Origin of the sequence: Stappia sediminis, from assembly GCF_009826895.1 — a bacterium.
Taxonomy (GTDB): domain Bacteria; phylum Pseudomonadota; class Alphaproteobacteria; order Rhizobiales; family Stappiaceae; genus Hongsoonwoonella; species Hongsoonwoonella sediminis.
Genome location: NZ_WUMV01000001.1, coordinates 396,854 through 452,352 on the forward strand (window position 1 = coordinate 396,854; position 55,499 = coordinate 452,352).

Sequence of the window (55,499 nt, forward strand, 5' to 3'; positions counted from 1 at the left end):
GGCCGCCACGCCGGCGCCCGCTTTCAGGAATTTGCGTCGGTTCAGTCTGGACGTCATGGGTTTTCCTCCCTTATTGGCTGCTTCAACGGCCGGCCGGGTGGATGTTGATTTGTATGAGCCGGGTTGAAGCGCAGCCCCACGTTGCCTTCCCCAATAAAATATTATGATAGCCACGCCGTGAGGTGAGGTAAACCGCCGAGTATAATTTCCGAAGGACTTATTGTTTCCAATTTTGACAAGCTATTTCTCCGAAAAATTATATGCGTTGCATCAAGGCAGTTGCTGCACTGCAAATATTTAGGTGAGTAAAAATAATACTCTTAATTCCGTGACTTGGCGGAATCCTTGAAGAAATTCGGCCGATTCCATCGGGCGGCTTAAATCGTTTCAGTTAATACATCGAACCTCCAAGGGCAAAATGTTGCGTGCGGTCGAGCCTGTTCGCATGCCTTGATTGCGTCAGGCTGGCTGTTCGGAATTAAGCATGGGGTGTTAACGGCCCACTGTGCTGTAGCCAAGTTGCGAAAAATAAATAATATGAATGCGTCGGGTGTGGCTGAAAAGCCCCTGAAAACAAGCCCCCCACAATCTGTGTGTTCACACGGGAGGAGACCCATGAAGAAGATTCTGCTGGCTACCGCGTGCCTTTTCCTCGGCGCGGGGATCGCGAACGCTCAGGCGCCTGTGCCGGACAACCTCGAAAAGCTCTCGAACTTTCAGAGCACCGGAACGACCGAATTCACCTTTATCGATCAGACCGGCGAATATGCCGACGGCATCAAGAAGAACCTGGAACGCATCAAGATGCCGGCAGGCTTCAAGATCGAGCTTTATGCCGTGGTTCCCGACGCGCGGCATATGGCGGTGGGCCCGCAGGGCATCGTGACCTTTGTCGGTACCCGCAAGGACAAGGTCTGGGCGGTGACGGACCGCAACAAGGACCGTGTGGCGGACGAGGTGAAGGATTTCGCGCCATCGCTCAAATTCGCGATCCCGAACGGACCGTGTTTCTCCAAGGATGGTTTCCTCTATATCGCCGAGCAGAACCGGGTTCTGGTCTATCCGGCGGCAGAGTTCTTCTACGAAAGCCCGGATGTGGCGGCCTTCAACGTCGTCAAGCAGGGCGAACTCATCCCGCCGGAGGAAGAGAGCTACAACCACACGGCGCGCGTATGCAAGATCGGGCCGGACGGCAAGCTCTACATCTCCCTCGGCCAGCCGTTCAACGTGTCGCCGCCGGAAAAGCTCGACCTTTACAAGAAGGTCGGCATCGGCGGCATGATCCGCATGAACACTGACGGAACGGGCCGTGAAGTCTATACCTACGGCATTCGCAATTCCGTGGGGCACGACTTCCATCCCGTCACCGGCGAACTCTGGTTCACCGACAACCAGGTCGATGGCATGGGCGATGACATCCCGCCGGGCGAGATCAACCATCAGACGGCGCCAGGCCAGCATTTCGGCCATCCGTGGTATGGCGGCGGCAGCGTTCGCACGAAAGAATACGCCGAAGCGGCGGAAGTGCCGGTCGACGTTGTGATGCCCGCCGTGGAAACGGTGGCGCATGCGGCCGACCTCGGCATGCACTTCTACACGGGCGACATGTTCCCCGCGCACTACAAGAACGCCATCTTCTCTGCGCAGCACGGTTCGTGGAACCGCACGACGCCGGTCGGTGCCCGTGTGATGGTCACGCACATCGATGATGAGGGGAATGCGACCACCGAACCCTTCGCCGAAGGCTGGATCGACGAGAATGGCGAATATCTCGGCCGTCCGGTGGACGTCGCGGAGCTTCGTGACGGATCGATCCTCGTTTCCGACGATCTTGCCGGCGCGATCTATCGTATCTCGTACGAGGGCAACTGATGCTTCGTGCCGCAATTCTCATCCTGGGCGGGGTTTTCCTCGCCCAGGGTGCATTCGCACAGGACCTTGCCGGAGATCCCCAGGCCGGCCGGAAGAAAGCCGGCATGTGCCGCACCTGTCATGGGCTCGACGGTTATGCGAAAATCCCGATCGCCCCGCATATCGGCGGCGAACCTGCAAGCTACATTGCCAAACAGTTGAAGGCCTTTCGCCAGGGCACCCGCACCCATGAGATGATGAGCGTGGTTGCAAAGAACCTCGACGATCAGTCGATCGCCGATTTGGCGGCCTGGTATTCCTCCCATTCGGCCTCAGCTTCCTTGCCACAGGGCAAGGGTGAAGCCGATGCGCCGGAAGTCTGTGTCGCCTGTCATGGCGCAAACGGGATCGGCCAGGTGGAAAACGTTCCAAACCTCGCTGGCGAAAGCGCGATCTATATCGACACGCAGCTGAAAGCCTTCAGGCTCGGCAAGCGTACCGATGATGTGATGTCGGTAATAGCTACCGACCTTTCGAACGATGAAATTCGTGAAATCGCGGATTGGTATGCGTCGGTAAAGCTTGAAATCACGCAATCGCAATAAGGGGCTGGAAAGTCTCGTACGCGGCGCGGGCAATGCCTTGTTCGCGCCCGTCCTTTGCGCCCGACGACGGACGCGTCCTTGGCGCGCCTTGTCTCCTGCGTCACGCCAATTCCACGGTATATGGAACTTTACGTAGGCTCGCTCGTTCTCCCGAAACAAGCAAGGGAGACGAATGATGAACCCCCTTACGACGATTATTGCGGGTGCGGCACTTGCCCTGGCTCTTCCTGCCGCCAATCTGGCGCTCGGTCCGGCCGCCGGCGGTGCTTCGGCGGAAGAAACTCGCAAGGACCAAAGCCGCCTGCCTTTGGCTGAAAATAACGAGGCGGGCGGTGACGGCGCGTGCATTTCGCATGTCGAACTGCACGGCCCCAACGGCATCCGTTATGTGCTTCAGACATCCGATGGCATGACGCTTTACAGCGGCCGCCACCGTGCGAACGAGACCATCTTGTTCAAGAACCGCGATCTTCCGAGCATTACGACGAAGCTCACGCCGAATACCGATGCGACGGTCAAGATCGTCACTTCCAGCGCGCGGGATGGGGTTTTTGCGAAGTCCGCGAGATTGAACTGACGTTAACCGCTTGCCTGCCGCGGCCGTCGGGAACCTTTTCCGGAAACAGTTGATACCTGCCCGAATTCCTTAGAGGAATTCGGGCCTTTTTCTGACAAAATTGGATTCGATTGGTCGACTTGTAAGAATACACTCTGATCAACACAAAGGGCCAGGCGAAGCGGGCTGTGCGGAAGCAAAAATTTAAAATTTGTAATGTCCTTGCAAGACGCCACTCTGGTGAAGAAATGCATGAAATCAACGTCGGGGCCAGAGTAACGGAAACTGATGAGGCGCTATCTTCCATCCATCATTTTTCTTGTCGTCGCTGCCATTGGGGTGGCGAGGGGCGTATTCGCATGGCTGGACGGGGAGGCGGCGAACCGGGCGGTCTTTCAGAATGTGGCGCAAGAGGCGATTGCGCGCATCGAAACCCGTGTGAAGAACCATATCCTCCTGCTGCAGGCAACGCGGGCCTATTTCATCGCCGACGACAAGGCCGTCAATCGCAAGGAATTTTCGCGCTTCATTGAATCGATCGACCGGTACGAATATCTGGCCGGAGTGCAAGGTATCGGGTATGCCCCGCTCGTGCCCGCGGACGACGGTGATCTCGTATCCCGCGAGTTGCGCGCAAACTATGGCGTCGAACGGGCACCCTGGCCGCGGACCGATCAGGATCTGCGCACGCCGATCGTCATTCTGGAGCCGCAGAACGAGCGCAACAGGGCGGCACTCGCCTACGATATGTATTCGCAGGAAACGCGCCGCGCGGCGATGGAGCTGGCGATTTCGACGGGCGAGCCGCAGGCGTCCGGCAAGGTGGAGCTCGTCCAGGAAACGTCCGAGGACAAGCAGGCGGGCTTCCTGATCTATACCCCGCTTTATGCCGGTGACAAGGGCGGACCAGCCGTGGAACGCAAGCCGGCCGGTTTTGTCTATGCGCCGTTCCGGGTGGGCGACCTCTTTCGAGCGGCGCTGGGGCGAACGCCGGACCTGCCGGTGCATATTTCCGCTTATGACGGTTTCGTTGAAAATGAAGCTTTGCTGTTTCGCAGTGAAGGGGAGCCCGCGGAGTTTCCGCAGGAGATAGTCGAGACGCCGTCCCTTCAGGTCGCGGGCCGCACATGGCATTTCGAAATGCGGCCGTCCAGGGCCTTCGTCCCGGTGAACGAATGGCAAAAGCATGTCGTTTTCGCACTCGCTTCCATCCTGCTGGCGGCGGCCCTTGCCGCGTCCGCCCGCTGGCAGCAGCGCGCAATGGAAGCGGGCGAGAAGCTGACCCGGGAAACGCAGCGCAACCTTCAGGAGCGCGACTTGCTGCTTCAGGAAATGAAGCACCGCATCAAGAACATGATCGCGCGCGTGCTTGCCATCGCACGGCAGACGGCAAGGGGCGCGGACAACGTCGACGAGTTCGTCGTCTCGTTGACCCAGCGCCTTGAAGCGATGGCCGCGTCGCAGGATCTTCTGGCGAGGTCGAAGTGGCAAAGCGCGGACCTGCGCACGCTTCTCGTTCAGGAACTCAAACAGGTTTTCGGCGACGATATCGACGAGGCGACGCTTCACGGAGAAGCCGTGACGCTGAACGAGACAGCCGCTCAGGCCTTCGGGCTGACGTTCCACGAACTGGCGACCAACGCCTTGAAATACGGCTTTGCCCAGCATTCGGAAGGCCAGCTCAGCGTTTCATGGAGCAAGTCCGGGTCGGCGGCGGGTTCGCTCTTCCGCCTCGTATGGGTGGAACATGGGGACGGCGTGACGGGTTCGGGCGTGCCGGAGGGCGGCGGCTTCGGCACGAGACTGATAGATGCCTCGGTACGCATGGAGCTTGGCGGGCGGATCGAACGCAACAAGACCGAAGATCGCTTCGAGGTTATCATCGAGGTGCCGTTGAACGCGGTGGAAGCCCGGATTCCGCAAAATCCAGCCGCATCGTCCGCCGAAGGTGCACAGCAGGCGTTCGCGCCGAAAAGCTGATCCGAACACCGTCATGCCCGGCCGGGCGCAGCGAGCCGGGAACCGCAAGCGCACCTCGCGCGTTAAGGACGAAAGAAGGGGCCTTTCGTCCATGCATCGCCAACAGATTGCCTCGCGCCTGATATCTCCGCGGCGTAGACCGGTGGGAAACATCGAGACGATACTGCAAACCGCGTCGCGCGCGTCGGCGGTATTCCTCGGTACGGTCGGCCTTTTTCTGGTGCTCAGGAACGCTCAGTTCCTGTTGGCGCCGATTTTCGTCGCGATCATCCTGGGACTGATGTTCTCGCCCGTTGCCGCGTGGATGGAAACGCGGCGCATTCCGCCTTCGATGTCCGCCCTGGCGGTCGTTCTGCTCCTGCTTGTGATCATCGCGACCTGCGTCACGCTTTTCGCGCTGCCCTTGTCGGTTTGGATCGACCGTCTTCCGCTTATCTGGCGCAAGCTGCAATTCCAGATCACCGGCTGGGAGCCCTTCTTCGATTCCCTGTCAAACCTGCGCGATCAGCTTCGCGATATCGCCGGCCAAAGCTCGTCGATGACGGTGACGGTGGAGGAAGATTCGACCGTTGCCCAGATCGCATATATCGCGCCGACGATCTTCGCGCAGGTGCTCCTGTTCCTGGCAAGCCTCTACTTCTTCATCGCGACGCGGGACCGCATTCGCCTGAGTGTGCTTTCGCTTTGCTTCAGCCGTGCGGCCAAGCTGCGCGCGGCGCATTTCTTCCGCGATACGGAGCGCGATGTCTCCGCCTATCTGCTCTCGATCACCTTCATCAACGCCGCGCTCGGCTTTGCGGTGGGCATTGCGATGTTCGCCCTCGGCGTGCCTTCGCCAATGTTATGGGGCCTTCTCGCCTTCGCGCTCAACTACGTGATCTACGTCGGCCCCGCCTTGATGGTGGTGATCCTGCTTCTGGTGGGAATCGCGACGTTCAGCACCTTTCCCGCACTTCTGGTGCCGGCGGGCGCTTACCTCGGGCTCAATGCGCTGGAGTCCCAGTTCGTCACGCCGCATGTTCTGGGGCGCACGCTGACGCTCAATCCGTTTTTCGTGTTTCTCGCGCTTGCCTTCTGGCTCTGGCTTTGGGGCCCGGTTGGCGGTTTCATCGCCGTGCCGTCGATGCTGATCGTCTACGCCGCGCTCAGGAACGGGCTTCCCATGAGCCAAAATCAGTTGTTTTCCAGGAACGATTCCACCGCTCGCGGCGTTTCCCGAATGTAGGAACGCCGCTGGCGTCCGCTTTGGCACGATGCCGCCCCATGCGCACTTGAATGTGTTTAAGTGATAGTGTCCGCTAGGTAAATTCAGGCTGTTCGCTGAACGTCAGGAAACGGAGGTAATCCGAAATGGCTACTGCTGCACAAGGGAAGAAAACCAACGATGGAGAAAACGGCCCCACGGTGGCCGATGTCGAGGCCCAGATCAGGAAGGTGCGCGCGGAGATCGCCACGCTCGCCGAAACCATCTCGGCCGTGGGATCGGGCAAGGCGGGCGAGCTGCGCGGCGAAGCCGAACGCAGGGCCGCCGAACTTGCCGGAAAGGGTGAGGATATGGTGGCGGGCCTTGAGCGGGAGCTTGCCGATCTTGAGCGCAGCCTCGAGAAAACGGTCCGCGAGAGGCCCTTCGTTGCCCTTGGCGCAGCCCTGCTTGCGGGGCTTATGGCCGGCTTGCTGCTGCGCCGCTAGGAACCCTCGCGATGATGCGTTTTCTGGGAACGATCATGGGTCTGGCGGGCAGGGAAATCAGGGAGCGGCGGGACTGGTTCGCCGCTTCCCTGTTTCTTTATGCGGTCCTGAGCTTCCTTGCACTCGCCACCGCCGCGGCGCTGCTGGTCGCGCTCGGGATATTGGTCGCCCGGTATTACGGCCCCCTTGTCGGGTCGCTTTCCGTTGCAGGGCTTTGCATCCTTTTCTCGATTACGCTTCTGATCGGCTGGAAGATCGCGGCGAAAAGACATGCCGAACGCATGCGCCGGCGCCGCAGCGCCCTGTTCGATCCGGCTATAGCTTCGCTAGCGATTTCCGCATTGCCGCTTGGCCGTTCGGCCGGTGCGGGCAAGACGCTCCTTCTGGCTGCGGGGATGTTCGCCCTCGGGTTTCTGCTGGCTTCAAGGGGCGGTTCGAATGATGGGGAGGGCGGGAAGTAGCCCTCTCCAACGAACGGCCGGTCGCGGGTTGACCGGCCCTTTTCGTGTTGTCGGCTTCCTGAAAGCGTCTATTCCGCGAAGGCGCGTGCGACGATCGGTGCCGACACCGCGTCGGGCCCATAGTCTGCCTGACTGTCGACTTCCAGCGTTTCCTGCAGGTACTTTCGCGCGCGGTTGACCCGGCTCTTGATGGTGCCCACGGCACAGCCGCAAATTTCTGCAGCCTCCTCGTAGGAAAAACCGGAAGCGCCGACAAGGATCAGCGCCTCGCGCTGGTCTTCCGGAATTTTCGATAGCGCCGACTTGAAATCCTCGAGGTCGAGCCGGCCGTGCTGGTCGGCATGGACCGAAAGGTTTGCCGTCATCGCGCCGTCCGGGTCGCAAACCTCGCGGCCGCGCTTTCGCATCTGGCTGTAGAATTCGTTGCGAAGGATCGTAAAAAGCCACGCCTTGATGTTCGTGCCGGGGGTGAAGCTTTCCTGCTTTGCCCAGGCTTTCATGACAGTGTCCTGAAGCAGGTCGTCGGCCTGGTCCTGCCGCCCGCAAAGCGACATGGCAAACGCGCGCAGGTTCGGCAGGGCGGCAAGCATTTCGCGCTTGAAGGACGGGCGGTTTTCGACCGTGCCCCGGCCATCAGCCGGCGTGGTTGTCATGGCCCTTGCGCTCCGCTTCTTCCAGTTTCTCAAGTAGATCGAGGAATTTGTCGGGGATCGGCTCGGCCTCGATGGCCTGGTAGTAGGCCTTGAGCTTCCTGCCGATCTCCTGGTTCGGATCCTTCAGGAGCGGCCGCGAGCGCGCCTTTGCTCCTGATTTCGGCGATTTTACGTTCTTGCTCATGGTCACGCAGCTGTTTCTATGTGTCGGATTCCTAAGTCCTAACGTAGCAGCCCGAAAAAAGTTCCATCCGGATCGGAACTTTTCTCGGCGTCAGTCATTGTACGGATAGCCAGCCTATACGCCTGGGATGACACAGGGGAAATACATGACGACGCTTTCCAGCCGCATCGCGCCGCATCTGCCTTACCTGCGCCGTTTCGCAAGGGCGGTGACGGGGTCGCAGGCTTCGGGTGACGCTTACGTTGCCGCTACCCTTGAAGCGCTGATCGCGGATATCTCCATCTTTCCGCAAGCCTCGAACGATCGGGTCGGCCTCTACAGGCTCTTCTCGCAACTGTTCGACACCACGAAGTTGGACGTTCCCGCGAAGTCCTCTCCCTTCGCCTGGGAACAGCGGGCGGCGAGCAATCTTGCCAGGGTAACGCCCGAAGGGCGCAAGGCGTTCCTTCTGATTTCCGTCGAAGGTTTCGAAGTCGGTGAAGCGGCCGAAATCCTCGGTGTGACGTCCGATGAATTCTCCAGGCTCCTCTCGCGTGCTTCCGACGAAATTTCGAAGCAGGTCGCGACGGACATCATGATAATCGAGGACGAGCCGCTGATCGCGATGGATATCGAGGACCTGGTTCAATCCCTCGGCCACCGGGTGACCGGGATCGCGCGAACGCACGAGCAAGCCGTGGAGCTTTTCAAATCGTGCTCGCCGAGAATGATTCTTGCCGATATTCAGCTTGCCGACGGCAGCTCGGGCATAGATGCCGTCAACGACATCCTGAAGACGAGCCGGATACCGGTCATTTTCATCACCGCCTTTCCCGAAAGGCTTCTGACGGGCGAAAAGCCGGAGCCGGCGTTCCTCGTGACGAAGCCGTTCAACCCGGAAATGGTCAAGGCGCTGATCAGTCAGGCGCTGTTCTTCGATGGTGCCGACGAAATGGTCGCCTGATCGCCGAGTAATTATAATCGGGCAAAACAAGAAGCAAGGGAACAAGTCAAGCAGCGCGAGCGTTGTTCTTTCATCAGTCGATGAAGGAGAATGCAAATGCTCTATTGGGCGGTCGTGTTTTTTATCGTGGCAATAATCGCTGCTGTCTTCGGTTTTGGCGGTATTGCCGGGGCTTCGGCCGGTATCGCGCAGATACTCTTCTATCTGTTCCTGATATTGTTCGTTGCTTCGATCCTTATGAATTTCTTCAGGCGGGCGCGTTAATCTTTCCCGCCTGTATTTGTAGCCCTGTTCGGAGCGTCGGCGTATGCCGGCGCTCCATCAAGAATTTTTCGAGGTCTCGGTCGTACTGCGTATCGAAGTCGGGGTGCTGATGAAATCGCTGAGCAAAGTGCCGCACACCGCGCCGCCCACGGATGCAAATCTGCTGCGGGTGCTTTTGCGTGGAATGCGCAAGACCGGTGTGGCCATTCTCTATCAGGACAATTCCCTCAATTATATCGTGGCGGAAAACCTTCCCGAAGGCTGGCCGGCTTCCGCCGAATTCATTGACAAGGGCGATGCGGCGGTGTTTTCGGCCGATGTCGTGAGCCGGGTCGATGCAACGAAGCGCGAGGTTTTGCAGTCCGGGCAACCGACGCGTATCGAGGTTCCGCTTAGCGGCGATGCCGGCAGGCAGTGGTATGCGCTCAGCATCGAGCCGGATATTGGCCAGAACGGCCATATCGTGGGCCTGTTTTCCACCATAATGGACATTGGCGACATCAAGCGGCGCGAGGAGGTGCTGCGCGCCCTCCTGCGCGAAGTGAGCCACCGCTCCAAGAACCTGCTTGCGATCATTCAAAGCATCGCAACGCAAACGGCGAAGTCTTCGCCCACGATCGAGACGTTCCTGCTCGCTTTTCGGGGAAGGGTGCACTCGCTTGCCCATTCGCAGGATCTCGTGACGGCCTCGGATTGGCGCGGGGCGGACCTTTGCGAACTCGCCTATGCGCAGGTCAGGCTCTTTGCTGAGCGGGATTCGCCCCTTTTCCGCATTTCGGGGGTCGATGCGCATCTCTTGCCGAATGCGGCTCTTCATCTGGGCCTTGCAATCCATGAGCTTGCGGTGAATTCGGCCGCAAAAGGCGTACTGGCGGTTTCTTCGGGCGAAATCGAGCTCCGCGCGCAGGAAATGGTTGCGAAAGACGGCGAAGCGCGGCTTGTCGTGTCGTGGACTGAAAGCTTCGATCCGGACAAGGTGCCGAACATATACGGCGAGGGGCCATCCGAAGAGGGCAGGAAGACGCGGGATTTCGCGAAGGTCGTGCTTGGCCGGGTCGTGCCCCAGGCCCTGTCGGCCGATGTGGAATATGAGGTGGAGCCGGGTTACGTGCGCTATGTCCTGCGCATTCCTCCCACCCAATACGAGCGCACCTGACTGCCGGCCCCACCCGCGGCGAACTGGCCCGGCCCGCCGACAGCGGGCCGGGCCTTTCGTGACAAGAAAACGCTTCAGCGTTGAAAGCGCAAAAGAAAAACGGGAGGGCTTTCACCCTCCCGTGGAGTTGGGACCGGCCTTCAGGCGAACTCAGGCGAGTTCCGGCTGCGGATAATGCCGGTCCAGGCAGAGCGGAATTTCGTTCGGCGTTCGGGATTACTTGGTCAGGAAGTCCGGCAGGGGCGAGCCGAGCCACTTTTCATGGATCGCGTTAAGCGCGCCGGAATCCTTCTGCTTGGCGAGGAAGGCGTTGATATGCTCAAGAAGCGCGTCGGAACCGGGGCGTACGGCGATGCCCTGAACCTGCTGGCGCAGCTCGAACTTCTCCTCGAAACGCTCCGGCGCGATTTTTTCCAGTTCCGCGATCACGGTGTTCGAAGCGCCGATCGCTTCCACCTGGCCGGAGAGGAGGGCCTGTACCGCGCTCGCGTCATCGTCAAAGCGCTGGATATTCGCTCCTTCGGGCGCGATCTTGGTGATCGAAACGTCCTGGGTGCTCGCACGCGCGACGCCGATGTTGTGGCCGGCAAGCTTTTCGGCCGAGGAGAGGTCCACGTCGACCTGCCCGTAAAGCGAAATGCTGATGCCCGCGTAAGGGTCGGAAAAATCCACCTTCTCCGCTCGCTCCGGCGTGACGCCCAGCGATGCGACGAGCAGATCCACCTGGTTGCTCACGAGATAGGGAATACGGTTCGGCCCGGTCACCGGGACGAGGTTGACCTTGACGCCGAGGTCTTCGGCAAGTGCCCTTGCGACGTCGGCATCGTAGCCGTCGGGCTCGTTATTCTCGTTCATGATGCCGAAAGGCGGAAAATCGACCAGCATGCCGATATTGACGCTGCCGCGCTTCTTGATTTCCTCCGGCGTCTCGGCCGATGCCTTGTCGGTGGACGCCGTTGCCGCCAGCAGGCTCAAGCCCAAGATGGCTGCTGTTGTTTTCTTCATGAAATTCATCAGTTTCTTTCCCTTTGTCTGACCGGTGGCTACCGGTTTCCTCCCGCTTAGCGCGCGGCTGCGCGCGCCAGCTTTCGTTCGATCCGCCGCGCCGTCAGCGACAGCGGCCAGCAGATTGCGAAGTAAAGTGCGGCGACGATGCTGAAGACCGTGAATGGCTGGAATGTCGCGTTGTTTATGATCTGGCCGGCGCGCGCGAGTTCGGCGAAGCCGATGATCGAAGCGAGTGACGTGCCCTTGATGAGCTGGACGAGAAAGCCGACTGTCGGCGCGACCGCGATGCGGGCTGCCTGCGGCAGAACGATGAAGCGCATTCGGTGGGCGTAGCGAAGGCCGAGCGCGGTTGCCGCTTCCGATTGTCCCTCCGGCACCGCCTCGATCGACCCGCGCCAGATTTCGCCCAGGAACGCGCTTGCGTGCAGGGAAAGCGCGACCATCGCCGCAATCCATGCATTGATCTGGAAGCCGATGATATTCATGCCGAAATAGACCAGGAAAAGCTGCATGAGGAGCGGCGTTCCCTGGAAGAGGCGGATGAAGGCGGCCGCCGCCAGGCGCAGCGGCCTTGCGCCCGACGTGCGCGCGAGCGCGATTGCGAAGCCACCGATCCCGCCCCCGGCGAATGCGATCGCCGAAAGCGCCAGGGTCCATTGCGCGGCGGTCAGGATGAAAAGGAACTCATTCCATCCGAAGGGACGGATCATTGGCGTCGCTCCGGTCGGTCAGCGATTGATGGGGTAGGCGAAGTATCTCTTGTCGACAAGCGAGAAGAGCAAGGAGAAGGCGAGCGACATTGCAAGGTAAATCGCCGTGATAACGAAATAGACCTCGAAGCTTGCGAAGGTTTGCGACTGTATGTTGTTTCCCGCCGCTGCAAGATCGTCGGCGGAAATGACCGAAACGACGCTCGATGTCAGCATCAGGTAGATGAACTGGCTGGTGAGCGCGGGAAAGATCGCCCGAAGGGCGGGTTTGAGAACGATCAGGCGGAACACCTGAAGTCGGGTGAGCCCAAGCGCCGTGCCAGCTTCGATCTGTCCCTTGTGGATGGATTCGATCCCGCTGCGGATGATTTCCGTGCCATAGGCGCCGAAATTGACCACAAGCGCCAGCAGCGCGGCGGAATTCGGCGTGAGGCGCAGTCCGAGGGCCGGAAGGCCGAAGAAGATAAAGAAGATCTGAACCAGGAACGGGGTGTTCCTGATGATTTCGATATAGGCGTCGATCGCCCAGACAAGGGGTTTTGGGCCGGAGGTTTTCGCCCAGGCGAAGACGATCGAAAGCGCAAGTCCGATCATCATGGCGCCGACCGACAGCTTGATCGTGAGCCACGCTCCGAAGACGAGCTGGTCGAACGCGCCGATCACGGGAAGAAAGTCGAACTGGTACAATACGCCTCCCGGGGCAGCCGCGGCGTCGGATCCCGACGGCAGCCGAGTCGTTCCGTTTAAATCGATTTGATCGATCTAAAACGCATTTTTAATCGCGTCAATCGTATGATTTATTGCCCAAGCGTCATGAAGGCATTGCAGCAGCGCCGCTCGCTCTCCTCTTGCTCGGTTGCCGTTTGGCGAAGTTCGTCCGGTGACGCGCACGCATTGTTTTGCATGCCGGGCTGTCGCGTGCCTGGTCTCGTGATTGTGAACTTTCCCCGGGCTGAATGATCTTCGATCGTGCTGGATATACTTTCCAGTAATCTTATTATAACGTTGCGTATTCAATAATATATAAGAATTCCGCATATATTTTCTGCGCTATAATGAATGAGCAATCATTTTGATTGAATGTGGTTGTGCAATATTTTCGAAGCGATTTTTGGTTTATAAAAGGGTGTGTATGGCTGGGGAAAGCATGACCGGGCAAACCTGCGAACCGTTCGCGGTCGCTCGTTCGGTTTGGGCCGGCGCATATGTGTCCGGCGGTCGTGAAACTCCGTTTTGCGTATTCGCTGCGGCCGACGTGATCCGTAAGAAGGACCATCCGGATGTACCGGCTGATCACCTGCCTGTCTGAGGAACATGTAGCCTGGCTGCTTGGCGTCGCCGTTGTGATCAGCGTGCTTACCGGCATTGCGACATTCGGCCTGATGGACAGATCAAGGCGGGCGGGCGGGCTGGAGCTGCTGTGGATCGGGGCTGCCGCGTTCACGGCCGGCGCCGGCATCTGGGCAACCCACTTCATCGGCATGCTTGCTTACGAGCCGGCTGGCGGTTCGCTGGTTTCCTATGACACCTTTCTCACGGTTCTCTCGCTTGCCGCCGCCGTTGTGCTGGCCTTTCCCGCACTTTTCCTTTTGAAGTCGAGGGACAGTTTCGCGCGTGCGGGTGCTGCCGCGGCACTGGTGGTCGCGGCGATTTCGATCATGCATTTCGTCGGCATGAAGGGCGTCCAGGTGCCGGGGCGGTTCGAATACGACCGTTCGTATCTCGCCCTGGCCGTGGCGACGGGCTCGCTCTTCGCGCTGGGCTCCGCCTTCGCGTTCAAGCGTTTCGGCGGCTGCGTTCGCGGGCTCCTCGCGGCGGGCGGCATGCTCACGCTCTCCATCAACGCGTTGCATTTCATGGCGATGACCGCGGCATCGGTCGTGCCGGATCCGAGCGTGATCGTGGAAGGGGTGCTTCTGGAGAACGATGTTCTGGCAACAGGCATCGCCGGCGTGATGCTCGCCGTCATCAGCATTGCGGCTTGTGCGGTCGTCGCTGACGAGCGGCTGAAGGCGGCGCAGGACGAGGCGGCCCGCATGAACTCGCTTGCCGATGCCGTTGTCGAGGGGATCGCCGTGCTCGGCGACTGGACGGTGCTGGACGCCAATGCAAGCCTTGCGGCGATGTCGGGTCTCGGGCGGGGCGAACTTGTCGGACGCAGGTTCGAGGAAATCCTGCGTGCCGATGCGGATCTCGTTGTGCCGGACGCGGACACGCCGTCGGGCCCATTCGGCGGCTCGCTGGTGACGAGGCATGGCAAGAGCCTGCCCGTCGAAATCTATCTGAAGCGCGTTTCCTTCCGCGAAGGTGAGCGGACGATCGTTGCGGTTCGCGATCTCAGCGAGCGGGCGAAGGCAGAAGCGCGCATTCATTATCTCGCCCACCACGATCCTCTTACGGGTCTGCGAAACCTGACCTCCCTGCGCGGTGACCTTCCGCTCGCGGTTCGCCGCGCCGGGGTGGCGGGTTCCGGCAGGCTGGGCGTTTTCTATCTAGACCTCGACCGGTTCAAGGAAATCAACGATGCCTACGGCCACCCGACCGGGGACCGGCTGCTTCGCGCCCTGGCGGAGAGGATGGGGCGGCTGACGAACGAAAACGCCTACCGTCATGGCGGCGATGAATTCGTGATCGTCAAAAAGGATATCGGCGGCCCGCGGGATATCTCGTGTTTTGCCGAGCGTCTCATCGAGGAGCTGTCGCGGCCTTATTATTTCGATGGGCGTGCGATGCAAGTCGGCGTCAGTGTTGGCGTCAGCATTCTCGATGGCGACACATCGACTGCCGATGACCTGTTACGTTACGCCGACGTTGCGCTTTACCGAGCCAAAAGCGAAGGCCGGGGCGCATATCGCATTTTCGACAAGCGTATGGGCGATGCGGTCAGGGCCCGCCAGGAGGTGGAGCAGGAGCTTGAGCGCGCACTCGACAAGGGCGAGTTCGAACTCGCCTACCAGCCTCAGCTCGATGTCGCCTCGGGAAATATCAGAGGGTTCGAGACGCTGCTTCGCTGGCGTTCGCGCAGGCTCGGCAACGTTCCCTTGAGCGCATTCATCCCCGTGGCGGAGGAAAGCGGAGCGATCGAGGCGATCGGCGCGTGGGTGATCCGCGCCGCTTGCCTTGACGCAGCTTCCTGGGATGAACCGTTGATCGTTTCGGTGAACCTGTCTGCGGTCCAGTTTCGCCAGGGCGATCTTGTGGAAACCGTGCGTTCCGCGCTCGAGGACACGAATATCGACCCGGCTCGCCTTGAACTGGAAGTGACGGAATCCATCCTCCTTCACGACAGGGAAAACGCGGCGAGAATCCTGAACGACCTGCATAAACTTGGCGTGCGGATCGCCATGGACGATTTCGGCACCGGTTATTCTTCGCTCAGTTACCTGCAGGCCTATCCATTCGACATCCTGAAGATAGACCGCACCTTCGTCTCCCGCATCGGCAGCAGCGATCAGTCGAACACCATCGTGGAGATGATAATCGGTCTTGCGGGGGCCCTCGGCCTGACTGTCGTTGCAGAAGGTGTCGAAACGGATGAACAGGCGGAGTTCCTGAAGGGGCGCGGCTGCGGGATAATCCAGGGGTATCTGGTCGGTGAACCCCAGCCCATCCACGCCTATAGTAAAATCGTGCGCAACGATTTCCGCCAGGCGCCCGTCCGCCTCTTGCATGGCGCGGGGTCATAACCGTCAAACACCGGTAGGCAAGGGCGAAGGGGCACCATGGGCTGCTTATCCTTCACCGTCATGGCGCGGCATCGGAAACGCGGGATGGTCGATGGGCTCGTCCTCGCCGTGGTGGAATTCCACGAGATCGAATGTTGTCTCGTCGATCGCTGGCACGGACAGGTGCCCGCCGTAGCAGGCGCCTGTGTCGATATCGATGCGGTTGCGGCGCATCTGGGCCCTGCCTACGGGGTGTGGCCGTGGATGACGAACTTCGGCAGCGGGCCGTCGAGGTAAAGGAATTCGTCGCGAAACCAGATAAGGTCGTTCGGGTCCTGCCGTTCAAGCGGAACGCCGGGGCGAATGCCGGCGTGGACGAACATGAGGTCGCCGGCGATCCAGGACATTGCAAGACCTTCCGGAAAGCGGAGGCTGTGGGCCGGGATGGCGGCCTCGAAGTCTCGCGAAAGCTTTTCTAGTCCGACACGGATATCCCGTAGGAGTTGATGGTCTGCGTATCGCCGAAGGTGAGCCAGTACGCGTTCGCGGCCGGATCAACGAGAAAACGGAGCAGGCAATCCTCGTGGTTGCCCTTCAGCGGGATGTACGTTGCCGGAGTGAAGGGGTTGTTCGCCAGCCGCTCGTTCTCCGCCCGCCGTTGCCGCGAGCAATACTGACGCAACGGAATATAACTCGGTGCAGGCTTCTCGATTACCTTGTGATTTAGAGTTCGTTAATCATGTTGAACATTGAATGCGCGAGACACTTGTATTGATTGGACAGCTTTAGCGGATTTCAACCATGAGCAGGAATGTAACCTCGAAGACCGCCGATCCCCGGGGCGGTTCCTCGCTCCAGTCCCGTTACATGAAGATCTATCTGGCGATCATTATCGGCAATGCCGTGCTCTGGACGGTCGTCTTTTCGTTCATCTATTGACCGGATGACGCCACAGGGCATCGCCTCTTCCAAGGGTCATCGGCTCCGGCGCCGCGGTCATGCTTGAGGAAATCGCCTCTGGTGCGCCAAGTGCGCATAGTTTAAGGAACGGGCAGGCCGGAATTCGCTTGTCCGGCGGTGCCCAGGGTCTGGACCCATAAAATTGACGGAAATGGTATGAGTCGATTTGGTTGGATACAAGGAGCAAGGGCGCAGGAAACCAGGTCGGTTTTCAAGGCTTTGCGACAAAGTAGCCGGCCAGATCGGCAATATCCTTCGGACACCGAAACGACTTCGACCTGCTTCGTCGAAGGGCTTAAACGGGTGGCCGACCCGCTCCGCGCCCTTCTTCTTGCAGCATTTTGCCGTTTCAGGTGCCATTTGCATCAATATTATGGGTCCAGACCCTAGCAACCTTCGACACGACGATGCCTGAAATCAAGATTGCCGCCCTTTACAAGTTCGTTGACCTTGAGAGCCATGAGGCTTTGCGCGAGCCGCTTCTCGCGTTTTGCCGCTCTCGGTCGATCTTCGGCAGCCTGCTGCTCGCGCGTGAAGGCATCAACGGCACGGTCGCGGGCAGCCCCGAGGCGATCGGCGAACTGCTGGAATATCTGCGGTCCGACGAACGTTTTGCGGAGTTGGATGCGAAATTCTCCTATGCCGCGCGCAATCCGTTCAAGCGCATGAAGGTGCGCCTCAAGAAGGAGATCGTTTCGCTGGGCGTGGCGGCGGCCGATCCGCGCCGGCGTGTCGGGACCTACATCGCGCCTGAGGATTGGAACGCGCTTGTTTCGGATCCGGATGTGGTTCTGGTCGATACGCGAAACGATTATGAGGTCGCCTTCGGCCGTTTCCAGGGGGCCGTCGATCCCGGCACACGCTCCTTCCGGGAGTTCGCGGAATGGGTGAGGCAGGCGAAGGAACTTGAGGAAAAGCCCAGGGTCGCCATGTATTGCACGGGCGGCATTCGCTGCGAAAAGGCGACGGCGCTTCTCCTTAGCGAGGGTTTCGAGGAGGTCTATCACCTCAAGGGCGGCATCCTGAACTATCTGGAAAAGATGCCCGAAGCCGAAAGCCTTTGGTCCGGCTCCTGTTTCGTCTTCGACGAGCGGATCGCGGTCGACCATGACCTTGCTCCCACCTGGGGGCGGGACGCGCCGCGCGATGCTTTCGAGATCCTGCCGAGCGATGTGGTGGACACTGCGACCGGCAGCGGAAACCGGTAGTCGCTCCGATGCGGCTCACTCGTCGAAAGCGAAAGCGGTCTTGCGGGTGACGGTGCGGATTGCGAAGGAAGAGCGCATGCGCGTCACTCCCGGCAGCCGTGACAGATGGTCCTTGTGGATGCGTTCGAAATCCGTCGGATCGGCGGCGGCGATGCGTAAGAGATAGTCTGCATCGCCCGCCATCAGATAGCACTCCATGATCTCCGATGAGCGGCTCACCGCCTTTTCGAAGGCGCTTAGCACTTCGCTCGCCTGCGAAGTCAGGGAAATCTCCACGAAGATATCCATGCGCCGCGCGATCTTCTTCGGGTCGAGCAGCGCGACATAGCTGTCGATGACGCCTGCCTGCTCCAGCGCCTTCACCCGTCGCAGGCAGGCGGATGCGGAAAGGCCCACCGCCTCTGCAAGCTCGGCATTGGCGATCCGTCCGTCGCTCTGCAGCCGGGTCAGGATTTTCCGGTCGATCCGGTCGAGTTTCATTTTTGGCCTCGATCGCAGGGAATTCGATTTTTATCCGGGAATACGCTATATTATTGCGTCAGTAGAGCCGTACGCGTCAACTTCGCAAGAAAATGCTGGGTGAAACGCGCTATCCTCTCTCAATGATAAACGGCGCCGACGGAAAAGGGTTCTGGCGGCGCATCGGGAATTGGGAGGACGTCATGCGGATTGGTGTTCCGAAGGAAATCAAGAACCACGAATATCGCGTCGGCCTGACGCCGGCGAGCGTGCGCGAGGTTGTCGCGCATGGTCACGAAGTCGTCGTCGAGACGATGGCCGGAGCCGGAATCAACGCCGCCGATGCCGCTTACGAAGAGGCGGGCGCGAAGGTGCTCAAGACCGCGGCCGAAGTTTTCGCCGCCGCCGATATGATCGTCAAGGTGAAGGAGCCGCAGGCGGTCGAGCGCGCCATGCTGCGCCCCGACCATGTGCTTTTCACCTATCTCCACCTCGCTCCGGATGCGGAGCAGACGGCGGATCTCGTCAAGTCCGGGGCGACCTGCATTGCCTATGAAACCGTGACGGATGCGCGCGGCGGCCTTCCGCTTCTCGCTCCCATGTCGCAGGTTGCCGGCCGCCTTTCGATCCAGGCCGGCGCGACTGCGCTGCAAAAGGCGAACGGCGGCGCGGGCCTGCTGCTCGGCGGCGTTCCGGGTGTCGCGCCTGCAAAGGTCGTCGTGATCGGCGGCGGCGTCGTGGGCGCACATGCCATCACCATGGCGCTCGGCCTCGGCGCGGATGTCACCGTGCTCGATCGCAACGTCGATGTGATGGCTTCACTGTCGCATCGTTTCGGTTCCGCGCTTCGCACGGTCTACTCCACTGCCTCCACGGTGGAACAGTATGTGCTTGACGCAGATCTCGTTATCGGCGCCGTGCTGGTCGCCGGTGCGGCCGCGCCGAAGCTTGTCAGCGCTGACCTGGTCAAGCGCATGAAGCCCGGTTCGGTGCTGGTCGATGTCGCCATCGACCAGGGCGGCTGCTTTGCCACTTCCCACGCGACGACGCATACCGACCCGACCTATATCGTCGACGAGGTTGTCCACTATTGCGTCGCCAATATGCCGGGTGCCGTGCCGATCACGTCCACGAATGCGCTCAACAACGTTACGCTGCCGTTCGTGCTGGCCCTGGCCGACAAGGGCTACGAGAAGGCGCTTCTCGACGATCCGCATCTCCTGCCGGGGCTGAACGTCTACCAGGGGCAGGTGACTTGCGAAGCCGTCGCGAGCGCGCTTGGCTACGATTATCTGGCGCCGGAGCAGGCGTTGAAGGGCGTGCCGGCCGCGGCCTGACGCGCTTCCGTGCTCTTGAAGAAATGAAAAAAGCCGGCGGAGCGATCCGCCGGCTTTGCTTCTTGCGTGCCTCGAATAATTCTTATCAAGGGCAGGCGACGTAGTAGCGCCGGCCATATTGATCCGTCGCGATGCAGTTTTTCGGCGCGGTCGCCGCACCGATCACGCCGCCGCCGACCGCGCCGATCGCCGCACCCGCGACGGCGGCGCCCGCTCCGCCGCCGGTCGCCGCGCCGATGGCGGCTCCCGTCGCAGCCCCGAGACCGCCGCCGAGAAGTGCCCGGTCCCGCTGGCTGTCGGAACTGCAGCCGGCAAGCAAAAGCGAGCAGGCCGCAAGGGCCAGTATCTTGTTCATGCAAACTCCCTGCATTTAAAGCCCGGCCGTTTTCGGTCCGGCCGGGCCTTGTGGTTAGGTGATAGAGTCGAAGCCCGAAGTGTTACGGGCAGGCGACATAGTAGCGGCGGCCATAGCGGTCCGTCGCGATGCAGTTCTTCGGAGTGGTCGCCGAGCCGATGATGGCGCCGCTCGCAGCACCAACCGCACCGCCGACCAGCGCGCCGCCGACGTCGCCGGTCGCCGCGGCGCCGATAGCCGCACCTGTCGCGGCGCCGAGGCCGCCGCCCACAAGGGCGCGGTCGCTCTGGCTGTCGGACTGGCAGCCGGCAAGGAGAAGCGCGCAAGCCGCGGTGGCCAGGATCTTGTACATATTGCCTCCTGTCGTCATTGGCCGGAAGCCTCTTGGTCGATCTCCGGCCGTCCCTTTAGCCCGCCTTGTGGGCAGGTCACCCTTGTAGCGGCGGCCTTGACGGTCCGTCGCGACACGATTTTCCGGTTGCGGGCAAGGCTCAAGACAGCGCCGCCGGCACCCTCGATGCTTTGCCCGAATGCACGCCCTTCACGCCGCCGGTGGCTGCGTTGGCCATGGTCGCAAGTATGTCATTATGCACCAAACTTACCCAACGTCGCTCCCTAAACTTGAACTCGTGGCCTGATATTCGTTCAGTGGGCTTTTCACCATACCGTAAGGAAATATTGCACTCTATGCGCCATTTCGACCTTATTTGTGGATCCATCACCTGACAAATGTCAGCCGTTTTGCGGGATAATGTGATCCGCGTCACAACTGAAGGGTTCCTTGCATCTCCGCTTGATCACGTTCCATAGAGGAAACGCAATCGGTGCGTTTCCGGTTTCAATCCGCCTTTCCGCAATGCCCATTCCGTGCGAAGGCGGGGGTGGATTGTCCCGTTTCCACCTTCGCAGCTTCTGGACAATTGCGCCAAAATCGCGACAGCCTTCATGCTGGACATCACTTATCCAAAAAAGAAACAGGAGCGCCTGATGGCGAATGACGTTGAGACGAGGAAATTCCTGGAATGCGCGATTGCCGCCGGGGCAGGGGAAGTTCCTGCCGATCTCGTGATAAGGAATGCCCGGCTTTTCAGCGTTATCGACGGCTCCCTGACCGAAAGCGACATCGCGGTGGTGAGCGATCGTATTGTCGGAACCCATGCCGCGTACCGGGGCGAGAGGGAAATCGACGCCGAAGGGCGGATCGTCGTTCCAGGCTTCATCGACACGCATCTGCACATCGAATCGTCGCTGGTGACCCCTTTCGAGTTCGACCGCTGCGTTTTGCCGCATGGTGTGACGACGGCGATCTGCGATCCGCATGAGATCGCAAATGTCTGTGGCGTGGAGGGCATCCGCTATTTTCTGGATGCCTCCACGCGCACGCTGATGGACATTCGCGTCAATCTGTCCTCCTGCGTGCCGGCGACGGCGTTCGAGACCGCGGGCGCCCGGCTGGAGATAGAGGATCTGTTGCCGCTTCGCGATCACCCTTCGGTCATCGGCCTTGCCGAATTCATGAACTTTCCCGGCGTTCTCGCGCGCGATCCCGGCGCTATCGCCAAGCTTGCGGCCTTTCAGGACGGACATATCGACGGGCATTCTCCGCTTCTATCGGGTCTTGCGTTGAACGGTTATCTCGCCGCCCGCATCCGGACCGACCATGAGGCGACGACGGCCGAAGAGGCGCTGGAGAAGCTTTCCAAGGGAATGACGATCCTGATCCGCGAGGGTTCTGTCTCCAAGGATCTCGATGCGCTGGCTGGCGTGCTTACGCCCGACACCGCCTCCTTCGTCTGCCTTTGCACGGATGACCGCAACCCGCTGGACATCGCCGAAGAAGGCCACCTCGACAGCATGATCCGGCGGCTGATTGCCCATGGCGCGAGGCCGGTGGATGTCTATCGCGCGGCGAGCTGGTCGGCGGCAACCGCCTTCGGCCTGCGCGATCGCGGGCTGGTCGCGCCCGGATGGCGGGCGGATATCGTTCTTCTCGACGATTTGGAAGACTGCCGCGTTCACAAGGTCTTTGCCGGTGGGCGCGAGGCGACTGCGGAAGCCTTCGCGGCCCGGAAAACGGTCGCGCCTGTCGCGCTCGACAGCGTGAAACTGTCGAAGGTTTCGGCGAATGACTTCAGGGTGAGGGCAGGCGGCGCCAACGAGGCTTCGGTGATCGGCGTCGTCCCGGGGCGCATTATCACCGAGCACCTGAAAAGGACGCTCCCCGTCTACGGCGGGTTTCTCGACAGCGACCCGGCTCAGGATGTCGTCAAGGTCGCCGTCGTCGAGCGGCACGGCGTCAACGGCAACATCGGCCGGGGCTTCGTCTCGGGGTTTGGCCTGCGGCGTGGGGCGATCGCGTCATCGGTCGGCCATGACAGCCATAACATTTGCGTAATCGGCGCCGACGATTCGTCCATGGCAACCGCCGTCAACCGCCTTGTGGAGCTCAAGGGAGGTTTCGCCGTCGCCGAAGGGGAGCGCATTCTTGCCGAACTGGCGCTGCCGCTCGCGGGCCTCATGAGCCTTGAACCTTTCGAGACGGTCGGGCAAGCGCTGGAACGCTTGCGCGAGGCGGCGAAGGAGATCGGCTGCACCTTGCCAGAGCCTTTCCTTCAGGTTGCCTTTCTGCCGCTGCCCGTCATCCCGCACCTCAAGATCACCGACCGTGGGCTTTTCGATGCCGATCGTTTCGAGCTCATCGGCTGACGTTTAAGGCTGAAAGGACCATGACATGCAATCACTTGATGTGATGTGAGCCACCGCTTGGGGTACACTGTGAAACAAATATGAACAATTGCCGCTACGTCGGCAGTTGACGTAAACGGAAGGGCGCTGCATTTTCCGTCATCACTTTTGGGGGGAAGGCCGTGCATGCGGTCTGTTTGGGGTGAGGGCAGCGCCGATCCGGGCGAGGAACCGTATTCCGGCCGGCGCGCCCTGGGCAGTTTTTTGGGAGGATGCTGATCATGAATGACACCGAGGCCTGGCTCAAAGCCTTCAGACCGCGGCCGCTGCATGAATATATCGACGAGGCGGTGAGCCGTTTTGCAGACAGGCCGGCGGTTGATTTTCTGGGCAAGGGCTGGACCTACGCCGAGCTTGGGCAAATGGTCGACCAGGCGGCGGCCGGGCTGAAGGCGCTCGGCGTGGAAAAGGGCACGCGCGTCGGCCTGTGCCTGCCGAACACGCCCTATTACACGACCTATTATTTCGCGGTTCTGAAACTCGGCGGCATCGTCGTCAACTTCAACCCTCTCTACGTCCAGCGCGAGATCGCTTTTCAGGCGCGTGATTCCGGTGCGCGCATCATGGTCACGCTCGATCTCAAGGTGATCTACGACAAGGTCGAGGACGTGCGAAAGGAAGGCGCTCTCGACAAGATCGTCGTCTGTCGCATGGCGGATATCCTTCCCCAGCCGAAGAAGTTCCTGTTCTCGCTTTTCAAGGCGAGCGAGCGTGCCGATGTGCCAAATGATGCGGCCCATGTCTTCCATAACGACCTTGTGGCGAAGGGGGGCAGCGTCGAGGCGGCCGAGATCGATCCGGCGGAGGATGTCGCGGTGCTGCAGTATACCGGCGGCACGACGGGCGTGCCGAAGGGTGCCATGCTCACTCACGCCAATCTTTCGGCGAATATCGAGCAGATGCGCACCGTTTTTTCCGCCGCCGAGCCGGGCCGCGAGAAAATGCTTTGCGTGCTGCCGTTCTTCCACGTCTTCGCCATGACGGTCGTGCAGAACAAGTCCATTGCCCTTGGCGCGGAGATGGTGATGATCCCGCGGTTTGAGCTGAAGCTCCTGCTGGATACGATCAGGCGCAAGAAGATCACGCTGTTTCCGGGCGTGCCGACGCTTTATACGGCGATCAACAATGCCGAACTCACGCGCAAATACGACCTGAAATCGATCAAATTCTGCTTGTCCGGCGGTGCGCCTCTGCCGGTCGAGGTGAAGAACCAGTTCGAGGATTTGACGGGCTGCATGCTTGTCGAAGGTTACGGCCTGACGGAAGCCTCTCCGGTCGTAAGCGCAAACCCGCTCGACGAAAGCCGGCGCGCGGGCTCGATCGGCGTTCCCATGCCCGGCACAAGGGTTGAATTCCGCGACCTCGACGACCCCTCGAAGGTGATGAAGCAGGGCGAGAAAGGCGAACTTGTCGCCATCGGCCCCCAGGTGATGAAGGGCTACTGGAACCGTCCGGAGGAAACAGCCAAGACGATCGAGAACGGCGCGCTTCACACAGGCGATGTCGGATATATGGATGACGACGGTTTCATCCATCTGGTGGACCGGATCAAGGATCTCATCATCTGCTCCGGCTACAACGTATACCCGCGCGTTATCGAAGAAGCGCTTTACCAGCATGAAGCGGTTGCGGAAGCGATTGTCATTGCCGTTCCAGACGACTATCGCGGCCAGGCACCGAAGGCCTTCGTGAAGTTGAAGGCGGGTGGCGACGTGACGGCCGAGGGGTTGAAGACGTTTCTGCGCGGGCATCTTTCGACGATCGAATTGCCGCGCGAGATCGAGTTCCGCGACGAATTGCCGAAAACGCTTGTCGGCAAATTGTCGAAGAAGGAACTCGTCGAAGAAGAAAACGCCAAAAGGGCAGCTTCTTCAGCGGCCTGACGACAGTTCGGGTTTTATTGACGGCGGGCGGGCTTGCAGAGCCCGCCCGCTGTTGCATTTATTTGCGGCAAGGACCTAATCTCCTTTTGCAATCGCACAATCCAGGCCTGAAAGGCTCAAGCCGCAATAGATGTCGAACGATCTTCCGCATTTTTTGACGACCCGAGAGATGGCGGATCTTCTGCGCGTCAAGGAGCGCAAGATCTACGACCTCGCAGCCGCCGGAGATATCCCGCACAGCCGGGCAACCGGCAAACTCATTTTCCCGCGCGATCTCGTGCTTGCCTGGATCGACAAGGCGGGTGACGCGCCGAAACTTGAAGCCGAGCGCCCGCATGTAATTCTCGGAAGCCACGATCCGCTGCTTGAGTGGGCGGCGCGCGAATCGGGATCGGGCCTTGCCACTCTTTTCGACGGTAGCCTGGACGGGCTGGAGCGTTTCGATGACGGTGCTGGCCTTGCCGTGGGGCTTCATGTGCCGGAAAGTGAGGGCTGGAATGTCGAGACGGTGCGTGCGCGCTATCGCTATCGTCCCGTCGTTCTTGTGGAGTGGTTCTGGCGTTCGCGCGGGTTGATCGTGCAGCCGGGAAATCCGAAAGAGCTGAAGACGCTGGCCGATCTCGACGGGGTCGAGCTTGTGCGGCGCCAGCCGAGTGCGGGAAGCCAGCTGCTGTTGGAAAAGCTTGTGGGCGATGAGGCGCCTGATCTTGCCGCCCGGATGACGGAAGGCCGGCTTGCGCGCGACGAGCGCGAGGCGGCCCTTGCGGTGCTGGACGGAAGTGCGGATGCCGCTTTCGGGCTCGAAGCTTCGGCGCATCAGTTCAAGCTCGGCTTCGTGCCCGTTTGTGAGGAACGCTTCGACATGCTGGTCTCGCGGCGGGACTGGTTCGAGCCGCCGTTCCAGGCGCTTCTGGAGTTTTGCCGAACGCCTGCGTTCGGCGAAATGGCCGCCCGTTTCGGCGGTTACAGGATCGAGCGCTTCGGCACCGTGCATTTCAACGGAGGCTGACATTCCGTTGCCCGGGGCTGGCGGGATCGCTTCCGGCGATTATGTATGACGTAAAGTTGCCGGGGGAGCGGGCATTGGCCTTGAACGCTCCCTGCACCTGCCGGTAAAGTTCGGCCAACGCATGTTGGTCGGCGGTGACGCCGGTCCGGACTTTTCGCCCGATGGCTCCCATGTCGGGCCGTTTCGAATTCTCCCGAGTCGAGGAAATCGTTCATGAATGAGATCGTTCAGAAGAAATTCGGCGTGGGCGCCCCGGTGCGGCGCAAGGAAGACGCCGCACTCGTCACCGGCCACGGTCACTATGTCGACGATTACAATCCCGAAGGAACGCTGAAGGCCTATGTGCTTCGTTCCCCGATGGCCTATGCGAAGGTCGCGATCGGCGATCTTTCCGCCGCGCGCGATGCGCCCGGTGTTCATCTGGTGCTCACGGCCGATGACATTGCCGGCCTGAAGCCGATGCCGACCAAGGCGGTCATGCCTCAAAAGGACGGTACCAAGCATGCCGTTCCCGTGCGTCCGGTGCTGTGCAAGGACATGGTGCGCCATGTGGGCGATGCGCTGGTCTTCATCGTGGCCGACAGTGTCGACGAGGCGAAATCGGCGTCCGAGCTGATCGAGATCGACTTCGACCCGCTTGAGGCCGTCGTCGAGACCGCCGACGCCCTGAAGGAGGGCGCGCCGCTTGTCTGGCCGCAAACCGGCACGAACCGGGCCTTCACGCTTGGCCAGGGCGACAAGGAAAAGACCGACGCCGCCTTTGCGGCGGCAAAGCACGTCAGCCGGATCGACATCGTTAACAACCGCCTTGTTTCCAATTACATGGAAACGCGCGGCTGCGTGGCGGAGTTCGACAAGGAGACGGACCGCTACACGCTTACGGTCGGCACGCAGGGTGGCCATGGCATACGCGATATCATCGCGGAGGATATTCTCGGCATCGACGCCTCGCGCCTGCGCGTCGTCACGCCGGATGTCGGCGGCGGTTTCGGTACCAAGATATTCGTTTACCGCGAATATCCGCTTTGTCTCGTCGCCGCCGAGCGTCTTGGCCGGCCTGTGAAATGGATCGGCGAGCGCGGAGAACATTTCGTGAGTGACGCGCACGGCCGCGATAATGTCACCACCGCCGAAGTCGCCATGGACGAGAACGGCAGGTTTCTTGGCCTTCGCATCGACGTTACGGCGAATATGGGCGCCTATCTGCACCAGTTCGGCCCGTTCATTCCCTTCGTCGGCACGTCGATGTCGACCGGGCTTTACGACATCGAAGCGCTGGACGTGACGATCAACGGCGTCTTCACCAACACGGTCCCGACGGATGCCTATCGTGGTGCGGGCCGGCCGGAGGCGGCTTATCTGATAGAGCGGCTGGTGGAACAGGCGGCGCTCGACATGGGGCTTTCTTCCGACGAGATCCGCCGGCGCAACTTCATCAAGCCGGAGCAGATGCCCTACACCACGCCCACGGGGCGCATGTACGACACGGGCGAATTCACCGGCCACATGGAAAAAGCCATGGAGGTTGCCGACTGGGCGGGCTTCGGGCAGCGCGACGCCGCATCCGAAGCGGCCGGAAAATACCGCGGCATCGGCATGTGCACCTATATCGAGGCCTGCGCCTTCGCGGGCTCGGAGGAGGCGACCGTGGAACTCGGCCTTGACGGGTCGCTGACGCTCCTCATCGGCACGCAGACCAATGGCCAGGGCCACGCAACGGCCTACGGTCAGGTGATCGCCGAGCAATTCGGCGTCGATCTCGACAAGATCAACGTCATCCAGGGCGATACCGACCGCGTTCGTACGGGCGGCGGCACGGGTGGCTCGCGCTCGATCCCGATCGGTCTTCCTTCGGTGCTTGAAGCGTCGAAGACGCTTGTGGCAAAGATCAAGGAAGTTGCCGCCGACAAGCTGGAGGCGGGCGCCGAGGATCTTGAACTTGCCGATGGCTCGGTACGCGTGATCGGCACCGACAAGGCGGTGACGCTTGCCGAAATCGCGGCTGGCGCGCCGGAGGCGCTTTCGGCGGCGGAATCGGTGAAGCAGTCGGAAAACACCTACCCGAACGGCACGCACATCTGCGAGTTGGAGATAGATCCGGAAACGGGAGATACGGAAATCCTGAATTACGTCATCGTCGATGACTTCGGTGTCACGGTGAACCCGGTTCTCCTAGCCGGTCAGGTTCACGGCGGCGTCGCACAGGCGATTGGCCAGGCGTTGATGGAGCGTACCGTCTTCGACGAGGACGGGCAGCTTTTGACCGCCACCTTCCTCGACTACCACATGCCGCGGGCGGAAGAGCTTCCCTCATTTCATTTCGAGACGCGCAACGTGCCCTCCACCACGAACGCCATGGGCATCAAGGGCGCGGGCGAGGCCGGCACCATCGGTGGCTCCGCTGCGGTCATGAACGCCGTCGCGGATGCGCTTCGCCGCCACGCGGGCGTGAAGCATATCGACATGCCGGCGACACCGAACCGCGTTTGGGAGGCGATCCAGGCCGCAAACGCCTGATTTTTCTGGGCTGAATTACGATCGAATCCCGGCTGGCCATTCCAGCCGGGATCATTTTCGTCGCGCTTTTCGCGCGGGGCGGCTATGCGTGGACATGCCTTTCGCGCGCTGCGATTTCGTCATATGAATGTCTTATAACTTTGCGCCCGAGCCCCGTCGGGCGTTTCTCAAGATATCGATCGCCCATGTCCCGAATGACGGCAGCAGCCGATACTCCCCGTACGTCCTCGTCCGATCTTAATCAGACGCGGCCTGTCGTCGGAATTCTCCTGAAGGTCGCTTCCGCGTTGATCTTCACGGGCATGCTCACGCTGATCAAATACGTCTCGGAGCGCGTGCCCGTCGGCGAGGTCATGTTCGCGCGCAATTTCGTCGGCATGGTGCCGGTCCTGGCGATGCTCGTCTTTCGCGGGGAGCTTGGCACGGCCTTTGTGACCCGCCGCCCCTTCGGCCATATCGGGCGCGCTCTCGTCGGCACAACCGCCATGGCGCTCTGGTTTTCGGCCCTTGCAAGGATACCGCTGCCGGATGCGACGGCGATCAGCTTTTCCGCGCCATTGATGACGGTCATACTCGCCTGGCTCTTCCTGGGCGAGGTCGTGCGCATCTACCGTTGGACGGCGGTGATGATCGGCTTGCTGGGGATCGTCGTCATTCTTTCCCCGCATCTGACGGGGGATGTCTTGAGCAACGAGGCGGCGGTCGGCGCGCTTTTCGCATTCGGCGCGGCGGTTTTCATGGCGCTTGCCGCTATTTTCGTGCGTAAGCTGACGTCGAGCGAGCGCACGTCGACGATAGTGCTCTGGTTTTCGGGAACGGCGTCGTTGCTCTCGCTCCTGTCCTTGCCTTTCGGCTGGGTGATGCCGGGCATGACCGATTTTCTGATCCTGATCGCCATCGGTCTTTTGGGCGGAATAGGTCAGGCGATGCTGACCCAGAGCTACCGTTTCGCCGAGGCGTCGACGATCGCGCCCTTCGAATACACGACGCTTTTGTGGGCGAGCACCTTCGGTTGGGTCTTCTTTAGCGAAATTCCGACGGTCGAAGTGCTTCTGGGCGCGGTGATCGTCATTTCGGCAGGCATTTTCGTTATCTACCGCGAGCACAGGCTCGGTCTCGACCGCACGAAGGCGCAAAAGGCGGGGTCGGCGACCCGCGCCTGAATTCTGATACGTCAAAACGCCTTGAAGGTGATCAGCGTTTTCGTATCCAGAATGCCGTCGAACGGGTGCACCTTTTCATTGACGAAATGGCCGATATCCATGTCGTCATCCACGTAGAATTTCACCAGAAGATCGTAGTCGCCCGCCGTGGAATAGATTTCGGATGCGATTTCGGCATCGGCTATGGCATTGGCCACCTGGTAGGCCTTGCCGAGGTGGCATTTGATCATCACGAAAAACGGCTTCATGGCGGTCTCCGAAGCGGGTTTGCCCAATTCCGGTCCGGTCCGGTCTGGGCGATTCAGGCGGGCAGTGAACAGGAACAACCGTTTGGGGGCAAGTCTTTCGAATTTGTAATGCGTTTTCCGGGGGGCATGCGGCGCTGCCCGGTTGAAAATGCCTTTGCGTCTTGTTACGTCTTCGCCCGTCTCAAGGGGGTGCCGGGCGGGCTGATCCGCCGGGCTGAGAGGCTAAGGTCTGGGCCCATAAAATTGATGTATATGGCACCTGGAACGGCAATGAGATGCGAGGAGAAGGGCGCAGAGCGTGTCGGCCACCCGTTCAAGCCCTTCGACGAAGCAGGTCGAAGCCGTTTCGGTGTCCAGAGGATATGGCCGATCTGGCCGGTTACTTTGTCGCAAGATCTTGAAACCAATCTGGTTTCCTGCGCTCTTGCTCCTCGTATCCGGCTCAGATTGGCCAATACCTTATCCGTCAATTTTATGGGGTCAGACCCTGAAGTGCCAACTCCAGGAACCTGATCCGGATCATGCCGGCGGAGGGATTGGGATATGAGAATACGGAAAGTTTCGGCGCTTTCTCGGAAGGCTGCCGCATGACAAGCCTCGCCCCGGAAGCGAAAGGCGCGGAAAAGCTGGTCTTTTCCCTCGAAGAAACTGTGAGCTTGCTGGAGCGCCTGAGGGCGCGTGGCCCGCGCGTTCACTGCATCACCAATTCGGTCGCGCAGAATTTTACCGCCAACGTCCTGCTTGCGCTGGGCGCGGTCCCCTCAATGACGGTCGCGCGTGAGGAAATCTCCGATTTCGTGAAATCCGCCGAAGGTTTCCTCGTCAATATCGGCACTATCGACGATGAGCGCCGCGCGGCGATCGATCTCGGCCTCGATGCGGTGGAGGATGCGGGCCTTGCCTTCGTGCTTGACCCGGTGCTGGTCAACCGTTCGCCCGCGCGCCTCAAGCTTGCGAAAAGCTGCATGGCCCGCCGCCCGGCGGTGGTGCGCGCGAACGCGGATGAGGTTGCAGCACTTTCCGGCGGCGACACCCCCGAAGATTTTGCGAAAAACGCCGGCGTAACCCTTGCGCTTACCGGCGCGGTCGACCGCGTGACGGACGGCAGGCGCGCGATGGATATCGCTTCCGGCCACCCTCTCATGGCGCGCGTCACCGCGATGGGCTGTGCCGCTTCCGCCGTCGTTGCGGGTTTTCTCTGCGTTGAGGATGATCCGCTGAAGGCCGCGGCAGCCGCGCTCACCGTGGTCGGCCTTGCGGGTGAGGAGGCTGGGGAGCGGTCGCAAGGGCCGGGAAGCTTCGTGCCCGCGTTTCTCGATGCGCTTTACCGGCTGGGCCGGGAAGGGGGCGCGAAATGACGGCGATAGCTCTCACAATCGCCGGCTCGGATTCCGGCGGCGGCGCCGGCATTCAGGCGGATTTGAAGGCCTTTTCGGCGCTTGGCGTTTATGGCGCCAGCGTTATCACGGCACTGACCGCGCAAAACACCCATGGCGTGAGCGGCATTCACGATGTCCCGGCGGATTTCATCGCCGCGCAGATGGATGCCGTCTTTTCCGACCTTGCGGTCGATGCGGTAAAGATCGGCATGTTGTCTCGGCCCGAAGCGATCCGCGCGGTGGCGCAGGGGCTTGAGAGGCACCGCGCGCGCAACATCGTGCTCGACCCGGTCATGGTCGCCGCCTCCGGCGATCCGCTTCTGGCCGAGGACGCGGTGGAGGAACTGATCTCCGCGCTTCTCCCCAGGGCCGATCTCGTCACGCCGAACCTGCATGAAGCCGCCAGGATGTTGTCGTCGCCCGTCGCCGAAAGCCGCGAGGATATGGTGACCCAGGCCAAAGGCCTGCTTTCGCTCGGCGCAAGGTGCGTTCTTTTGAAGGGCGGGCATGGGGCGGATGATGAATGCGCAGACCTTCTGAGCGACGGCAATGACGAGAAATGGTTGGTTGCCCAGCGTCATGAAACCCGCAATACGCATGGCACGGGCTGCACTTTATCCTCCGCGGTCGCCGCCGGACTTGCCAAGGGGCGCTCCATGGCCGATTCTGTAGCGGAGGCAAAAATCTACATCACGGATGCGGTAAGGGCCGCCGATGCCTTGGAGATTGGCTCGGGCCACGGCCCGGTGCATCATTTTTATCGACAGTGGACGGAACATTCGCAATGACCGAAACAGACGACAAGACGGCTTCCGTCACGAGACGCCGGGCGCTTGCGCTCGGTGCCGGCGGAGCAGCGGCGACGGCGCTTGCCGCGCCTGCGGTCGCGCAGTCCGGTCAGGCGACGATCGAGTGGAAAATGGTCACCTCCTGGCCGAAGGACCTGCCGGGACCGGGAATTACCGCGCAGCGCATCGCCGACAATATCGCGCTGATGAGCGGCGGGCGCCTGCGCATCCGCCTTTTCGCGGCCGGAGAACTCGTGCCCGCGCTCGAGGTTTTCGACGCCGTCTCCTCGGGCACCGCGCAAATGGGTCACAGCGCCTCTTTCTTCTGGCAGGGCAAGCTGCCGGCGGCGGTCTTCTTTACCGCGGTGCCCTTCGGCCTCCTGCCGCTTGAGCATATCACCTGGATAGAGCAGGGCGGGGGGCAGGAGCTTTGGGACGAGCTTTACGGCCCCTTCGGCGTGAATGCGCTGATGGCCGGCAACACCGGCGTCCAGATGGGCGGCTGGTTCAAGAACGAGATCATGAGCCTTGAGGATCTCAAAGGTCTGAAGATCCGCATGCCGGGCCTTGGCGGGGAGGTCATGCGCCGGCTTGGCGCGACGCCCGTCTCGCTGCCGCCCGCGGAACTTTTCGGCGCCCTCCAGTCCGGCCTGATCGACGCGACGGAGTTTCTGGGGCCGTGGAGCGATACGGCCATGGGCTTTCACGAGGTCGCGAAACTCTACTACGCGCCGGGGTTCCACGAGCCGAACGGCACGGGCGAGGCGCTTTTCAACTCCGTTGCCTTCGAAGGCCTGCCGGATGACCTGAAGGCCATCGTGCGCGATGTCTGCCGGGCCGAAAACGCCCGCTCGCTCGCCGAAAGCGAATGGATGAACTCGGGCTATCTCAGGGCCTTGCAGAACAAGCACGGCGTGGAGGTCAAGATCTTCCCGGACGATGTGCTTCAGGCGCTTCGCACCACCTCGGAGGATGTCACGCGCAGCGTGGCGGAGATCGACGAGATCAGCGAAAGAATAGTGAAAAGCTTCCTGCGTGCGCGAAACCGGCTCTCGCAGTGGAGCAGCCTTTCCACGCGGCTTTATCTGGACTCGCGCGACGGCTGATCGCCGGCGCATGGGGATGGCACGCGTTCCACCCTCGTGGCAGGGCGGAACGCGGGTAAAACAGAAGCCGTCAGTTCCCCAGCCGCTGCTCGTAATCCTTCCTGAGGGCAACCCAGGTATCCCAGAACGGCCCAGGTGTTTCCCCCGCCATGCGCGCCACCAGAATATCGAGATGCGCATGCCAGCCGGCGCTTACGGCCAGCAGGGTCGAGCGCTCGGCCACGCGCTGGTGCGTCACCGTCAGCAGAACCTTGTCGCCGATCGTTTCCAGCTCGAAGGTGACACCGCCCGTGCTTCCCCAGGTGAATGCGAGCTTGCGGGGCGGATCAAGCTCGGTGATGCGGCTATCCAGCCGGTGTTCCTCGCCGAAGCTTTCCGGGCGTTTGCCCGGCGGATCGGTCAGTTCGTCGTTGCGCCAGACAAGTTCGAATGGCGCGCCGACCTTCATTTCCATATCGCCCGCCGCAAGCCACTGGCGCCGCAGGTCGCTTTCCGTCAGATAAGTCCATACGCGCTCGATAGGGCCCGGCAGCAGGCGCTGGATTTTCAGCGTGGTCGGTTCGGTGAGCACGCCATAGGCGTCGAGGGATGCCAGTTCTGTCATCTCGCGTCTCCTTTGGGGGGGTGGATTTTGCGTGCGTCCTCTTCGCGAAGAAGCTTGTCGAGCGCATCGAGGCGGTCGCTCCAGAAGCGCTCGTAGAAGCCGAGCCATTCGAAAGCGCTGGCCAGCGGGCCGGGGTCGAGATGGCAGAAATGCGTGCGTCCCCGCACCTCGCGGCGGATCAGCCCGGCGGTTTCCAGCGCCTTGATGTGTTTTGAAGCTGCGGCAAGCGAGATGTCGAAAGGCTCGGCCAACTGACCGACCGTCCGTTCGCCTGCGGCAAGGTCCTTCAGCATGCGCCTGCGCGTGGCGTCGCCAAGCGCGTGAAAGACGGTGTCGAGTTGGGGTGTCGCAAGTTCAACCATGTGGTTGAATATATATGCGTGTCATTTAATAGTCAACCATATGGTTGAATGTTATCGGCTGTTTTGTGATTGGCAATGGCACTCAGGCGTCATCCCGCCCGTCGCCTTCCTGCCATAAACGCAACACACAGGGGCCTGATCACGGCTCTCCAATCAAAGGCGATAGTGATTTCAGCAGGCGAATGTGCGGTGCGAGCCCGCGGCAATGCTTATTTACTTATGCATTGGATAAGGTTCCGTCCTTGAACATCGGCGTGTACGCTGGCGTTGTGAGGGGAGAAACCACATGCCAAAGCTCCTTCTGCATCACGTATCGCTTCCCGTCAGGGATGTTGAGCTTTCAGCCGCGTTCTATGAAGACCTTTTCGGCCTGACGCGCTTGCCGCGCCCGCCGTTCGGCATACCAGGCGTCTGGTTCGGCTGTGGCGACCGTCAGATCCACCTTGTGGCCAATCCGTCCGGCACTTACCGAACGACCCCAACGGTTGATATCGCGGATGTTCATTTCGCGTTCTGGACGGACGATTTTGAAGGGATGGTGACACGCCTTGAGCGTGCAGGCTTCAGCGACGCGCTTCCCGAGGGTGACGCGAAGCGGATGCTCCTGAGCCGCGACAGTGTCGCCGGATTTCCGCAGCTCTACGTGCTCGACCCAGACCTGAATACCATCGAGGTGAACGCGGCTCCGATGTAAGGCATATGCCGGAAATCAGGCCGGCCAATCGCGGAGATCGCCCACGCTCCGCTGTCACCTCGGATCTGGGCCCGCTACTGTCCGGTAAAGAATTCTCTGCCGATTTATCGCGCGACACTCACCCGCTCTCTGCTGTCACCCCGGCCTGCCCTCGGCTTGATCGGGGGGGCTTGACCCGGGGCCTAATCACAGCGCGACAGAAGAGAGTGGTAGCGGTTTCAGCAGGCCGATGCCGCAAGCCGTTCGATACTTCGATGCATTTGGCAAGGTGGATTAGGTCCCGGATCGGCGTTCAGCTTGCGCTTCACTTGTCCGGGATGACGCCGAGGAGGAAGCAAGGAAACTGCCACTTCTCAGCGCCGAGCAATCCGCTTTCCTCATCCTCGTTAAGTGATCATTGGCCGCTCGATCAAGCCGGTACAACGGCGCAGCGGGTGAAACACTGTGCGTGATATCAACTCCAAGGGCATTCATTGGGTGAAAGTGATGCATGTAAAGTTTTTCAGAATCTGCTGTTACTACATTGTTTCACGCATCACATAAGAGTCTATAAGTAAGTATAGTATATTATACTATCAAATTGTAATTTCTATTTAAATTATATTTCGTGAGAAAGGTAATATTTATAAAGATCGAAATGGAACGTTGGAAAATTTTACGTCGATTTGAGAATAACCCTTAACCTCAAGGAACGTTTTTACGCTTTCTGCTATTAGAGATTGATGAGGGGATGGCCCAACGATGACTTCAGATATCGGAAGACGTTTGAGCGCGCCGGTATAACTGCCAGTATTTACATAAGGGATAAGCCCCACAGAGGATTCTCGGAATTGTAGTCCGCCTTCAAATTGGTCAGCTTTGTCCAGTGGAATGAGATAACGAACCTCTTGTTCACTGGTGAATGCTTCATTTTTGAAAAGGAGTGATACATTCGACAACTCCAGGCTAAGATACCTAACATATTCTTCGTCTTGGTATTCTGGCCAACGATCCACCAATTCTCGATCCAGTTTATATTGCTCTCTGTAGCGCCGGATAACTGAAAGGATATGGACGAGTTTTGCGTGGTATCGGTAGCGCACCTTATAGAGGGAAAGTTGTGGCATCATTATTAAGGGCTTAACGTCATCTGCCCTTTCTTCGGTGCTTAGTCCGATGCAGATCCCGCCTGATGGTGCATATCCTCGCCATTGCTCGAGACTGTCTCGGACAAGAGAAAAGCAAGCCACTAAATTTGTATTTTCGTTCGGGTGTGGGAGATTTTCTTGAACCTGCCTCAATATATATTTAAAATCTTCGGTTTTTTCGTTCTTTTCCCGTCTTTGCAATATTTTTCTAATCAATTCGGAACCGTGACGCACTTCTTCTGTGTCGTTCATAAACCGATTGTCGCTTGCCCAAAAACCGGCACTATCAATTATCCCCTTAAATCCAGATATTGTAGTATAATGAAACAACTTCCCCTTAAATAGGGAGGAATTTTCTCGGCGAAATCTTAAACGTTGGATATTCGTTTCTACCTCTCCTTCTAATTCCGTTGTTCCAAAAAATGCTACTAAAAATCCATTGCGATACTTTTGATTCTCGATCACGTAACTTCCATCCAGATTCTGTAAAATCTTTTTTTTCAGCAATTTATCGGTTCCAAGACTTAGAGCGGATATTTATGGATAGGGTAATCTAGCGCTAGTCACTTTCTTCAAAGCGAGCATTCCAGAACTATGTAATTATATCAGTTATTTGGTCTAAAATGCTTCCTATTAGCAACTATTCCTCCTCAAGTCGCATCGGGCGGCAGTGACCTGAACCCTCCATCCCGTAGCGCCGCGATGGCGAAATCGACCATCGGGTCGAACATTAGGTCCTGCCGGTCTTCGGGCATGCAGCGGCAGGCCTGCGAAATCAGCACGGGGTGGAAGAAGACGAGCAGGCTGTGCTGCATCAGCATGGCGGCGGTCGCCGCGTCCTGCTCGGGAAAGTCGCCAGCCGCGATCCCGTCGCGGATCACCTCAGCCATGGCGTGGCGCATCTTGGCCTTGTGCGCCTCTATCTCGTCCCAGGCTTCGTCCATCGCCGCTTCGATCAGGTCGTGGATCTTGCGGTTGGAGGTGTAGCGTTCGCGCATGCGCTCGAAATGGGCGCGGGCGATCATCCGGAGGCGCTCGGGCGCGGGTACGGTCTTGCGTCCGGCGATATCCTCGATCTCGCGCAGGAAACCTTCGGTCACGTGGATCGTCACGGCCTTGGTCAGCGCCGTCTTGGAGGAAAAGAAGCGGTAGACGTTGGCCGGCGACATGCCAAGCTCGTTGGCGATATCGGCCACGGTGGTCTTCTGGAAGCCGTAGACGTGAAACAGGCGGCTTGCCGTCTCGACGATCTTTTCGCGCATCTCCACCGCGGCCGGCGACCATGTGCCGTCCCTGAGATAGCCGCTTTCGCCGGGCGCCTGTTTTACCGTTTCCTCTGCCATCGAACTCATGTCTCTTGAGCGATTCCTTCGCTGATTGTGCCGTTTCGCGCCGCGTTTGGCCAGTTTCGGGCTTGGGCCGTACCGTAAAGCCGGCGCAATGTGACGCTCATCACTTTTCGGATGATATCTAATATATGTTCACTGACGATTATTGACAATCGTCAGTTTCCAACAAATATGGGGGCAAAGAAATTCCGCCACGGCAAACAGGGAAGGGCGTTCGGCCCGTTGCAGCCGCCGCCGCGGGATCGAACCGGATTGGATCTGCGTCATGTCTTCGCCCCTGAACTGCCGTTTCGCCTCTTGCAAGGAAGGTTCCGCCGCCGGTTTCATCAACGCCCGGCGCAGGCGTATTGGCTGGACCGCAGCCGTGTTGGGGCTGGCGGTACTTGCCGCCGGCTGCCAGCCGGATGCCGCCGAACAGGCGGACGCTCCGCTGGCTCCGCGCATCGTCTGGGCCGAGCAGGTCAAGCTTTCCGATGGCGTGGAGACGCAAAGCTTTACCGGTACCGTGCGCCCGCGCGTCGATGCGCCGATGGCGTTTCGTGTCGGCGGAAAGCTTGCCGAAAGGCTTGTCGATGTGGGTGACGAGGTCGCGAAGGGCGACGTTATTGGCCGCCTCGATGAGGGGGACTACCGGCACGGCCTGCGTGTTGCGATAGCGCAGGAAAAGGCGGCGGAAGCGGAGGCCGAACGTTCATCCGCCGATCTGGAGCGTGCCCGCGAACTCAAAGAGAAGGGCCACGCCAGCACGGCTGTCTTCGACCGCGCGAAGGCAACGGCCAACGCCGCGCGCGAGGCGCTGGCGGCCGCGCGCGAGCGTCGCGCCTTGGCCGAAAACGAGCTTGAATATGCCGTCCTGAAAGCCGATGCGGATGGCGTCGTGACCGGTGTTTCGGCTGAGCCGGGCGAAGTCGTCACCGCTGGCCAGCCCATCGTGCGCCTTGCCCGCACTGGTGAGCGGGAGGCGGCCATCGCCATCCCCGAAAGCCGCATTGGCGCTGTTCGCGGCGCGAAGGCCTGGGTCACGCTCTGGGCGTTGCCGGGCAAGCGTTTCGACGCGGCTTTGCGCGAACTCTCGCCCGAAGCGGACCCTGCCGCGCGCACGTTCGACGCGCGCTTTTCGATAGACGACCCTGAAGGGCAGGCGAGGCTCGGCATGACAGCGACGGTGCACATCGCGCGGGCCGATGTCGAAAAATCCTTCGTCGTGCCCCTTTCCGCGATCTGGTATCGCGGCGAGGCGGCTTTCGTCTGGCGTTCGAGCGAAGACCGTGCGGCTGTCGAAGCCGTTCCCGTTACCGTTCGCCGGCTTGACGAGGAGGTCGCCTATGTCGATGGCGGCCTGAAGCCCGGGGAGCTTGTCGCAAGCCTCGGCGTCCATCGTCTTGACGAAAACCTCGCTGTGCGCGTGGAAGAGCGCATGGCCGGCGAAGCCGTGAAGGTGGGGGCTTTGCGATGAAATCGTTCAACCTCTCCGCATGGGCGCTGCGGCATCAGTCGCTCGTCCTCTTCTTCATTCTGGTTCTCGCCGCCGCGGGTATCTGGTCCTACGGTACTCTCGGGCGCAATGAAGACCCGTCTTTCACCGTCAAGGTGATGGTCGTCACCGCCGTCTGGCCTGGGGCGACGGCGGAGGAAATGCAGGATCAGGTTGCCGACAGGATCGAGACCCGCCTGCAGACCCTGCCGCATCTGAACCGCCTGAACACCTATTCGCGGCCCGGTTTCACCGCGACGCAGGTGATCCTTGAGGATTCCACGCCGCCCTCCGCTGTCGAGGATCTCTGGTATCAGGTCCGCAAGAAGGTCGGCGACATTAGCGCCGAACTGCCGCAAGGCGTGCGCGGGCCGTTCTTCAACGATGAATATTCGGACGTCTTCGTCGAAATCTTCGCGCTCACCGCTCCCGGCGCCACCTGGACGGAGCTTGACGATCTTGCCGAAATCGTCCGTCAGGGCTTCCTGTCCGTGCCGAATGTGGAAAAGGTCAGCCTTTTCGGCGAGCAGGACCAGAAGATCTTCGTCGATATCTCCTATGAGAAGCTCGCCACCCTCGGCATTCCCGCAAGCGCGATCTTCGACGCGCTGAACCGGCAGAACGCCGTCGTGCCCTCAGGCGCGGTCGATACGCGGAGCGAGCGGGTACAGGTGCGTGTCTCGGGAAATCTGGAAGGCGTGGAGGAGGTTGCCTCCGTGCCCGTCGAGGCCGGCGGCAATACGTTCCGCCTTGGCGATATCGCCACCGTCTCGCGCGGGGTTCAGGATCCGCAGACCTATGCATCGCGCTATAACGGCGAGCGGGCGATCATGCTTGGCGTCGTCATGGCCGACGGCGGCAATGTTCTGGAGCTTGGCGAAGCGCTTGGCGCGAAGGCCGGGGCATTGCGCGCGCGCCTGCCGGTAGGGGCCGATCTTCACCAGGTGTCCGACCAGCCGCATGTGGTTGAAGAGGCGATCGGCGAATTCGTCTTCAAGTTCGTCGTCGCGATTTCGATCGTGCTTCTCGTCTCCTTTGTCTCGCTCGGTTTCCGGACGGGCATCATCGTCGCGCTTTCCGTGCCGCTGACGCTGGCCGGCACCTTCCTCGTCATGATGATGATGGGGATCGACCTTGAGCGCATCTCGCTCGGCGCGCTGATCCTTTCCCTCGGCCTTCTGGTCGATGACGCGATCATCGCCATCGAGATGATGGTGGTGAAGATCGAGCAGGGCTGGACCCGCTTTCATGCCGCGACCCACGCCTGGAATTCCACTGCCTTTCCGATGTTGACGGGAACGCTGGTGACGGCGGCAGGCTTCCTGCCGGTCGGCTTCGCGAAATCCTCGGCTGGTGAGTATGCCGGCGGCATCTTCTGGGTGGTCACGGTCGCGCTTCTCATTTCCTGGGTCGTCGCCGTTATCTTCACGCCCTACCTCGGGCTGAAGCTTTTGCCGAAGTCGCTGGAGCGCCACGCGTCGGAGCGCGCGGGCAATGCGGACGAGCACTCGATCTACGAGACGCGCGGGTACAACTTCCTGCGTGCCGTCGTTCGCGGCTCCGTTCGTTTCCGTCTGCCCGTGGTTCTTGCCACCGTCGGCCTTTTAACGCTCGCGGGCTATGGCATGGGCTTCGTCGAAAAGCAGTTCTTCCCCAATTCCGACAGGCCGGAGGTGATCGTCGAGTTGCGCGGGCCGGAAGGCTCCTCCTTCGAGGCGACGGACCGCGAGGCGAGGAAGCTTGAGGATTGGCTGAAGGACAATCCCGACCTTGAATATTTTACGACCTATGTCGGCGCCGGCGCGCCGCGCTTCTTCCTTGCGTATAATCCGGAGCTTCCGAACCCGAATTTCGCGATGCTGCTGATCCAGTCGAAGGGGGGCGAGCATGCGGAGCGCCTTCTGGCCGAGCTCAAGCAGCGTTTCGCGGAATCCGAGGGCGCGGTCAGGGGCCGTGCGCGGCGTCTGGAACTTGGGCCTCCGGTCGGCTTCCCGGTCCAGTTTCGGGTCGTCGGCACCGACACCGCTGAGGTGCGCGAGATCGCGGCCCGGGTCCGCGACATCATGCGCGCCAATCCCGATACCCGCGATGTCGAGCTGCAGTGGGGCGAAAAGGTGAAGTCCGTGCGCCTTGAGGTCGATCAGGAGCGTGCCCGTGCGCTCGGCCTTTCCACCGCGGAGATCGGCCGCACCTTGCAGACGCTCCTGTCCGGCTACGAGGTCACGTCGCTGCGCGAGGATACGCATGACGTCGGCGTCGTGGTACGCGCGACTGATGAAGAGCGCGGCAACCTCGGCAATCTCGGCGATCTTGTCGTGAACGTGAGGAATGGCGCGCCGATTCCCGTCTCCCAGGTCGCACGCATTTCCTATGAGGCTGAGGAGCCTATTCTCTGGCGGCGCAACCGCGAGATGGTCCTGACCGTGCGTTCCGACGTGGCGCAAGGCGTTCAGGCGCCGGATGTGACGGCCGCACTCCTTCCGCAGATGAAGCAGCTCGAGGCGTCTCTTCCCCCCGGCTACCGGATCGACGCGGGCGGTGCGGCGGAAGAATCCGCCAAGGCCAACACCGCGCTTTCCAAGGTCTTCCCGGTCATGTTCGTGGTGATGATGATCCTGATAATGCTGCAGATGCAGTCGATTTCGAAGATGGTGCTGGTCTTCCTCACCTTCCCGCTCGGGCTTGTCGGCGCGGTCGCCTCGCTCCTCTTGTTCGATGCTCCCTTCGGCTTCGTGGCGATCCTTGGCGTCATCGCGCTGGGCGGCATGGTCATGCGCAACACGCTGATCCTTGCCGACCAGATCGAGCAGGACCTGAAGGCCGGCGCCACCATGCGCGAGGCGATTGTGGAATCGACCGTGCGCCGCGCCCGTCCGGTAGTGTTGACGGCGCTTGCCGCCGTGCTTGCCTTCATTCCGCTGACGACCAACGCCTTCTGGGGGCCGATGGCGGTGTCGATGATCGGCGGCCTCACGGTCGCGACGGTGCTGACGCTCTGCTTCATGCCCGCGCTTTACGCGCTTTGGTTCCGCAGGCGGCTAGACGTTGCCGATACCGAAGCGCAAGAGGAGGCTCAAAAGCCGGAGCCGGAGCCGGAGCCGGAGCCGGAGCCGGAGGCGCAGCCCGCCATCCGCCTTGCCCATGCGGCGGAGTAGGTCGGCTGGCCTATCCGGCGGGCACGATCCGCTGGCGCTGCTCGCCAAGGCCCTCGATGCCGAGCTTCATCGTGTCGCCGGGCTTCAGGTACTTTTGCGGAGACATGCCCATGCCGACCCCCGGCGGCGTGCCGGTGGTGATCACGTCGCCGGGCTCCAGCGACATTTGCCTGGAGAGATAGGAGATGATCTCGGCGACGGGGAAGATCATCGTCACCGTATTGCCCGCCTGCATGCGCTCGCCGTTGACGTCGAGCCAAAGGTCGAGTGTTTGCGGGTTGTCCAGTTCCTCTGTGGTGACAAGCCATGGGCCGAGTGGGCCGAAGCCCGGCGCGCTCTTTCCCTTGATCCACTGTCCCGTGCCTTCAAGCTGCCAGGCGCGCTCGGAAATGTCGTTGCAGATCGTGTAGCCCGCCACATGGGAAAGGGCGTCGGCCTCGTCGACCTGCCATGCCCGCCGGCCGATGACGACGGCAAGCTCCACCTCCCAGTCGAGCTTGGTGATACCTGCATGATAGGCGATATCGTCGTCAGGCCCCGTGACGCAGCTTGGCGCCTTGGAAAAGACGACCGGCTCCGCGGGGATCGGCATGCCGGATTCCTCCGCGTGGTCGGCATAGTTGAGGCCGATGGCGATGAAGTGGCCGATGCGCGCCAGCGGCGCGCCGAAGCGTACCTCGTCTTCGACCGGGTAAAGGTCGGCGGGGTCGATCCTGGCGATCCTGCCGAGGGTGTGGTCATCGAGCGTAACGCCCGTGATATCGCTCAGGTGGTGGCTGAGATCGCGCAAAATGCCGTCGGCGTCGATCAGGCCCGGCTTCTCCGCGCCCTTCATGCCATAGCGCACAAGCTTCATCGGCGGGCCTCCTTCGTTGCTGCCCGTTCACCGGCCATTATCGCACGGATGCACGGCGGAGATTCGGCGCTTCAGGCTGCGGAACGCGCCATGATCCATAATACTTTTTCGTGAGTGAATGTGGATTTCGTAAGGTAAGGTTGTGGCAGTTCTGCAACGTGATCCGGAAAAGGAAATCGTCTGCCCGCCTGTATAGAAATGCCTAAAAATTAAGCAATCGAGCATTGTTGCAGTGCAAACCACAGGTCTTGGCGTTTTATCCAAGGGATATATGACAATCGCAGGGCCGGTCAGGATATATATTCCGTTACGTAAAGTATTTGTTTGCCAATTTGGCCCATCATTTCGCCGCCCGCGGCATGACAACTCCTAAATTGCATTGTGGCGGAACCTTGTGCAGGTTCGGGCAAACGAATTCAGCGCCCGCGTGTATCGGGCGCCGCGGGAGGATTGAAGGGCAAATGATGACGACGAAGACTTGGGCGAAACTTTCTGTTGCGGCGATTGCGCTCGCAGCGGTCAATGGCGAGGCTTTCGCCGGCTCTTTCGCCGTTCGCGAGCAGAGCGCGTATTACCAGGGCCTGTCCTTCGCGGGCAACGGCACCACCGGCCCGTCGATCTCCTCCATTTTCTGGAATCCGGCGACGATCACGGGTGCGGGTGACGGCATCACCTTCGAATCCCACAACACCTTCATCATTCCGGATTCGGAAATCGATGGGCAGCTTACTGGAGCGCCTCTCGCCGGAATTCCGAGCAGCAATACGTCCAGTGGAGATATTGGCTCTGAAGCTTGGGTTCCGTCGACCTATCTGTCATACAAGGTGAATGAGGATATCTTCCTGGGCCTCGCGATCAATGCGCCTTTCGGTCTCGGAACGAAGCCGGATACGAATTGGGCCGGACAGTTCTATTCCCGCTCCTCGAACGCACTATCGATCAACGCCAATCCGCTTGTTGGTTACAAGATCAACGAAAAGATCTCGGTCGCCGTTGGCCTTCAGGTTCAGTATTTCGACGTTTCGCTTAAAAGCGCTGTGCCGAGCGCAGCCCTTGGATTCCCTACTGGTGAACTGGAAGGTGATGATGTGGGCTTTGGGGCCACCGCAGGCGTTACCTTCAAGCCGACCGATGGCACGGAACTTGGTGTTGGCTACCGCTCGGCGATCTCGCACAAGCTTGATGGAGATTTCAATCTGCCGGCAGCGCTAGGCGGCTCGAGGCCTATCACGGCGAAGCTCATCCTGCCGGATTCAGTGACCTTTTCGTTCAAGCAGCGGGTAAATGAGAGCTTCCGCGTACTTGGTTCGGTCGAATGGACCAACTGGAGCCGCCTGACGGCGCCGAAAGTGATAAATTCCAACACCGGCGGTTTGGAACGTACTCTAGAATTCAACTACGATGACGGCTGGTTTTTCGCGCTCGGTGGCGAGTATGACTACAATGAAGACCTGACGCTGCGCGCGGGCCTTGCTTATGAAATCTCGCCGATCGACGATGATATCCGTGGCACGCGCGTGCCGGACGCAGACCGATTCTGGTTGTCTGGCGGCTTGACCTATAACGTGAATGAGAATCTGGCATTCGATCTCGGCTATACGCACATTTTTCTGGAAGATGCCGATATCGATATTTCCGGCAATCATCAGGACCTGATCACGCTTGGCGGTGTTTTCCCGCTGCCGTACAACGGCGAAGTTGAAACCAGCATTGACATTATCTCCGCTTCGGTTCGTTACCGCTGGGGCGGCCCGTCGAAGGATCGCGACTACGACACGACGCGCAAGTACTGATTGGCGAAACGCCGGATCGACAGCAAAAAGGCCGGGAAACCCCGGCCTTTTTTCGTTTGGGTTGGCCGCGATCATGCCGAAGCCGGCCGCGCACTCCCTCACCTCTCCCTTGAGGGAGAGGTCGGCGCGTCAGCGCCGGGCGAGGGTGCAACGACCCCGCCCCATCGCCCACGCCGGCGATGCCACACAATTTGACACCCTCACCCTGTCCCTCTCCCTGAGGGAGAGGGGACGCAGGCTGCGCTTTCTTGCCATAGTCCCCAGAGCTTCAACACGGGAAGCGGCTCGATAATGTTGAGCGCCGGCCGCGCACTCCCTCACCTCTCCCTTGAGGGAGAGGTCGGCGCGTCAGCGCCGGGCGAGGGTGCAACGACCCCGCCCCATCGCCCACGCCGGCGATGCCACACAATTTGACACCCTCACCCTGTCCCTCTCCCTGAGGGAGAGGGGACGCAGGCTGCGCTTTCTTGCCATAGTCCCCAGAGCTTCAACACGGGAAGCGGCTCGATAATGTTGAGCGCCGGCCGCGCACTCCCTCACCTCTCCCTTGAGGGAGAGGTCGGCGTGTCAGCGCCGGGTGAGGGTGCAACGGCCCCCCCATCGCCAATTGACGCATCCACCCCGCGCGCAGGTTCATTCCCCTCAGAACGCCGCCGGATAAAGCCCGCCGTCGACGAGGATGTTCTGCCCCGTCACATAGCCCGAATGCGCAGAGCAGTAGAACGCGCAGACGTGGCCGAACTCCGCTGCCGTGCCGAAGCGGCGCGCCGGAATTTCCGCCGCCTGATCGGCGCGAATATCCTCGATCGGACGTCCCGTCTGCGCGGCCGCGCGCTCGAAACCGCCGGTCAGCCTGTCGGTATCCATCTTGCCGGGCAGCACATTGTTGATGGTCACGTTCGTGCCCGCATATTGCCGGCACACGCCCGCCAGGAAAGCGGTAAGCCCGGCGCGCGCGCCGCTTGAAAGGTCGAGGCCCTCGATCGGCATTTTCACCGAAAGCGAGGTGATGTTGACGATCCGCCCGAAGCCGCGCTCCGCCATGCCGTCGGCCACGCGCTGAACCAGCTCGATGGGCGTCACCATGTTCTGCACCACGCCCTTCAGCATCGCCTCGCGGTCAAGCTCGCGGAAGTCCTTTCTGGGTGGCCCGCCGTTGTTGTTGACCAGGATGTCGGGATCGGGGCAGGCGGCAAGCAGCGCGTCCTGTCCCTCGCGTGTCGAAACGTCGGCGGCCACTGCCGTCACCTTCACGCCGTAACGCGCACGAATGTCTTCCGCCGTCTTCTCCAGCCGTTCGGCGTCAAGTCCGTTGATGACAAGCTCGCAACCGGCGTCGGCCAGCGCTTCGGCGCAGCCGCGCCCGAGCCCCCGGCTCGATGCGCAGACGATCGCCTTGCGCCCGGAAATCCCAAGATCCATCTTTTCCTCCTCGATTTCATTTCAGGGGCTCAAAACCCCGTCGCGGTTCGGCTCCTAACTTGTCATGCAAGGGCGGGCGCGCAAGCCCGAATTCATGATTTTCAGGCCGGAAATACCATCCTGCGGGGTGGTCCTCGATTGCCACGATGATTCCGGAAAATGCCGTAACGGCTTCCAAATAGATGTCATTCGCGTTGGCGCCAGTCCGCCAGTCATTGTCCGGCGTGCTGGCGGGTTTGACTTTGGCCTTTGGCGAATTGCCCGGTTTCGACTGTCATATTCCTGATAACGGAATCGCGTTTAAAGCACGAAATCGTAGATCCGGAGATGGCAAATGACCGGGACGCCGGAACCCAAACACTACCGCGCGCTTTTCCTGTCGGATATTCATCTGGGAACGCGCGGCGCGCAGGCAGATCTTCTGCTCGACTTCCTTCGCTACAATGACGCGGAGACGATCTATCTGGTCGGCGATATCGTGGACGGGTGGCGGTTGCGGCGTTCCTGGTACTGGCCGCAGGCGCATAACGACGTGGTCCAGAAGCTCTTGCGAAAGAGCCGAAAGGGCGCGCGCATTATCTACACGCCCGGAAATCACGACGAGTTCCTGCGTGATTTTCTGGGCACGCATTTCGGCGGCGTGAATGTGGTGGCGGATGCGATCCACACCACCGCCGACGGACGCGAATTCCTGGTCATCCACGGCGACCAGTTCGATGTCGTCGTGCGTCACGCCAGGTGGCTCGCCTTCTTCGGCGACTGGGCCTATGTCACCGCGCTGAACCTGAACACGGGGCTCAACGTCGTGCGCCGCAAGCTCGGGCTAACCTATTGGTCGCTGTCGGCCTGGGCGAAGCTGAAGGTCAAGAACGCGGTCAATTTCATCGGCAAGTTCGAGGAGACGCTGTCGGCGGAAGCGCGCCGGCGCGAGGTCGACGGCGTCATCTGCGGCCACATCCACCATGCCGCCGATCATTCGGACTTCGGCATCCACTACATCAATACCGGCGATTGGGTGGAAAGCTGCACGGCGGTGGCCGAACACCACGACGGAACCTTCGAGGTGATCAGATGGGCCGACCGCCGGAAGCTGCCGGCCGTTGCGGAGAAGATCGGCAGCGCCCGGGCCGCCGCATGACATCCATCCTCATCGTGACGGATGCCTGGCGTCCGCAGATCAACGGCGTCGTCCGCTCGCTGGAGCGTACCGCCGAGGAGCTTGAGGGCATGGACGTGCGGGTCGAGTTCCTGACGCCGCGCGCGTTTCGCACGCTCCCCTGTCCGACGTATCCGGAAATCCGCCTTTCGCTCGCCACGCCCGCGCGCATCCGGCGCATGATCGCGGATGCTGCCTGCGATCATCTCCACATCGCAACGGAAGGCCCACTCGGGCTGATGGCGGCGCGTATCGCGCGGCGGGATGGGCGCATTTTCACGACCAGCTACCACACCCGCTTTCCGGAATATGTCTCGGCTCGCCTGCCGGTGCCGCTTTCCTGGTCCTACGGCTGGTTGAGGCGCTTTCACAATTCCGGGCAGGGCTGCATGGTCGCGACCATGTCGCTTGAAAACGATCTGCAGGCACGCGGTTTCACCAATCTCATGCGCTGGTCGCGCGGGGTGGATCATCACCTGTTCAAGCCGTATGAGGGGTCGGTGCTGCCGGAAAGCCTGCCGGGTCCGATCTTCATGTATGTGGGCCGTGTCGCGGTCGAGAAGAACATCGAGGCGTTCCTGTCCCTTTCGCTTCCCGGCACCAAGGTCGTGGTCGGCGGCGGTCCGCAGCTTGAGCGTCTGCGCCGCGAGCACCCGGACGTGCATTTCACCGGGGCGAAGGTGGGCGAGGAGCTTGCCCGCCACTACGCCAGCGCCGACGTTTTCGTCTTCCCCAGCCTGACGGATACCTTCGGCAACGTCCTTCTTGAAGCGCTTGCCTGCGGCGTACCTGTCGCCGCCTATCCCGTCATGGGGCCGCTCGACGTTATCGGGGACACGGGGGCCGGCGTGTTGAACGAGGATTTGCAGAAGGCGGCCCTTGCCGCGCTCGATGTCCCGCGCGAACATGCCCGTGAGGCCGCGCTCGGCTACACGTGGGCGGAAAGTGCGAGGCAGTTTCTCGACAACTGCGTGGCAGCCTACGATAATCGCAACGCGCGAAAGGCTGCATGACGCCCGAATTTGTCACCAGCGCAATATTGTTGTCCCGTCCTGACCGGACTCCTGATATTTGAACTGTCAGGAGATTTCGCATGACCAAGCCACTCGACGCTCCCGTATTCGACGATATCCTTGCCGCGCGCGAGCGCATCTCGGGTGAGGCGGCAAGGACGCCGCTTCTGCGCTCCGCCATTCTCGACGAGGTGACGGGCGGCAGCGTTCTGATCAAGCCGGAGGTGCTGCAACGCACCGGTTCGTTCAAGTTTCGCGGTGCCTTCAACCGCTTGTCGATGATCCCTCCAGAAGACCGTGCGAAGGGCGTCGTCGCCTGCTCGTCCGGCAACCATGCGCAAGGGGTTGCCGAGGCTGCGCGGATCATCGGCATGCCGGCGACGATCGTCATGCCGTCCAATGCGCCCGCTGTGAAAAAGGCCCGTACCGAGCGTTCGGGCGCCAAGGTGGTGGACTACGAGCGCGGGGTGGAAAATCGCGACGAGATCGCGGGCAGGATCGTTGCGGAAACCGGCGCGACCTTCATCCATCCCTATAACGATCCCGGCGTTATCGCGGGGCAGGGCACTGCGGGCGTTGAAATCGCCGAGCAGGCCGAGGCGCTCGGCCTTTTGCCCGAGGCGATGCTCACCTGTGCCGGCGGCGGCGGTCTGACGGCGGGCATTGCCCTTGCTCTTGAGCGTCTTCTGCCGGATTGCGCGGTCTTTCCGGTCGAGCCGGAAGGGTTCGATGACTACGCCCGTTCGCTGGAAGCGGGCCATCGCGTTACCAATCCGGCCGCCGTCGGGTCGATTTGCGATGCGATCCTGACGGAAACGCCAGGCGATCTCGGTTTTGAGATCACGTCGCGCCGCGCAAAACGCGGCCTTGTCGTGACCGACGAGGAAGCGCTGAGGGCCGTCGCCTTCGCCTTCAGGGAACTGAAGCTGGTGGTGGAACCCGGCGGGGCTGTTGCGCTAGCGGCACTTTTATCGGGCAAGCTCGACATTGCGGGAAAATGCGTCGCGATCATCCTGTCCGGTGGCAATATCGAGCCGGCGATGATGATGCGCGCCTTGGAAAGTGCTTGAATTTTCTAACTGAAAAGCGACTGCCGCTCGCCGGGTGAAAGGCGGGCGAGTTCGTCTTCCGTCTCGTCGGTCATCGCGGCGGAAATGCGCTCCAGTTCCGCCTCCCAATCGCTGTCGGCGGCCGCTTCGCTTTCCTCCGCTTCAGCCTCTGCCTTTTCCGGCTTGCCTGCCTCCGCGGAAGTCGCGGGGCGGGCGAAAACATCCGCTTCCCCGTCGTCGGAATCGTCGAGCGCGGCATCGAAGTCGAACGCAGCCGCAGGGTCGCTGGCCGCCTTCAGCGCGTTCTCGCCGGTCTCGGTGACGGTGGCGAAAACGTCCGCCTTGAGGTCGTCCTCGTCTGACGTTGCGTCGCTTTCCTGTGCCAGTTCCCACGGGTCGATTTCGCCGTCGCTGGAACTTATGGCGTCGAATTCGCCGCCATTTGAACCTTTTCGGGCGCCTTTGGAATTCTCCTCGACGCCTTCGGCTTCTTCGCACTCGCTGTTCAGGAGCGCGTCGATCGTGTCCTGGTCCGTGCCCCGGCCCTCAAGCTGCGGGCCGTTCAGAAGATGCGCGTCCGGCCGGGTGTCCATCTTTATATCGGGGTCTTCGGCCTTGGCGCCTTCCATGCCCCAGATCTTGATCATCATATTGATCCGGGCCTCAAGATATTGAAGAACCTGGACAATCTTCTGGGTGCGCTGCCCGGTCAGGTCCTGGAAGGAGCAGGCCATGAAAATCTCGGTCGCCCGGCCGTCGATTTCGTCGCAGGCACCGTGGTCGCCGCCGTCTTCCTTCATCTGCCAGGCGATTTCCTGGATCGCTTCGGCGGCGGCGAGAATTTCCTGCGTTGCCCCTTCCGTCTGCCTGACGATCGCGTCCAACTCGTCGGAAGCTTCCTGGAACCTGTTGCCGTATTCCGATTCATGCTTGATGTTGCCGATCTCGCGCTTGGTGCGTTCGATCGCTTCCTGCATGTCGGCGATGTCGATGCGGATCCGGTCGATGCTGGGCGTATGGCGGTCGCGGATCATGACCGTTTCGAGACGGGCGATCGCATCCAGCACCATCTGCGTTTCGGGCTTCTGGCTGCGCCTCAGGAACTCGTCCAGGAACCACCGTCCGCGAGACGAGCTTGAAAGAGCATCGCGCAGTGCCTCGAATTCGGCATCGGAGAGCGGGCTGGATGGTCCGTTCGCTGCCATGGTCGTAATCTCGGATCGTGAATCGGTCGGGCGGCTCGGCCCCGCGTCGGCAGGTCCTGCCGATAATGGTTAATCATCAAATCCTTAGAATCGGTTTAGATATGCGGCGCAATTCGGGAAAACGGCCTTCATGAAAGACGCGACGCGAACGGGCGGTTTCTTCGCTGCTTACTTCTTCGGAATTGGCTTGTTTCTGCCGTTTTTTCCACTTCTTCTGTCGGCGAATGGCCACGGCCCGGCGGAAATCGGCACGCTTCTCGCGGTACCCATCGCCGTGCGCCTCGTCGCGAATCCGCTCATGACGAATCTCGCCGACAGATTGCAGGCGACGAAAGGCTCAATCGTCATTTTCGCGGTCGTGTCGGCCATTTTGTTCCTCGTTCTTGTGAAACCGCTGGGTTTCTGGGCGACATTCTTCCTGCTTGCGCTCATTGCAGCTTTCTGGTCGCCGATCTTGCCTTTGAGTGACGCAATGGCGGTGAATCTCGTCCGCAAACGCCGGGGCGATTACGGGCGGATGCGGCTTTGGGGGTCGATCGCCTTCGTGGTCGCAAACCTCGCCGGCGGAGTTCTGCTCCAGTATTTTAGCGCCAGCTGGCTTATCGGGGGTATCGTCGGCGGCCTGGTTGTGGTTTTCGCCCTTGCCGTCACGATGCCTGCCTGTGAAGGCGAGGAGACTGGCGGGGATAACTCAGGCGGAAGCGACACTTCCGTTCTCAAAAGCCCGGTCTTTCTTCTCTTCCTTGCCGCCGCCGGTCTCGTGCAGGCAAGCCATGCCGCCTATTACGGTTTCGGTTCTCTCTACTGGACGCAAAACGGCATCGCGGAAACGGCGGTCGGCGCGCTCTGGATGTTGGGCGTCGTCACGGAAATCCTGTTGTTTTACTTCGCAAGCCGCCTGCAAAGCCGGATTTCGCCGGTCGGCTTTCTGCTGATCGGTTCCGCGGCGGCGGTTCTCAGGTGGCTCCTGTTTCCCTTCGTGACGGATTTCGCGCTTATCGTGGTGCTTCAGGGGTTGCATGGCCTCACCTTCGGGGCAACGCATCTGGGTGCGGTGGGGCTGATCGCAAAGGCGGTTTCGAGCCGGCGGTCCGGTACGGGGCAGGGGCTGTTGTCGACTGCGGTCGGTGGCATGTCGGCGCTGGCAACCGCGGCGGCGGGCCCGCTATTCGGCTCCGATCCCGCTGCCGCGTTTCAACTCATGGCGGCCATGTCGGTTGCCGCATTCCTGCTGATCGCGGCCCTCAACCGGCCGCTTGGCAGGCTGCAATCGGCAAACTGAGGCGCAATCAATCAGCCCCAAAGTTCGCGTAACGGCGGCATGAGGGTGCTGCCCTCGAAGGAAAGCCCCGGCGTTCGGTCGCTTGAAAGCAGGAGAGGAGCGTCGAGATCGACGAAATCCGCGCCTTGCGCCGCGATCACGCCCGGCGCCATGGCAAGCGAGGTGCCAAGCATGCAGCCGACCATGACCTTGAAGCTTCGCGCCTTTGCCTCATCCACCATGACGAGCGCCTCCGTCAGCCCGCCGGTCTTGTCGAGCTTGACGTTTACGGCATCGTAGCGTTCTTTCAATTCGCCGAGTTCCGCCGAAGTATGGGCGCTTTCATCGGCGCAAATCGGGACGATCCGCTCTACGCGGGACAGAAGAAAGTCATCGCCCGCAGGCAGCGGCTGCTCAATCAGTTCCACTCCGGCGGATGCGCAAGCCGCGAGGTTTTTCTCGAATGTTTGCGCCGTCCACGCCTCGTTGGCATCAACGATCAGCCGAGCTTGCGGAGCGGCTGATCTTACCGCGGCAATGCGCTCCGGGTCGCCCTCGCCGGCAAGCTTCACCTTCAACAATGGGCGGGCTTTCGCCTTTTCGGCATCGCTCGCCATTTTCTCAGGCGTGCCGACGCTGATCGTGAAGGCCGTGACAAGTGGTGAAGGTTCCGCTCGTCCAAGCAGCGCGGAAACGCTTTTGCCCGCCCGTTTGGCTTCAATATCCCAGAGCGCGCAGTCGAGTGCGTTTCGCGCAGCACCCGCCGGCATTGCCATTTGCAGGCCCGCACGGTCGAGACCGTGGGCGAATTCCTTCGCCATGGTCTCGATATCGGCGATGACCCCGCTTACCGTTTCACCATAACGGGCGTAAGGCACGCATTCGCCGTGACCGATGCGCGTTCCCTCGCGAAGGGTAACGACGACGACATCCGCATGCGTGCGGCTGCCGCGCGAAATCGTGAAGCCGCCTTCTATCGGCCAGCTTTCGGCGACGACGGTCAATTCGATCGTCATGGGTTTCCAAACTCCTTGCCGATCCGCTCTACGATCGCTTCCACGCCGAAGCGAACGGGATCGGTGGCTGGAAGGTCGTGATCGACGGAGATCGTTTCGAGAAGCTTTCTTGCCTCATCCTCGCCCAGTGCCGCGGTATTGACGGCGATACCGACGCACCGGATCGCCGGGTTCGTCAGCCGGCCGCAGCGCACGGTTAGGTCGATCACGTCCTGAATCGACGGCAGTGGCGTCTGAACGCCTCGCATCGTCTTGCGCGTGGGCTCGTGACAGACGACGAAAGCGTCCGGCTGCGAGCCATGCAGGAGCCCAAGGGTAACACCCGCGAAAGACGGGTGATAGAGCGAACCTTGACCCTCGACCACATCCCAGTGAGCTTCATCCGCGTCCGGCGAAATCCATTCCGCGGCGCCGGAAATGAAATCGGCCACCACCGCATCCAGCGCGACGCCGCGTCCGGAAATGAAGACGCCCGTTTGGCCCGTTGCGCGGAAATCGGCATCGAACCCTTGATCCCGCATACCTTTTTCAAGGGCGAGCGCGGCATATTTCTTGCCGACGGAACAGTCCGTGCCAACGGTCAGAAGGCGCTTTCCCGACCGCTTGGTCCCCTTGCCGGTGGAAAATCTCTCGGCCGAATGGCGTACATCGAAAAGCTTTCGCCCCGTGCGTGCCGCGGTATCGCGGATTGCCGGCACGTCCGACAGGCGCATGTGCAGCCCGCTTGCCACATCCATACCGGCTTCGAGTGCCGCGACGATGGACTCCACCCAGTGATCCGGCAGCACGCCACCGGCGTTTACCGCGCCTACGATCATGGTTTTGGCGCCATTCGCCGCGGCTTCGCCGGGCGCCATGTCAGGGAGGTTCGCATCCGCGTTGCACCCGTAGAGACGATACTGGCCGACACACCATTCCTTGCGCCAGTCGACAATGCCGAGTCCCGTTTTCGCGGCAAGCGCGTCAGGCACGTCTCCCAGAAACAGCAGATAGGGATGATGGATTTCCATGGGCTGTCTCCTTGCCGCAACGTCATGTAATTGAGTGTCAGGATACGATAGCCAAAGCACGCCGTCGTGTAGACGGTATCGATGCGGGTCAGGTATACGGGTCCATGGGGATTTGGGGCAAGAGGCGGCGATGACCATCCACGCGGCGCGACCCGCGCCGACCTTGAGTACTGCGGTGGACGGCGAGAGGATGACGGTTGCCATTGGCGGCGGCTGGACGATCCATGCCAGCCACGAGATGGAAGGTCTCGTCACCGGCCTGAAATCGGGTACCCCCGTTTTCATCACAATCGACCTGTCGGGCGTAACCCATCTCGACACGGCTGGCGCCTGGTTGATCCACCGCTTGCAGGGCGATTTCGAGTTCAAGGGCTCGCGGGTTGAACTCACGGGACTCAGCGACAAGTTCAGGTCGCTGGTGGGTGAAATCGAAAGCCACCACCCGCCAGCGTGGAAACCGCGCGTTCGCCGGCGTTCGATCGTGGGCCTGCTGGAAGCGACCGGCAGGCAGATGGCCGAAATCGGCAATGATATCGTCGCCGTCTGCCACATCGTCGGGTCGCTGGCGGTCGTTCTGTCCGGAATCCTGATCAATCCCCGGCGGCTAAGGGGTATTTCGGTCGCCGTTCAGTTCGACCGTTCATGCATTGGCGCCGTTCCCATCGTCGCGCTGATGAGCTTCCTGATCGGCGGCATCATTTCCCAGCAGGGCGGCTTCTACCTGCGAACGTTCGGCGCGGATCTTTACGTGGTCGACCTTGCCGGCGTGCTGGTCCTGCGTGAAATCGGGGTTCTTCTGACGGCGATCATGGTCGCGGGCCGTTCCGGTTCGGCATTCACCGCGGAACTCGGTTCCATGAAGATGCGCGAGGAGATGGATGCGCTGCATGTCATCGGCCTCAGGGTAACGGAAGTTCTCATTTTGCCGCGGCTGCTTGCGCTGATGATCGCCCTGCCGATCCTTGCGTTCATAGCCGACCTTGCGGCCCTTTTCGGCTCGGGCCTCGTGACATGGGCATATCTTGAAATCCCGCCGCAGATCTTCATGCAGCGGCTGAATGAAGCCGTCACCCTGCAAACGCTTTGGGTCGGCCTTCTCAAGGCGCCCTTCATGGCGATGATCATTGCGCTTATCGCCTGCGTGGAAGGGCTGAAGGTTTCCGGATCCTCCGAATCGCTCGGCCTTCACACCACGCTTTCGGTGGTGAAGGCGATCTTCATGGTGATCGTGGTCGATGGTATGTTCGCCATCTTCTTCGCATCTATCGGGGTTTGAGCTGATGCGGGAAGGGGAAGGGGAAGGGGAAGGGGAAGGGGAAGGGGAAGGGCAGGTGTCGGGCGTCGGGGAGGAACGCAAGATCGCGGTTTTGAAAGCGCGCGGCGTCACGGTCGGCTTCGGTGAGACCCTCATCCTGGAAAACCTCGACCTTGACGTCTATCGCAGCGAGATCCTGGGTTTCGTCGGCGGTTCCGGCACCGGCAAATCCGTTCTCATGCGCACGATCCTCGGACTTGTCGAAAAGCGTGCCGGAAAGATCGAGGTGTTCGGCGACGATCTGGACACCGCGACGGCGGACGAACGTGCCGCGATCGAGCGCCGCTGGGGCGTTCTTTTCCAGCAAGGAGCGCTGTTTTCCTCTCTCAACGTGCGCCAGAACATCCAGGTACCAATGCGCGAACACATGAACATGTCTCAGCGCTTGATGGATGAGATGGCGCTTTTGAAGCTGGAGATGGTCGGGTTGCCCCGCGATTCGGCCGAAAAGGCGCCTTCGGAGCTTTCCGGCGGCATGATCAAGCGCGCAAGCCTTGCCCGGGCGCTGGCGCTCGATCCGGATCTCGTCTTCCTGGACGAGCCGACATCGGGGCTCGATCCCATCGGCGCGGCCGCCTTCGACGATCTCATAGAACGGCTGCGGGACGCCTTGGGGCTCACGGTCTATATGGTCACCCATGACCTCGACAGCCTGCATTCCATTTGCGATCGCATCGCTGTATTAGGGGAGCGTCGGGTACTCGTCACGGGAACATTTGACGAAATGATGCAGGTGGACCAACCCTGGGTGAAATC

General features: G+C 60.8%; 54 protein-coding genes (2 of these 54 running past the window's edge). 32 read left to right on the top strand and 22 right to left on the bottom strand.

From position 1 onward, the window contains the following. A protein-coding gene (dctP, locus tag GR183_RS01840) for a TRAP transporter substrate-binding protein DctP (protein WP_160773872.1) crosses the window boundary here: on the bottom strand, positions 1–57 show its 5' portion. It extends 1,044 nt beyond the left edge of the window; the window shows 57 of its 1,101 coding nt (coding positions 1–57); the start codon lies at positions 55–57; its stop codon lies beyond the left edge, outside the window. A 558-nt stretch (positions 58–615) separates the two neighbouring features. Between dctP and GR183_RS01845 the strand changes: the two genes are divergently transcribed. The 7 genes from GR183_RS01845 to GR183_RS01875 all read left to right on the top strand — a co-directional run bounded on the left by GR183_RS01845 (position 616) and on the right by GR183_RS01875 (position 7,142). Further along, on the top strand, positions 616–1,872 hold the full coding sequence (locus GR183_RS01845; RefSeq protein WP_160773873.1) for a PQQ-dependent sugar dehydrogenase: 1,257 nt from the start codon (positions 616–618) through the stop codon (positions 1,870–1,872). Further along, on the top strand, positions 1,872–2,456 hold the full coding sequence (locus GR183_RS01850; RefSeq protein ID WP_160773874.1) for a c-type cytochrome: 585 nt from the start codon (positions 1,872–1,874) through the stop codon (positions 2,454–2,456). Before GR183_RS01845 ends, GR183_RS01850 begins: the two co-directional genes overlap by 1 nt. Positions 2,457–2,631: 175 nt before the next feature. Further along, on the top strand, positions 2,632–3,033 hold the full coding sequence (locus GR183_RS01855) for a hypothetical protein (protein WP_160773875.1): 402 nt from the start codon (positions 2,632–2,634) through the stop codon (positions 3,031–3,033). Positions 3,034–3,300: 267 nt separating this feature from the next. Next, complete coding sequence (locus GR183_RS01860) at positions 3,301–4,992, top strand: CHASE domain-containing protein (RefSeq protein ID WP_160773876.1); 1,692 nt, start codon at positions 3,301–3,303, stop codon at positions 4,990–4,992. Positions 4,993–5,134: 142 nt separating this feature from the next. Beyond that, positions 5,135–6,217: an AI-2E family transporter gene (locus GR183_RS01865; RefSeq protein ID WP_160773877.1), complete on the top strand. Its 1,083-nt coding sequence runs from the start codon at positions 5,135–5,137 to the stop codon at positions 6,215–6,217. 125 nt (positions 6,218–6,342) lie between these two features. Next, on the top strand, positions 6,343–6,681 hold the full coding sequence (locus GR183_RS01870; RefSeq protein ID WP_160773878.1) for a DUF883 family protein: 339 nt from the start codon (positions 6,343–6,345) through the stop codon (positions 6,679–6,681). An 11-nt stretch (positions 6,682–6,692) separates the two neighbouring features. Continuing rightward, positions 6,693–7,142: a hypothetical protein gene (locus GR183_RS01875; RefSeq protein WP_160773879.1), complete on the top strand. Its 450-nt coding sequence runs from the start codon at positions 6,693–6,695 to the stop codon at positions 7,140–7,142. Between the two features lie 68 nt (positions 7,143–7,210). Here the strand turns inward: GR183_RS01875 and GR183_RS01880 are convergent, their stop codons facing one another. Together GR183_RS01880 and GR183_RS01885 are read right to left on the bottom strand one after the other, a co-directional pair. Beyond that, positions 7,211–7,795 (bottom strand): RNA polymerase sigma factor, encoded by a 585-nt coding sequence (locus GR183_RS01880; RefSeq protein WP_160773880.1) that lies wholly within the window; start codon positions 7,793–7,795, stop codon positions 7,211–7,213. After that, entirely contained in the window at positions 7,776–7,979 is a 204-nt protein-coding gene (locus GR183_RS01885) for a NepR family anti-sigma factor (protein ID WP_160773881.1), read from the bottom strand. The genes GR183_RS01880 and GR183_RS01885 overlap by 20 nt, the downstream gene beginning before the upstream one ends. Before the next feature lie 145 nt (positions 7,980–8,124). Between GR183_RS01885 and GR183_RS01890 the strand changes: the two genes are divergently transcribed. From GR183_RS01890 to GR183_RS01900, 3 genes are all read left to right on the top strand, one after another. Then, positions 8,125–8,922 (top strand): response regulator, encoded by a 798-nt coding sequence (locus tag GR183_RS01890; RefSeq protein WP_160773882.1) that lies wholly within the window; start codon positions 8,125–8,127, stop codon positions 8,920–8,922. 96 nt (positions 8,923–9,018) lie between these two features. After that, the gene (locus GR183_RS01895) at positions 9,019–9,186 is read left to right on the top strand and encodes a DUF1328 domain-containing protein (protein WP_160773883.1); all 168 of its coding nucleotides are present in this window, start codon (positions 9,019–9,021) and stop codon (positions 9,184–9,186) included. Between the two features lie 43 nt (positions 9,187–9,229). Next, positions 9,230–10,342: a sensor histidine kinase gene (locus GR183_RS01900; protein WP_160773884.1), complete on the top strand. Its 1,113-nt coding sequence runs from the start codon at positions 9,230–9,232 to the stop codon at positions 10,340–10,342. Positions 10,343–10,558: 216 nt separating this feature from the next. Here GR183_RS01900 and GR183_RS01905 read toward each other — a convergent pair whose 3' ends face one another. The 3 genes from GR183_RS01905 to GR183_RS01915 are packed head-to-tail and all read right to left on the bottom strand — an operon-like array spanning position 10,559 to position 12,747. Next, entirely contained in the window at positions 10,559–11,356 is a 798-nt protein-coding gene (locus GR183_RS01905) for a transporter substrate-binding domain-containing protein (protein WP_160773885.1), read from the bottom strand. 47 nt (positions 11,357–11,403) lie between these two features. After that, the gene (locus GR183_RS01910; RefSeq protein ID WP_160773886.1) at positions 11,404–12,060 is read right to left on the bottom strand and encodes an amino acid ABC transporter permease; all 657 of its coding nucleotides are present in this window, start codon (positions 12,058–12,060) and stop codon (positions 11,404–11,406) included. Between the two features lie 18 nt (positions 12,061–12,078). Continuing rightward, on the bottom strand, positions 12,079–12,747 hold the full coding sequence (locus GR183_RS01915; protein ID WP_160773887.1) for an amino acid ABC transporter permease: 669 nt from the start codon (positions 12,745–12,747) through the stop codon (positions 12,079–12,081). 593 nt (positions 12,748–13,340) lie between these two features. Here GR183_RS01915 and GR183_RS01920 point away from each other — a divergent pair. Next, complete coding sequence (locus GR183_RS01920; protein WP_160773888.1) at positions 13,341–15,746, top strand: bifunctional diguanylate cyclase/phosphodiesterase; 2,406 nt, start codon at positions 13,341–13,343, stop codon at positions 15,744–15,746. A 45-nt stretch (positions 15,747–15,791) separates the two neighbouring features. On the opposite strand, the gene GR183_RS01925 is transcribed toward GR183_RS01920, so the two are convergent. From GR183_RS01925 to GR183_RS01935, 3 genes are all read right to left on the bottom strand, one after another. Continuing rightward, on the bottom strand, positions 15,792–15,959 hold the full coding sequence (locus GR183_RS01925) for a hypothetical protein (RefSeq protein ID WP_160773889.1): 168 nt from the start codon (positions 15,957–15,959) through the stop codon (positions 15,792–15,794). Positions 15,960–15,970: 11 nt separating this feature from the next. Beyond that, complete coding sequence (locus GR183_RS01930) at positions 15,971–16,132, bottom strand: metallophosphoesterase family protein (RefSeq protein ID WP_160773890.1); 162 nt, start codon at positions 16,130–16,132, stop codon at positions 15,971–15,973. A 68-nt stretch (positions 16,133–16,200) separates the two neighbouring features. After that, on the bottom strand, positions 16,201–16,407 hold the full coding sequence (locus GR183_RS01935) for a hypothetical protein (RefSeq protein ID WP_160773891.1): 207 nt from the start codon (positions 16,405–16,407) through the stop codon (positions 16,201–16,203). Between the two features lie 119 nt (positions 16,408–16,526). Between GR183_RS01935 and GR183_RS01940 the strand changes: the two genes are divergently transcribed. Next, positions 16,527–16,664 (top strand): hypothetical protein, encoded by a 138-nt coding sequence (locus tag GR183_RS01940; protein ID WP_160773892.1) that lies wholly within the window; start codon positions 16,527–16,529, stop codon positions 16,662–16,664. Between the two features lie 428 nt (positions 16,665–17,092). Continuing rightward, positions 17,093–17,893 (top strand): oxygen-dependent tRNA uridine(34) hydroxylase TrhO, encoded by an 801-nt coding sequence (gene trhO / locus GR183_RS01945; RefSeq protein WP_160773893.1) that lies wholly within the window; start codon positions 17,093–17,095, stop codon positions 17,891–17,893. A gap of 15 nt (positions 17,894–17,908) precedes the next feature. On the opposite strand, the gene GR183_RS01950 is transcribed toward trhO, so the two are convergent. After that, on the bottom strand, positions 17,909–18,373 hold the full coding sequence (locus tag GR183_RS01950; protein ID WP_160773894.1) for an Lrp/AsnC family transcriptional regulator: 465 nt from the start codon (positions 18,371–18,373) through the stop codon (positions 17,909–17,911). Positions 18,374–18,555: 182 nt separating this feature from the next. Between GR183_RS01950 and ald the strand changes: the two genes are divergently transcribed. After that, entirely contained in the window at positions 18,556–19,689 is a 1,134-nt protein-coding gene (gene ald, locus GR183_RS01955; RefSeq protein ID WP_160773895.1) for an alanine dehydrogenase, read from the top strand. A gap of 85 nt (positions 19,690–19,774) precedes the next feature. On the opposite strand, the gene GR183_RS01960 is transcribed toward ald, so the two are convergent. Both GR183_RS01960 and GR183_RS01965 read right to left on the bottom strand, forming a co-directional pair. After that, complete coding sequence (locus GR183_RS01960; protein WP_160773896.1) at positions 19,775–20,044, bottom strand: YMGG-like glycine zipper-containing protein; 270 nt, start codon at positions 20,042–20,044, stop codon at positions 19,775–19,777. A gap of 82 nt (positions 20,045–20,126) precedes the next feature. Next, positions 20,127–20,396 (bottom strand): YMGG-like glycine zipper-containing protein, encoded by a 270-nt coding sequence (locus GR183_RS01965; RefSeq protein ID WP_160773897.1) that lies wholly within the window; start codon positions 20,394–20,396, stop codon positions 20,127–20,129. A gap of 635 nt (positions 20,397–21,031) precedes the next feature. Between GR183_RS01965 and ade the strand changes: the two genes are divergently transcribed. The 5 genes from ade (at position 21,032) to GR183_RS01990 (ending at position 29,361) form a co-directional block, all read left to right on the top strand. Continuing rightward, positions 21,032–22,750 (top strand): adenine deaminase, encoded by a 1,719-nt coding sequence (ade, locus tag GR183_RS01970; RefSeq protein ID WP_160773898.1) that lies wholly within the window; start codon positions 21,032–21,034, stop codon positions 22,748–22,750. Between the two features lie 260 nt (positions 22,751–23,010). Next, positions 23,011–24,672 (top strand): long-chain-fatty-acid--CoA ligase, encoded by a 1,662-nt coding sequence (locus GR183_RS01975; RefSeq protein WP_160773899.1) that lies wholly within the window; start codon positions 23,011–23,013, stop codon positions 24,670–24,672. Positions 24,673–24,802: 130 nt separating this feature from the next. Next, positions 24,803–25,681, top strand: a complete 879-nt coding sequence (locus GR183_RS01980) for a substrate-binding domain-containing protein (protein ID WP_160773900.1) — start codon at positions 24,803–24,805, stop codon at positions 25,679–25,681. Between the two features lie 213 nt (positions 25,682–25,894). Then, a complete protein-coding gene (locus GR183_RS01985; protein WP_160773901.1) occupies positions 25,895–28,198 on the top strand; it encodes a xanthine dehydrogenase family protein molybdopterin-binding subunit in 2,304 nt (767 codons plus the stop codon). A gap of 185 nt (positions 28,199–28,383) precedes the next feature. Continuing rightward, complete coding sequence (locus GR183_RS01990; RefSeq protein ID WP_244313579.1) at positions 28,384–29,361, top strand: DMT family transporter; 978 nt, start codon at positions 28,384–28,386, stop codon at positions 29,359–29,361. An 11-nt stretch (positions 29,362–29,372) separates the two neighbouring features. On the opposite strand, the gene GR183_RS01995 is transcribed toward GR183_RS01990, so the two are convergent. Continuing rightward, positions 29,373–29,609 (bottom strand): Lrp/AsnC ligand binding domain-containing protein, encoded by a 237-nt coding sequence (locus GR183_RS01995; RefSeq protein WP_160773902.1) that lies wholly within the window; start codon positions 29,607–29,609, stop codon positions 29,373–29,375. Positions 29,610–30,196: 587 nt separating this feature from the next. On the opposite strand from GR183_RS01995, the gene thiM reads away from it, so the two are divergent. From thiM to GR183_RS02010, 3 genes are read left to right on the top strand one after another with little or no spacing between them, the layout of a single operon-like run. After that, on the top strand, positions 30,197–30,967 hold the full coding sequence (gene thiM / locus GR183_RS02000; protein WP_160773903.1) for a hydroxyethylthiazole kinase: 771 nt from the start codon (positions 30,197–30,199) through the stop codon (positions 30,965–30,967). Beyond that, on the top strand, positions 30,964–31,776 hold the full coding sequence (thiD, locus tag GR183_RS02005; RefSeq protein ID WP_160773904.1) for a bifunctional hydroxymethylpyrimidine kinase/phosphomethylpyrimidine kinase: 813 nt from the start codon (positions 30,964–30,966) through the stop codon (positions 31,774–31,776). Before thiM ends, thiD begins: the two co-directional genes overlap by 4 nt. Beyond that, positions 31,773–32,882, top strand: a complete 1,110-nt coding sequence (locus GR183_RS02010; RefSeq protein ID WP_160773905.1) for a TRAP transporter substrate-binding protein — start codon at positions 31,773–31,775, stop codon at positions 32,880–32,882. The genes thiD and GR183_RS02010 overlap by 4 nt, the downstream gene beginning before the upstream one ends. 70 nt (positions 32,883–32,952) lie before the next feature. Here the strand turns inward: GR183_RS02010 and GR183_RS02015 are convergent, their stop codons facing one another. Both GR183_RS02015 and GR183_RS02020 read right to left on the bottom strand, forming a co-directional pair. Continuing rightward, positions 32,953–33,486 (bottom strand): SRPBCC family protein, encoded by a 534-nt coding sequence (locus tag GR183_RS02015; RefSeq protein ID WP_160773906.1) that lies wholly within the window; start codon positions 33,484–33,486, stop codon positions 32,953–32,955. After that, positions 33,483–33,848, bottom strand: a complete 366-nt coding sequence (locus GR183_RS02020; RefSeq protein WP_160773907.1) for an ArsR/SmtB family transcription factor — start codon at positions 33,846–33,848, stop codon at positions 33,483–33,485. Before GR183_RS02020 ends, GR183_RS02015 begins: the two co-directional genes overlap by 4 nt. Before the next feature lie 286 nt (positions 33,849–34,134). Here GR183_RS02020 and GR183_RS02025 point away from each other — a divergent pair, with 286 nt between their 5' ends. Beyond that, the gene (locus GR183_RS02025) at positions 34,135–34,542 is read left to right on the top strand and encodes a VOC family protein (protein ID WP_160773908.1); all 408 of its coding nucleotides are present in this window, start codon (positions 34,135–34,137) and stop codon (positions 34,540–34,542) included. A gap of 623 nt (positions 34,543–35,165) precedes the next feature. Here the strand turns inward: GR183_RS02025 and GR183_RS02030 are convergent. After that, positions 35,166–36,176 carry a DUF2971 domain-containing protein gene (locus tag GR183_RS02030; RefSeq protein WP_160773909.1) on the bottom strand — a complete coding sequence of 337 codons (1,011 nt, stop codon included), beginning with the start codon at positions 36,174–36,176 and terminating at the stop codon, positions 35,166–35,168. A 143-nt stretch (positions 36,177–36,319) separates the two neighbouring features. Beyond that, positions 36,320–37,021 carry a TetR/AcrR family transcriptional regulator gene (locus tag GR183_RS02035; RefSeq protein WP_160773910.1) on the bottom strand — a complete coding sequence of 234 codons (702 nt, stop codon included), beginning with the start codon at positions 37,019–37,021 and terminating at the stop codon, positions 36,320–36,322. A gap of 262 nt (positions 37,022–37,283) precedes the next feature. Here GR183_RS02035 and GR183_RS02040 point away from each other — a divergent pair, with 262 nt between their 5' ends. Further along, the gene (locus GR183_RS02040; RefSeq protein ID WP_160773911.1) at positions 37,284–38,474 is read left to right on the top strand and encodes an efflux RND transporter periplasmic adaptor subunit; all 1,191 of its coding nucleotides are present in this window, start codon (positions 37,284–37,286) and stop codon (positions 38,472–38,474) included. Then, positions 38,471–41,647, top strand: a complete 3,177-nt coding sequence (locus GR183_RS02045; protein WP_160773912.1) for an efflux RND transporter permease subunit — start codon at positions 38,471–38,473, stop codon at positions 41,645–41,647. Before GR183_RS02040 ends, GR183_RS02045 begins: the two co-directional genes overlap by 4 nt. A gap of 10 nt (positions 41,648–41,657) precedes the next feature. Here the strand turns inward: GR183_RS02045 and GR183_RS02050 are convergent, their stop codons facing one another. Continuing rightward, positions 41,658–42,503: a fumarylacetoacetate hydrolase family protein gene (locus GR183_RS02050; protein ID WP_160773913.1), complete on the bottom strand. Its 846-nt coding sequence runs from the start codon at positions 42,501–42,503 to the stop codon at positions 41,658–41,660. A gap of 464 nt (positions 42,504–42,967) precedes the next feature. Here GR183_RS02050 and GR183_RS02055 point away from each other — a divergent pair, with 464 nt between their 5' ends. Next, positions 42,968–44,296, top strand: coding sequence for an OmpP1/FadL family transporter (locus tag GR183_RS02055; RefSeq protein ID WP_160774188.1), 1,329 nt, complete (start codon positions 42,968–42,970; stop codon positions 44,294–44,296). A 642-nt stretch (positions 44,297–44,938) separates the two neighbouring features. On the opposite strand, the gene GR183_RS02060 is transcribed toward GR183_RS02055, so the two are convergent. Then, positions 44,939–45,718, bottom strand: coding sequence for an SDR family oxidoreductase (locus GR183_RS02060; protein ID WP_160773914.1), 780 nt, complete (start codon positions 45,716–45,718; stop codon positions 44,939–44,941). 334 nt (positions 45,719–46,052) lie between these two features. Here GR183_RS02060 and GR183_RS02065 point away from each other — a divergent pair, with 334 nt between their 5' ends. The 3 genes from GR183_RS02065 to GR183_RS02075 all read left to right on the top strand — a co-directional run bounded on the left by GR183_RS02065 (position 46,053) and on the right by GR183_RS02075 (position 48,957). Then, positions 46,053–46,856, top strand: a complete 804-nt coding sequence (locus GR183_RS02065) for a UDP-2,3-diacylglucosamine diphosphatase (protein ID WP_160773915.1) — start codon at positions 46,053–46,055, stop codon at positions 46,854–46,856. Next, positions 46,853–47,887: a glycosyltransferase family 4 protein gene (locus GR183_RS02070; RefSeq protein WP_160773916.1), complete on the top strand. Its 1,035-nt coding sequence runs from the start codon at positions 46,853–46,855 to the stop codon at positions 47,885–47,887. The genes GR183_RS02065 and GR183_RS02070 overlap by 4 nt, the downstream gene beginning before the upstream one ends. Positions 47,888–47,967: 80 nt before the next feature. Continuing rightward, positions 47,968–48,957, top strand: coding sequence for a threonine ammonia-lyase (locus tag GR183_RS02075; RefSeq protein ID WP_160773917.1), 990 nt, complete (start codon positions 47,968–47,970; stop codon positions 48,955–48,957). Positions 48,958–48,962: 5 nt separating this feature from the next. On the opposite strand, the gene GR183_RS02080 is transcribed toward GR183_RS02075, so the two are convergent. Next, the gene (locus tag GR183_RS02080) at positions 48,963–50,141 is read right to left on the bottom strand and encodes a protein phosphatase CheZ (RefSeq protein ID WP_160773918.1); all 1,179 of its coding nucleotides are present in this window, start codon (positions 50,139–50,141) and stop codon (positions 48,963–48,965) included. A gap of 130 nt (positions 50,142–50,271) precedes the next feature. Between GR183_RS02080 and GR183_RS02085 the strand changes: the two genes are divergently transcribed. Continuing rightward, entirely contained in the window at positions 50,272–51,423 is a 1,152-nt protein-coding gene (locus GR183_RS02085; RefSeq protein ID WP_160773919.1) for an MFS transporter, read from the top strand. Between the two features lie 11 nt (positions 51,424–51,434). Here the strand turns inward: GR183_RS02085 and dgcA are convergent, their stop codons facing one another. After that, positions 51,435–52,418 (bottom strand): N-acetyl-D-Glu racemase DgcA, encoded by a 984-nt coding sequence (dgcA, locus tag GR183_RS02090; protein ID WP_160773920.1) that lies wholly within the window; start codon positions 52,416–52,418, stop codon positions 51,435–51,437. Then, complete coding sequence (dgcN, locus tag GR183_RS02095) at positions 52,415–53,428, bottom strand: N-acetyltransferase DgcN (RefSeq protein WP_160773921.1); 1,014 nt, start codon at positions 53,426–53,428, stop codon at positions 52,415–52,417. The genes dgcA and dgcN overlap by 4 nt, the downstream gene beginning before the upstream one ends. A gap of 130 nt (positions 53,429–53,558) precedes the next feature. Here dgcN and GR183_RS02100 point away from each other — a divergent pair, with 130 nt between their 5' ends. Further along, positions 53,559–54,704: an ABC transporter permease gene (locus GR183_RS02100; RefSeq protein WP_208999726.1), complete on the top strand. Its 1,146-nt coding sequence runs from the start codon at positions 53,559–53,561 to the stop codon at positions 54,702–54,704. A gap of 4 nt (positions 54,705–54,708) precedes the next feature. After that, on the top strand, positions 54,709–55,499 hold the 5' portion of the coding sequence (locus GR183_RS02105; protein ID WP_160773922.1) for an ABC transporter ATP-binding protein. The gene runs 52 nt beyond the window's last position; the window shows 791 of its 843 coding nt (coding positions 1–791); it begins with the start codon at positions 54,709–54,711; its stop codon lies beyond the right edge, outside the window.

Coding starts and splice junctions, on each gene's coding strand:
- GR183_RS01845 (WP_160773873.1), top strand. CDS start 616: ATGAAGAAGATTCTGCTGGCTACCGCGTGCCTTTTCCTCGGCGCGGGG.
- GR183_RS01850 (WP_160773874.1), top strand. CDS start 1,872: ATGCTTCGTGCCGCAATTCTCATCCTGGGCGGGGTTTTCCTCGCCCAG.
- GR183_RS01855 (WP_160773875.1), top strand. CDS start 2,632: ATGAACCCCCTTACGACGATTATTGCGGGTGCGGCACTTGCCCTGGCT.
- GR183_RS01860 (WP_160773876.1), top strand. CDS start 3,301: ATGAGGCGCTATCTTCCATCCATCATTTTTCTTGTCGTCGCTGCCATT.
- GR183_RS01870 (WP_160773878.1), top strand. CDS start 6,343: ATGGCTACTGCTGCACAAGGGAAGAAAACCAACGATGGAGAAAACGGC.
- GR183_RS01875 (WP_160773879.1), top strand. CDS start 6,693: ATGATGCGTTTTCTGGGAACGATCATGGGTCTGGCGGGCAGGGAAATC.
- GR183_RS01880 (WP_160773880.1), bottom strand. CDS start 7,795: ATGACAACCACGCCGGCTGATGGCCGGGGCACGGTCGAAAACCGCCCG.
- GR183_RS01885 (WP_160773881.1), bottom strand. CDS start 7,979: ATGAGCAAGAACGTAAAATCGCCGAAATCAGGAGCAAAGGCGCGCTCG.
- GR183_RS01890 (WP_160773882.1), top strand. CDS start 8,125: ATGACGACGCTTTCCAGCCGCATCGCGCCGCATCTGCCTTACCTGCGC.
- GR183_RS01895 (WP_160773883.1), top strand. CDS start 9,019: ATGCTCTATTGGGCGGTCGTGTTTTTTATCGTGGCAATAATCGCTGCT.
- GR183_RS01900 (WP_160773884.1), top strand. CDS start 9,230: ATGCCGGCGCTCCATCAAGAATTTTTCGAGGTCTCGGTCGTACTGCGT.
- GR183_RS01905 (WP_160773885.1), bottom strand. CDS start 11,356: ATGAATTTCATGAAGAAAACAACAGCAGCCATCTTGGGCTTGAGCCTG.
- GR183_RS01910 (WP_160773886.1), bottom strand. CDS start 12,060: ATGATCCGTCCCTTCGGATGGAATGAGTTCCTTTTCATCCTGACCGCC.
- GR183_RS01920 (WP_160773888.1), top strand. CDS start 13,341: ATGTACCGGCTGATCACCTGCCTGTCTGAGGAACATGTAGCCTGGCTG.
- GR183_RS01925 (WP_160773889.1), bottom strand. CDS start 15,959: ATGCGCCGCAACCGCATCGATATCGACACAGGCGCCTGCTACGGCGGG.
- GR183_RS01930 (WP_160773890.1), bottom strand. CDS start 16,132: ATGTCCTGGATCGCCGGCGACCTCATGTTCGTCCACGCCGGCATTCGC.
- GR183_RS01940 (WP_160773892.1), top strand. CDS start 16,527: ATGAGCAGGAATGTAACCTCGAAGACCGCCGATCCCCGGGGCGGTTCC.
- trhO (WP_160773893.1), top strand. CDS start 17,093: ATGCCTGAAATCAAGATTGCCGCCCTTTACAAGTTCGTTGACCTTGAG.
- GR183_RS01950 (WP_160773894.1), bottom strand. CDS start 18,373: ATGAAACTCGACCGGATCGACCGGAAAATCCTGACCCGGCTGCAGAGC.
- ald (WP_160773895.1), top strand. CDS start 18,556: ATGCGGATTGGTGTTCCGAAGGAAATCAAGAACCACGAATATCGCGTC.
- GR183_RS01960 (WP_160773896.1), bottom strand. CDS start 20,044: ATGAACAAGATACTGGCCCTTGCGGCCTGCTCGCTTTTGCTTGCCGGC.
- GR183_RS01965 (WP_160773897.1), bottom strand. CDS start 20,396: ATGTACAAGATCCTGGCCACCGCGGCTTGCGCGCTTCTCCTTGCCGGC.
- ade (WP_160773898.1), top strand. CDS start 21,032: ATGGCGAATGACGTTGAGACGAGGAAATTCCTGGAATGCGCGATTGCC.
- GR183_RS01975 (WP_160773899.1), top strand. CDS start 23,011: ATGAATGACACCGAGGCCTGGCTCAAAGCCTTCAGACCGCGGCCGCTG.
- GR183_RS01980 (WP_160773900.1), top strand. CDS start 24,803: ATGTCGAACGATCTTCCGCATTTTTTGACGACCCGAGAGATGGCGGAT.
- GR183_RS01985 (WP_160773901.1), top strand. CDS start 25,895: ATGAATGAGATCGTTCAGAAGAAATTCGGCGTGGGCGCCCCGGTGCGG.
- GR183_RS01990 (WP_244313579.1), top strand. CDS start 28,384: ATGTCCCGAATGACGGCAGCAGCCGATACTCCCCGTACGTCCTCGTCC.
- GR183_RS01995 (WP_160773902.1), bottom strand. CDS start 29,609: ATGAAGCCGTTTTTCGTGATGATCAAATGCCACCTCGGCAAGGCCTAC.
- thiM (WP_160773903.1), top strand. CDS start 30,197: ATGACAAGCCTCGCCCCGGAAGCGAAAGGCGCGGAAAAGCTGGTCTTT.
- thiD (WP_160773904.1), top strand. CDS start 30,964: ATGACGGCGATAGCTCTCACAATCGCCGGCTCGGATTCCGGCGGCGGC.
- GR183_RS02010 (WP_160773905.1), top strand. CDS start 31,773: ATGACCGAAACAGACGACAAGACGGCTTCCGTCACGAGACGCCGGGCG.
- GR183_RS02015 (WP_160773906.1), bottom strand. CDS start 33,486: ATGACAGAACTGGCATCCCTCGACGCCTATGGCGTGCTCACCGAACCG.
- GR183_RS02020 (WP_160773907.1), bottom strand. CDS start 33,848: ATGGTTGAACTTGCGACACCCCAACTCGACACCGTCTTTCACGCGCTT.
- GR183_RS02025 (WP_160773908.1), top strand. CDS start 34,135: ATGCCAAAGCTCCTTCTGCATCACGTATCGCTTCCCGTCAGGGATGTT.
- GR183_RS02035 (WP_160773910.1), bottom strand. CDS start 37,021: ATGAGTTCGATGGCAGAGGAAACGGTAAAACAGGCGCCCGGCGAAAGC.
- GR183_RS02040 (WP_160773911.1), top strand. CDS start 37,284: ATGTCTTCGCCCCTGAACTGCCGTTTCGCCTCTTGCAAGGAAGGTTCC.
- GR183_RS02045 (WP_160773912.1), top strand. CDS start 38,471: ATGAAATCGTTCAACCTCTCCGCATGGGCGCTGCGGCATCAGTCGCTC.
- GR183_RS02050 (WP_160773913.1), bottom strand. CDS start 42,503: ATGAAGCTTGTGCGCTATGGCATGAAGGGCGCGGAGAAGCCGGGCCTG.
- GR183_RS02055 (WP_160774188.1), top strand. CDS start 42,968: ATGACGACGAAGACTTGGGCGAAACTTTCTGTTGCGGCGATTGCGCTC.
- GR183_RS02060 (WP_160773914.1), bottom strand. CDS start 45,718: ATGGATCTTGGGATTTCCGGGCGCAAGGCGATCGTCTGCGCATCGAGC.
- GR183_RS02065 (WP_160773915.1), top strand. CDS start 46,053: ATGACCGGGACGCCGGAACCCAAACACTACCGCGCGCTTTTCCTGTCG.
- GR183_RS02070 (WP_160773916.1), top strand. CDS start 46,853: ATGACATCCATCCTCATCGTGACGGATGCCTGGCGTCCGCAGATCAAC.
- GR183_RS02075 (WP_160773917.1), top strand. CDS start 47,968: ATGACCAAGCCACTCGACGCTCCCGTATTCGACGATATCCTTGCCGCG.
- GR183_RS02080 (WP_160773918.1), bottom strand. CDS start 50,141: ATGGCAGCGAACGGACCATCCAGCCCGCTCTCCGATGCCGAATTCGAG.
- GR183_RS02085 (WP_160773919.1), top strand. CDS start 50,272: ATGAAAGACGCGACGCGAACGGGCGGTTTCTTCGCTGCTTACTTCTTC.
- dgcA (WP_160773920.1), bottom strand. CDS start 52,418: ATGACGATCGAATTGACCGTCGTCGCCGAAAGCTGGCCGATAGAAGGC.
- dgcN (WP_160773921.1), bottom strand. CDS start 53,428: ATGGAAATCCATCATCCCTATCTGCTGTTTCTGGGAGACGTGCCTGAC.
- GR183_RS02100 (WP_208999726.1), top strand. CDS start 53,559: ATGACCATCCACGCGGCGCGACCCGCGCCGACCTTGAGTACTGCGGTG.